Here is a 57,671-nt window from a genome sequence, read left to right as displayed (position 1 = left end):
TCTGGTATCCGATCCTCTACGGGCTGGTCCTCACCACGCGGCCGAAGAAGTCGGGCGCCAACTATGCGAGGATCTGGAACCGGCAGCGTGACGAGTCGCCGCTGCGCACCTACACCCGCGCTCAGAGCGAAAAGCTGACCGAGGCGCTGCACGACCTGCCCGGCGTCAGCGTCGACTGGGCAATGCGTTACGGCAATCCTTCGACCGAGAGCGTCGCCAAAGGGCTGGTCGCGCAGGGCTGCGACCGCATTCTGACTTTTCCGCTTTATCCGCAATATTCCGCGACCACGACCGCCACCGCCAACGACCAGTTGTTTCGCGCGCTGATGAAGATGCGCCGCGCCCCGGCGATCCGCAGCGTGCCGCCCTATTATGCCGAACCGGTCTATATCGAAGCGCTCGCCGCGTCGATTGAGCGCCATCTGGCGAGCCTCGATTTCGAGCCAGAAATGGTCATCGCCTCCTACCACGGCATTCCGAAACCCTATTCCGACAAGGGTGACCCCTATCAGGCCCATTGCCTTGAGACGACCCGGCTGCTGCGGGCAAAGCTCGGCTGGGATGCGAAGAAGCTGATCACCACGTTCCAGTCGCGCTTCGGCGCGCAGGAGTGGCTGCAGCCTTACACCGACAAGACGGTCGAGAAATTGCCCGGAGAAGGCGTGAGATCGATCGCCATCGTCAATCCGGGCTTTTCTGTCGACTGCATCGAGACGCTGGACGAGATCGGCAGGGAGGCGGCCGAGACCTTCCATCATGCCGGCGGCGAAAAGTTCGCGCATATTCCCTGCCTCAACGACAGTGCCGAGGGCATGGCGGTGATCGAGGCGATGGTGCGGCGCGAACTGTCGGGTTGGGTGTGAAGCCGATACAATCGAGCGCCGCTAACCGGCTTTCTATGCACCGGTTATCCACTATCACCTGATTGTAACGTTCCTGAAACACACTTAAGTGTTTGGTGAAGTCGCTTGCGTTGAAACATTTCCGTGGCGGCATCTGAGGGAGAGCCAAATGGATTTCAGTGGTTTCGATATCGCGCTTCTTGTTCTTGTCGCTCTTGTCGTGCTCGTGCTTTTCAAAGGCATCCGGACTATCCCGCAAGGCTACAATTACACCGTCGAACGCTTTGGCCGTTATACCAGGACATTGAGCCCCGGCCTCAACCTCATCGTGCCGTTCGTCGACCGCATCGGCTCCAAATTGAACATGATGGAGCAGGTGCTCGACGTCCCGACGCAGGAGATCATCACCCGCGACAACGCCACCGTCGCCGTCGACGGCGTCGCCTTCTACCAGGTGCTCAACGCGGCGCAGGCCGCCTACCAGGTCGCCGGGCTGGAGAACGCCATCCTCAACCTGACGATGACCAACATCCGTACCGTGATGGGCTCGATGGACCTCGACGAGCTGCTGTCGAACCGCGACGCCATCAACGAACGCCTTCTGCGCGTCGTCGACGAGGCGGCCCATCCCTGGGGCATCAAGATCACCCGCGTCGAGATCAAGGACATCAATCCACCGGCCAATCTCGTCGAATCGATGGGGCGCCAGATGATGGCCGAGCGCAACAAGCGCGCGCAGATCCTCGACGCCGAAGGCCTCAAGCAGTCACAGATCCTGGAAGCCGAGGGCCGCAAGGAAGCCGCCTTCCGCGACGCCGAGGCGCGTGAACGCTCGGCCGAGGCCGAGGCCCGCGCCACGCAGGTGGTGTCGGAAGCGATCGCCAAGGGCGACGTGCAGGCGCTCAACTACTTCGTTGCACTGAAATACACCGAAGCACTGACCAGGATAGGCTCCGCCACAAACAGCAAGGTCGTGCTGATGCCTATGGAAGCTTCATCATTGATCGGCACGCTCGGCGGCATCGGCGCGATCGCCAAGCAAGTCTTCGGCAGCGAGGGCACTGCCGGCACCACGCGGCAAGCTGCACGCCCGCCCGTGGTTCGTCCCAGCGAGACCTGAGGCCATGTTTGAACGCGTCATTTCCGAACTCGGCCCCTGGGTTTGGATGGTTCTCGGCTTCGTCCTCCTGGTGATGGAGGTCATCGCACCGGGCATATTCATGCTGTGGATCGGCATCGCTGCTCTGCTGATCGGCGTGGTGTCCCTGCTCATCTGGGACGCGGACTTCTGGACCTGGCAGATCCAGGTTCTCGCCTTCCTGGCGATGTCGCTGGTTTCAACCTATGTCGGCAAGAGACTGGTGGGTGGGCGCGATGATGGCACCGATCAGCCACTGCTCAACCGCCGCGGCGCACAGATGATCGGCAGGATGGCCACCCTGGACGAGCCGATCAGGGACGGCCGCGGCCGCATAAAGCTGGGCGACACGCTATGGCGCATCTCCGGCCCCGACCTGCCGGCCGGCACGCAGGTGCGCGTGACGGGCGCGGCCGACACCGATCTGGAACTGACGGTCGAGGCGGTCCTGGACTGATCCGACCATCTCGGCAGGCGACTTTTCAAACAGGCCTGATGTCTCTCAGTTTCGAAATTCGCTCAGGCGAGCTCAGGCTGCGCCGATGCGCAGCAGATCGTGCAGATGGACAAGTCCGACCGGCCGTCTGCCTTCGACAACCATCAGGCTGGAGATGGTCGAACTGTTGATCGTCTGCAGCGCGGTCGCCACCAGTGTATCCGATCCGGCCGTCTTCGGCTCCTTGGTCATGACCTGATCGACGCTCATCGCCAGAAGATTGCTGCCGATGTGGCGCCTGATGTCGCCGTCGGTGATGATGCCGATCAGCGCACCATCCGCATCGGTTATCGCCACGCAGCCAAACCCCTTGCGCGACAATTCGAGGATCGCTTCGTGCATTCCAGTGCCGGAAGGCACCAGCGGCAGCCTGTCGCCGACATGCATGATCTCGCGGATCTGCGTCAGATTGGCGCCAAGTTGCCCACCGGGATGGAAGGTGCGGAAATGATCCGGCGTGAAGCCGCGCGCTTCGAGCAGCGCGATGGCCAGTGCATCGCCGATCACCAGTTGCAGCAGCGTCGATGTCGTCGGCGCCAGGCCGTGCGGGCAGGCTTCCGGCGCACGCGGCAGCAAAAGCACCACATCGGCCGCCCGCGCCAGCGCCGATCGCTCTCCGGCGGTGACTGCGATCAGCGGAATCGAGAAGCGCCTGGAATAGGCGATGATGCCCTTGAGCTCGCGGCTCTCGCCCGACCACGAGATGGCGATGATGGCGTCGTCCCTGGCGATCATGCCGAGGTCGCCATGATTGGCTTCGGCAGAATGGACGAAGAAAGCCGGCGTGCCGGTCGAGGCGAGCGTCGCCGCGATCTTTGAGCCGATATGGCCGCTCTTGCCGACGCCGGTGACAATGACGCGGCCGGCGATCTGCGACACCATATCGACGGCGCGCGCGAACGGTTCGGTCAATCCGTTTTCGAGCGCGGCCGCCAGCGCCGCGACACCGGCCTGCTCGGTCGCTACCGTTCTAAGCGCCGAGGCGATCGAAGCTTGCCCATCGAGCCGCTTCTTGTCTGGGGATCCCGCATGCATGGCTGATGCGATTAGCGCTTTGCTGCGCGCCTGTCCAACGGAATTGCCATCCGGTAGCTATCCAGTGGGCTTTGATCGACCGCCGCTCAACCCTCCGTTAACCATCCCCGTTTACGGTTCGGTAAGTATGGCGCGCGTGCGCCGCGCAAGCAGTGGTAGCGATGTCCGGGGCCCCGCCTGAAAAGAAAAGAAGACGATACGGCAAGGCGGTCTGCGCCTTGCTGCTGGCGACCAGCGTCTTCGCCTTGCTGCGGCCTGCGCAGCCCTATGCCCAGGTAACCGAGCTGCGCGGCGAGATTTCGGAATCGGCGATTCTGGACGACCAGCAGCGCAAAACCAGGCAATTGAGCATCGCCCAGGATCAGACGGCGCAGGCCGGTGCAACCACCCAGAGCACTGCGCCGACGCCCACCTATCAGCCGGCCAGCCCGGGCGCCGTGCGGGACGACGACGCGGCACCCGCGACCGGCAGCATTTTTGATCCGCCGGAAGCAACCGACGATCCGTTTGCGGACGCCCCCGTTCCCGTCCCGCCGCGCCGGCCATCGAGCACAACCCAAGGCGCAGCCGATCAGGACGAAGCCGCCGAGACACAGGCCGCCACCGCGACGACGGCCCCGACGGATGACGAGGACACCGCCGAGACGGACCCAATCAATTCCCGTGCCGTGACCATCGATTCCGCCGACAGGCAGCAACTCGATCCGGGCGCCGAGCGCGCCGAAGCCATCGAAGGCCGGGACAGGAGGGCCGAGGACGACCCGTTCGCCGCCACCGGCATCAAACTCGGCTCCTTCGTGATCAGGCCGACGCTCGAGCAAGGCCTGACGGCGTCGTCGAATGCCGATTCAAGCACCGAAGGCAAACCGGCCCTGCTGTCCGAAACGGCGCTGCGCTTCAATGCCGTCTCCGACTGGCGGGAGAATTCGGCTGTCATCGACGGCTACGGCATCTTTCTCAAGACGATATCGGGCGACGAGGTTCAGGAGGCGCGGGGCCGTGTCGATGGCACGCTCAATGTCGACCTCGACAACGATCTGCGCGCTATCGCCAGGCTCGGTTACGAGGCGGCGCCGGAATCGGCTTCGTCGCCGGTCGTCATCGAAGGCACCGTCGAGCAGCCGGTGCGCCAGACCATTGACGGCAGCCTCGCGGTCGAGAAGGACGCCGGCAAGATGCGCTTCGCCCTGACCGGCGCGGTCGAACACGACATCTATGGCGACGCCAAGCTTTCGACTGGCGGAACGCTGTCGCAGAAAGACCGCGACTCGACGCTCTATAGCGCCATCTTGCGCACCGGCTATGAGATTTCTCCCGCCATCACCCCTTTCACCGAGGTCGAAATCGGCCGCCGGGTCTATGATTTGCGCGTCGACAGCAATGGTTTCGAGCGATCTTCGACGCGGCTCGGCGTTCGGGCCGGCGCCGAGCTCGACCTCGGCGAGAAGCTTGCCGGCGAATTCTCGGCCGGCTGGCTGCGGGAGGCGATCGACGACGACCGCCTGCCGGCTATTTCGGGCGCCACGGTGAACGCCGACCTCAGATGGTCACCGGAACGCGGCACCACGATCGGCCTCACCGGGGAGACGATCGTCGAGGGCACGACAACCGCCGACGAAAGCGGCGACATCCTTTACTCCGGCCTCCTGACGGGCGAGCGGGAAATCCGTGCCAACCTGATCGGGAACGCAGCTCTCGGCGTGGGCTGGCGCGACTACGTCGGGTCGGACGGCCATGATCTGATACTGAGCGCCGAGGCCGGACTGACATGGTGGCTGAACCGGTATGCCGGACTGACCACCCGCGCCAGAACTGAAAAACAGACCAGCAACATCGAGGGCCGCGACTACACCGCCCACAGCATCTTTGTCGGGGTGACGCTGCAGCCGTAAACCAAGCCGCGCACCCTCGGTTCAGGCCCGAGGGCATGCTTTTGCGCGCATGCATTAGCCCGGGGGTTAGAACGCCGCGCCCCGCTGCTCTGACGGTTTCATCTCGTCGAGAAGCTTGCTGATAACGCCCGCCATGCGCCCGTTCATGTCGCTGCGCCACAGCGCGAAGGCGACGTTGGCCTCGACAAAGCCTTCCGGCGATCCGCAATCGAAGGTGCGCCCTCGGTAGTGGCAGCCATAGAAGGGCTGCTGCTTCTCCAGCTTCAGCATCGCGTCGGTGAGTTGTATCTCGTTGCCGGCGCCCTTCTCCTGGCCTTCGAGTATCCCAAATATCTCCGGCTGCAGGATGTAGCGCCCGTTGATGTATAGGTTGGAGGGTGCCGTGCCGGTCTTCGGCTTCTCCACCATGCCGGTAATGCGGAAACCGTGATGCGTATCCTCGCCGCGGCCGACGATACCGTATTTATGGGCCTCGGCGGGGTCGCATTCCTGAACCGCGACGATGTTGTTGCCGGTCTCGGCATAAAGCTCGACCATCTCCTTCATGCAGCTTTTTTCGGACTGCATGATCATATCGGGCAAAAGCAGCGCGAAGGGCTCGTCGCCGACCAGCTCGCGGGCACACCAGACGGCATGGCCAAGGCCAAGCGGCACCTGCTGGCGGGTGAAGCTGGTCTGCCCTGGCGAAGGTTGCAGCCGCTGCAGCCGGGCGAGCTCGTCGTCCTTGCCGCGTTGGGCGAGCGTGTCATAGAGTTCGAACTGAACGTCGAAATGGTCCTCGATGACCGCCTTGTTGCGTCCGGTCACGAAGATGAAATGCTCGATGCCGGCTTCGCGCGCCTCGTCGACCACATACTGGATGACCGGCCTGTCGACGACGGTCAGCATTTCCTTGGGTATGGCCTTGGTGGCCGGGAGAAAACGCGTCCCGAGGCCAGCGACCGGGAAAACTGCCTTGCGAACTCTCTTCATGCTGTCAAATATCCGCTTCTAAGGTTGTTCGGCAATCCCGCTTCAAGACATTTTCGTGCCGGAATCTGGGATTATGGAACGGCTGGTCAGAAAAATCTGTAGTCCCTAAAGCACCAACCCGCCTTTTCGTTCCCAACGGCACCTATGGTAAACTAAATGCTAACCGGGTTCGGCGATGAATGATCTTCCTGTGATGAAGAAGGAGGAAAAGATGTCCGTTCGCGACGCCGCAAAGCGCTTCACCAGCATCGTTGCGGCCGCCAGTCTGTCGCTTGCCTTGCTGATGCCCACCGGATCGGCTTTTGCCGACGCCGGTTTCCGGCAATGGGTGGCGAGCTTCCGCGCCACCGCGGTGCGGAGCGGCGTTTCCGGCGCCGTTTACGACCGCGCATTCGAGGGCATCAGCGATGCCGACCCGGTCGTGCTGGAAAAAGCGCGTTATCAACCCGAATTCACCGCGCCCGCCTGGGACTATTTCGACAACCGCGTCCATGACCAGTCGGTCGCTGTTGGCAAGCAGATGGCCAGGAAGTGGAAGCCGTGGCTGGACAGGATCGAGGCAAGATACGGCGTCGACCGTCACATCCTGCTGGCGATCTGGTCGATGGAATCGAACTACGGCGAAATCCTCAAGCGCGACGATGTCATGCGCAATGTCGTGCGTTCGCTGGCCACGCTTGGCTACGCCGATTCGAGACGATCGAAATTCGCCCGCACACAGTTGATCGCGGCGCTGAAGATCCTGCAAAGGGGCGACATCGATAAAAGCCACCTCAGCGGCTCATGGGCCGGCGCCATGGGCCATACCCAGTTCATTCCCACCAGCTATCAGGCCTATGCGGTCGACATGGACGGCGACGGCAAGCGCGACATCTGGAATTCGATTCCCGATGCATTGGCAACGGCCGCCAATCTGCTCAGGAAGAACGGCTGGCAGGCCGGCAAGACCTGGGGCTATGAAGTCAGCCTTCCCGACGGAAAGAAGTTCCCGGCTGGATCGAAGTCGTTGTCGCAATGGCAAGCGCTGGGTGTCACGCGTGCCAACGGCAAGCCGTTCAAGAGTGCGGAGAAGGCCACGCTGAAGGTGCCAGGCGGCCGCGGCGGCCCGGCTTTCCTGATGGTCAAGAATTTTTCGGTCATCAAGCGCTACAACAATGCCGACAAATATGCGGTTGCCGTTGGCCTTCTTGCCGACGAAATCGCCGGTTATGGTGGGCTTGTGCAGGACTGGAAGCGGCCTTTCACGAAGCTCTCCTTCGAGGAGAGGCAGGAGCTTCAGCAACGGCTTTCCCAGTACGGCTACTATGACGGCAAGTTCGACGGCAAGATCGGCGAGGGATCGAAAGCCGCCATCATGGCCTTCCAGGCGAAGGCTGGCTTGACCCAGGACGGACATCCGAGCATGGAAGTGCTCAAATGGCTCAGGCAGAACTAGCCTCGCAGACCTGGAGCATCGGACCCAAACCGGTTTTGAGGAAATCCGATGCTCAACTTAAGGTAGAGCGGCGGCACGGTTGTATCAGAGTCCGGCGCTCTTTAGGGATGGAGACGGTAATTGGTTTCGGCTGCGCGTATCCGTGTGATCCTTCGTCGCGTGCCGATCCTGATTCTGGCTATTGCCGTCCTGGCCGTCGGCACTGCCGCCATCTTTCACACGCCGGCCGTGGCGCAGGAAGAACAAAGGCGTGGCTGGTCGCTGCGCGACCTGTTGTTTCTGCGCCGAAGCGAGCGGGTGGAACCGCCGCGACTGATTGAGCCGCGACGGATTCAGAGGATCGGGCCACGCAAGCCAAAAGTCAGAAAGTCGCGTGCCGCGCCGCGCCGGCCGGCTGAGCCGGCAGCCCCCATTGTCCAGAAGGCGCCGGATGCCCGCACCGTTCTGGTGGTCGGCGATTTCATGGCGACCGGCCTCGCCGAAGGTCTCGACACCGCCTTTGCCGAAAACAATAAGGTCAGGATCGTCGTTCGCAGCAATGGTTCGTCCGGTTTCGTGCGTGACGATTTCTACAACTGGCCCGAACAGATCAAGTCGCTGATCGAGACCGAAAAGCCCGCGGCCGTGATCGTCATGCTGGGTTCCAACGATCGGCAGCAGATGCGCGTGAACGGTGAACGCGAACAGCCACGGACCGAAGCGTGGACCAAGGAATACGAACGCCGTACCGAAGCGTTCGGCAAGGCCATTGCATCGGCCAAGGTGCCGTATCTGTGGGTCGGCATGCCGGCCTTCAAGGCGCCGAAGATGACCTCCGACATGCTGGCTTTCAACGACATCTACCGCTCGACGGCCGAAAGCCACGGCGGCGAATTCGTCGACATCTGGGACGGTTTCGTCGACGAGGAAGGCGCCTTTGTCACCAGCGGGCCTGATATCAACGGTCAGCCGGTGCGCCTGCGCACCGACGACGGCATCCGTGTGTCGAAAGCCGGCAAACGCAAGCTCGCCTTCTATGCCGAAAAACCCTTGCTGAAGATCCTTGGAATGACCTCGCCTCCGGGCACACTGGCAGCTTATGCGCCAGCCGGCGCTCCGGTCGGGGCGCCGACACCGACACCCATGCCCGTCGGTCGCACGGTGCCGATGCTGCTCAGCGATCCGGCACTCGACGGCGGTTCGGAACTTCTCGGCGCCGCAGCGCCGGCAAAGGCGGACGGGCCCGGCGAAAAACTCGTCGTCGGGGGCAAGGCATCAACTGCTTCGCCCGGCCGCGCCGACGATTTTTCTTGGCCGCCAAGGAAGCAGCCTGCAGCGGCGGCCGTGCCCGAAACGACCACGGCGATCACTCCGTAAGTAAACTGCTCCGGGCACCGGCCTACGCCGGCCGTAGCTTTAACTGCCACGACCGCTCACAAGTGCTTCGGCCGGCGAAGGCCAGAAGCGCAGAAAACGCCCTCAGATGGCCGCGGGAGTAGCGTTTCCAAACGGTCTCAGCGCGGCAGCACGCTCGATCCCATCAGCGCCTCGTCGATCGAACGCGCTGCCTGACGGCCCTCGCGGATCGCCCAGACGACCAGCGATTGACCGCGGCGCACATCGCCTGCCGCGTAGAGCTTTTCGACGCTGGTCTTGTAATCGCGATCATTGGCCTCGACGTTGTTCGAGCGGCGGCTGTCGATGGCGATCTTCATCTGGCCAGCCAGTTCCGACACCGGCCCGACGGCGGCCGGCCCGGCAAAGCCGATAGCGATGAAGGCGAGATCCGCGCGGATGACGAATTCCGTGCCGGCGATCGGCTTGCGCTTTTCATCGACCTCGCAGCATTTGACGCCGGTCAACGCGCCGTCCTCGCCGATGAATTCGAGCGTCGCCACCTGGAACTCGCGCTCGGCGCCTTCCGCCTGCGAGGACGAGGTGCGCATCTTCGTCGCCCAGTAGGGCCAGACCGAAAGCTTGTCCTCCTTTTCCGGCGGCTGCGGCCGGATGTCGAGCTGGGTGACACGAACGGCGCCCTGGCGGAAGGCGGTGCCGACGCAGTCGGACGCGGTGTCGCCGCCGCCGACGACGACGACATGCTGGCCGCCGGCGACGATCGGCGGCGACGGCCACGCCACCGACTGGATCGGCTCGCCGCCGATGCGCTTGTTCTGCTGCACCAGGTAAGGCATCGCGTCATGCACGCCATCGAGATCGTCGCCGGGAATGTTGGCCGGGCGCGGCGTTTCCGAACCGCCGCAATAGAGCACCGCATCATATTCGGCGAGCAGCTCCGCCACCGGCTTGTCGACGCCGACATTGATCCCGCAATGGAAGCTCACCCCCTCCCCTTGCATCTGCTCGATGCGCCGGTCGATGTAGTGCTTCTCGATCTTGAAGTCGGGGATGCCGTAGCGCATCAGCCCGCCCGGCCGGCTCTCGCGCTCATAGACGTGAACGTCGTGACCGGCGCGGCCAAGCTGCTGGGCGGCCGCCATGCCGGCCGGCCCCGAGCCAATGATTGCGACGCGCCTGCCGGTTTTCCTTTCCGGCGGATAGGGCCGGATATGACCGGTTTCATAGGCCTTGTCGGCGATTGCCTGCTCGATCGTCTTGATGGCGACCGGAATGTCCTCGAGGTTCAGCGTGCAGGCTTCCTCGCAAGGTGCCGGACAGATGCGGCCGGTGAATTCCGGGAAGTTATTGGTCGAATGCAGGTTGCGGATCGCATTGTCCCAGTCGCCATTGTAGACGAGGTCGTTCCAGTCCGGGATCTGGTTGTGGACCGGGCAGCCGGTCGGCCCGTGACAGTACGGAATGCCGCAATCCATGCAGCGCGCGGCCTGTTTCTCGACCTCCTTGTCCGACATCGGCAGCGTGAACTCGCGAAAATGCCGGATGCGGTCGGAAGCCGGCTGGTACTTGTGCACCTGCCGGTCGATCTCGAGAAACCCTGTTACCTTGCCCATAGTCCAGTCCCTGCTGTCCAGATGGCGCGCTCGACGACGCACCCGTTAACCTCATAAGGCAGCCATGGCAACCTTCAGTCCGAGGCTAGGATTGTTGATGAAGGCGTCGCCCGGGAAGCTTGGCTTCCCGGCAACTCCCAAAGCCTATTCCGCCGCAACGCCCATGCGCATGCGTTCCATTTCGATCAGCGCACGGCGGTATTCGACCGGCATGATCTTCCGGAATTTCGGCCGGAAAGTCGCCCAGTTGTCGAGGATCTCGCGGCCACGCACCGAACCCGTGTAATGGACGTGGTTCGAGATCAGCTGATAGAGCCGCTCCTCATCATGGCTGGTCATGTCGCCGGACACGTCGACGCGGCCTTTGTGGTCGAGATCGCCGCCATGATGGAGCAGTTTCTCCATCAGGTCGTCTTCTTCGGGAACGGGTTCCAGTTCGACCATCGCCATGTTGCAGCGCTCGGCGAAATCACCCACCTCGTCGAGCACATAGGCGACGCCGCCCGACATGCCGGCGGCGAAGTTGCGGCCGGTCTGCCCGATGACGACGACAATGCCGCCGGTCATGTACTCGCAGCCATGGTCGCCAACGCCTTCGACGACGGCGGCGACGCCCGAATTGCGAACCGCAAAACGCTCGCCGGCGACGCCGCAGAAATAGGCCTCGCCCTCGGTCGCGCCGTAGAGCACCGTGTTGCCGACGATGATCGACTCCGCGGCGACGATCTTCGTGTTCTCCGGCGGGCGGATGACGATGCGGCCGCCCGACAGGCCCTTGCCGACGTAGTCATTGGCCGCACCGACCAGCTCGAACGAAACCCCACGCGCCAGGAAGGCGCCGAAGGACTGGCCGGCGGTTCCGGTGAGTTTTACCGAGATCGTGTCCTCGCGCAGGCCCTTGTGCTTGAAGCGCTTTGCCACTTCGCCCGACAGCATGGCGCCGGTCGAACGGTCGACATTGCGGATCGGCAGCTCGATGCTGACCGGCTGCCTGGCGTCCAGCGCCGGCTTGGCCAACTCGATCAGCTTGCGGTCGAGCACGTCGTCGATCGGATGCTTCTGCCGCTCGGTCCAGTGCACCGCCTCATGCGGCGCATCCGGCTTGAAGAACATCTTGCTGAAATCGAGCCCGCGTGCCTTCCAGTGCTGGATCAGCCCCCGCTTTTCCAAGAGGTCGGTGTCGCCGATGATCTGGTCGAGGTGGGTGTAGCCCATCTCGGCGAGCAGCGCCCGCACCTCTTCCGCCACATAAAAGAAGAAGTTGATGACATGTTCCGGCGTGCCCTTGAAGCGCTTGCGCAACACCGGATCCTGCGTCGCGACACCGACCGGGCAGGTGTTGAGATGGCACTTGCGCATCATGATGCAGCCGGCCGCGATCAGCGGCGCGGTCGAGAAGCCGAATTCGTCGGCGCCAAGCAGCGCGCCGATGACAACGTCGCGGCCGGTGCGCAGGCCGCCATCGACCTGCAGCGCGACGCGCGACCTGAGGCCGTTGAGCACCAGCGTCTGGTGCGTCTCGGCAAGGCCCATTTCCCACGGGCTGCCGGCGTGCTTGAGCGAGGTCAGCGGCGATGCGCCGGTGCCGCCGTCATAGCCGGAAATGGTGATGTGATCGGCGCGCGCCTTGGCGACGCCGGCCGCAACGGTGCCGACACCGACTTCGGAGACCAGCTTGACTGAGACATCAGCCGCCGGGTTGACGTTCTTGAGGTCGTAGATCAGCTGCGCCAGATCCTCGATCGAGTAGATGTCGTGATGCGGCGGCGGCGAGATCAGGCCGACGCCGGGCGTCGAATGCCTGACCTTGGCAATGGTGGCATCGACCTTGTGACCGGGCAGCTGACCGCCCTCGCCGGGCTTCGCTCCTTGCGCCACCTTGATCTGCATCACATCGGAGTTCACCAGATACTCCGCCGTCACGCCGAAACGCCCGGAAGCGACCTGCTTGATCGCCGAACGCTCGGGGTTCTTGCCGCCGTCCGGCAGCGGCAGGTAACGGTCGGACTCTTCGCCGCCCTCGCCGGTGTTAGACTTGCCGCCGATCGCGTTCATGGCGCGCGCCAGCGTGGTGTGCGCTTCCCTGGAGATCGAGCCGAAGGACATCGCTCCGGTCGAGAACCGCTTGACGATATCGGCCGCCGACATGACCTCGTCGAGCGCGACCTTCTTGCGCCCGGTTTCTTCGGCCAGCCTGATCTTGAACAGGCCGCGAATGCTCTGCGCCCGCGCCGTCTCGCTGTCGATCTGAGCGGAATAGTCCTTGAACGTCTGCCACGATCCCTGGCGCACTGCGTGCTGCAGGGTGGCCACCGCATCGGGCGACCAGATATGCGCTTCGCCGCGCATGCGGAACATGTATTCGCCGCCGACCTCGAGGCTGTTGCGCAGCACCGGGTCGTTGCCGAAGCCGTCGGCGTGGCGGCTGACCGTTTCGGCTGCGATCTCTTCCAGCCCGACGCCTTCGATCAGCGTCGCGGTGCCGGTGAAATATTTTTGCACGAAATCGGTCTTCAGCCCGATGGCGTCGAAGATCTGCGCGCCGCAATAGGACTGGTAGGTCGAGATGCCCATCTTCGACATCACCTTGAGAATGCCCTTGCCGATCGACTTGATGTAGCGGGAGACGACCTCATTGGCGTCGACTTCGGCCGGCAGCTCGCCGCGCTTGTGCATGTCGAGCAGCGTGTCGAAGGCGAGATAGGGATTGATCGCCTCGGCGCCATAGCCCGCAAGGCAGCAGAAGTGATGCACCTCGCGCGGCTCGCCGGACTCGACCACCAACCCCACCGATGTGCGCAATCCCTTGCGGATCAGATGATGGTGGACCGCCGCCGTCGCCAGCAATGCCGGGATGGCGATACGGTCCGGTCCGAGCTGACGGTCCGACAGGATGATGATGTTGTAGCCGCCGGCGACCGCCGCCTCGGCGCGCTCGCACAGCCGGTCGATGGCGCCCTGCATGCCGGCCGCGCCTTCGTTCGAAGCATAGGTGATGTCGATCGTCTTGGTGTCGAAACGGTCCTCGGTATGACCGATGGAGCGGATCTTCTCAAGATCGCCATTGGTCAGGATCGGCTGGCGCACTTCGAGCCGCTTGCGACGCGAATTGCCGACGAGGTCGAAGATGTTAGGCCTCGGCCCGATGAAGGACACCAGGCTCATCACCAGTTCCTCGCGGATCGGGTCGATCGGCGGGTTGGTGACCTGGGCGAAGTTCTGCTTGAAATAGGTGTAGAGCAGCTTCGATCTGTCCGACATCGCCGAAATCGGCGTGTCGGTGCCCATCGAGCCGACCGCTTCCTGGCCGGTGGTCGCCATCGGCGACATCAACAGCTTGGTGTCTTCCTGGGTAAAGCCGAACGCCTGCTGGCGATCGAGGAGGCTGACGTCCCTGCGCAGCGCCCGCGGCTCGACCGGCTTCAGGTCTTCGAGGATGAGTTGGGTGTTGGCGAGCCAGCTCTTGTAGGGATGCCTGGTCGCGATCTCCGACTTGATCTCCTCGTCGGAAACGATGCGGCCCTTCTCCAGGTCGATCAGCAGCATGCGGCCGGGCTGCAGCCGCCACTTCTTGACGATCCTTTCCTCCGGCACCGGCAGCACGCCGGCTTCCGAGGCCATGATGACGCGATCGTCGTCGGTGACGATGTAACGCGCCGGGCGCAGCCCGTTGCGGTCGAGTGTGGCGCCGATCTGGCGGCCGTCGGTGAAGGCCACCGCCGCCGGCCCATCCCACGGCTCCATCAGGGCGGCGTGGTATTCGTAAAAGGCCTTGCGATCTTGATCCATCAGCTTGTTGCCGGCCCAGGCCTCGGGGATCAGCATCATCATCGCGTGGGCGAGCGAGTAGCCGCCCTGCGTCAGGAACTCGAGCGCATTGTCGAAACAGGCGGTGTCCGACTGCCCCTCATAGGAGATCGGCCACAGCTTGGAGATGTCGTTGCCGAACAGTTCGGAATCGACCGAGGCCTGCCGCGCCGCCATCCAGTTGACGTTGCCGCGCAGCGTGTTGATCTCGCCATTGTGGGCGACCATGCGATAGGGATGCGCCAGCTTCCACGACGGGAAGGTGTTGGTCGAGAAACGCTGGTGGACGAGGATCAGCGCCGTCTCGAAACGCGGATCGGTCAGATCCTTGTAATAGGCGCCGACCTGATAGGCCAGGAACATGCCCTTGTAGACGATGGTACGCGATGACATCGACACGACGTAAAAACCATTGTCGACGCCCTTGGTCTCTTCATGGATACGACCGGAAATGACCTTGCGCAGGATGTAGAGCCGCCGTTCGTAATCGTCGTCGCTCTCGATCTCGGCGCCACGACCCAGAAACACCTGCCGCTGGACCGGTTCGGAAGCAGCGATATCAGGCGCCTTCGACAGCGATGAATTGTCGACCGGCACGTCGCGAAAGCCGAGCAGCGGCTGGCCTTCGAGCTGCGCGACCTCGGCGATGATGCCTTCGATATGCGCCTGAAGCTCAGGATCGCGCGGCATGAACACATGGCCGACGGCGTAATGGCCGGGCTTGGGCAGTTCGACGCCCTGGCTGGCCATCTCCTCGCGGAAGAAGCGGTCGGGAAGCTGCACCAGCACGCCAGCGCCGTCGCCCATCAGCGGGTCGGCGCCGACGGCGCCGCGATGCGTCAGATTTTCGAGCACCGCCAGGCCGTCCGTGACGATCTGATGCGACTTCACGCCCTTCATGTTGACGATGAAGCCGACGCCGCAGGCATCGTGCTCGTTGCGCGGATCGTAAAGGCCGTGGGCGGCGAACCCGGTAGGGGTCCGCCCGATCTTGGTCAGGCCAGTGGCGATGGACGGATTTTTGACGGCTGGCGCTTTCGTCTGCGCGGCCGGGCCGTTCGTCGCAGATGGCGTCACTTCCGTCATCGTCCTGTCCTCCATGCCAGCCCTTGGGGCGCTGGTTTCCGTTGGGAAGCGCATGTGCTTCCCTCTCATCCTTGCGGCACGTCTTGCGAAATCCTTCCCGAACCAGGCGGCCTGGTTCGCATCCGGCAATCGTACAGGCCAGAGCCGGGCTGTCTACCTGTCGCTCGCGGCAACGGCCGGAGAGGCCCAATGATACGCCAATCCAGCCTGTTTTGTGCGACAAAATAAGACAGCACTACTGTCCTAAATTTTTATGACAGAAATTGCGGATGCGCACAAGACCGATTCACAACAATCTTGGGCTGTCCGCGACAGAAAATTACGCGCGGCGACGCCAAGACGCAACCTTCGACCGTATGTCCTGTTCTCCGCTCTCACTGGCTTTACCGCTTTTCCGCCGCTTGGCACTTGCGAGCGGCATGCGAAAGCGGCCAAGGTCGCCTCGATTTTCCCAGCACAGGCAAACGCATGAATTTCGCTTCCGACAATTGGGCAGGCGCCCATCCCAGCATCGCCGCGGGCCTGTCGGCCCATGCCGGCGGCTTTTCCACCGCCTATGGCGACGGCGCCCTCGACGAGGCCGCATACCAGCGCTTCAACGAAATCTTCGAGCGCGAGGTCGCGGTGTTTTTCGTGGCCACCGGCACCGCCGCCAATTCCCTGTCGCTGACCGCCTACAACAAATCGGGCGGCATTTCCTTCTGCCATCGAGAGTCGCATGTCATCGAGGATGAATGCGGCGCCCCGGAATACTTTACCGGCGGCTCACGGCTCCATGCCGTCGACGGTGCGCTGGGCAAGATCGATCCGAATAGGCTGGACAGGGCGGTGGGCCGGTTCGCGGCTGAAATCGTCCATTCCGGGCGCCCGATGGCGGTGTCGATCACCCAGTCGACCGAGGTCGGCACCATCTACACACTGAACGAAATTGCCAGGATTTCGGCGATCGCCAAGCATCACAAACTGCCGCTGCACATGGATGGCGCCCGCTTCGCCAATGCGCTGGTCGCGCTCGAGACAACACCGGCGCAGATGACCTGGAAGGGCGGCGTCGACATCCTCTCTTTCGGCGGCACCAAGAACGGCTGCTGGTGCGCCGAGGCTATCGTGCTGTTCGACCTCGACCGCGCCAGGGAACTGGCCTTCCTGCGCAAGCGCGCGGCGCAATTGTTCTCGAAATCGCGCTTCATCGCAGCGCAGTTCGAAGCCTATTTCAAGGACCACCTGTGGCTCGACACGGCCCGGCATGCCAACGCCATGGCAGCACGCCTCGCAGCACTGATCGAGGATTCCCCGTCGGCGCGTCTGGCCTGGCTGCCGCAAGCCAACGAAGTGTTCGCGGTGATGAAAAAGGCCAAGGCGGAACGGGTGCTTTTGGCCGGTGCCGCCTTCTATGACTGGCACAAGCCGCACGACTTTGATGGCCATATCGGCGAGGACGAAGCGCTCTATCGTTTCGTCACCAGCTTTGCGACCACGGCCGAAGAGGTCGACCGCTTTGGCGAGCTAATTGCTGGATAGCGGCACCTATCCATCAAAAGGGCGGCGCCAGGCGCCGCCCTCGCCTGTTAGGTCGTCTTTGTGACGCAGCTTACGCGGTGGTCTTGGCCTCGATCTGCTTGGCCTTCGCCGAAGACGCGGTGATCGCGATCTTCCGCGGCTTCAGTTCCTCGGGAATATTGCGCTTGAGGTCGACGAAGAGCAGGCCGTTCTTCAGCGAGGCGCCGACGACATCAACATGGTCGGCAAGCTGGAAGCGGCGCTCAAAGGCCCGGCTGGCGATACCGCGATAGAGCAGTTCGGAGCCTTCGCCATTGCCCTCCTTGCGCTCACCCTTGACAGTCAGAACGTTGCGGTGAGCCTCGATCGAGAGCTCATCGTCCGAGAAGCCGGCGACCGCCATCGAGATGCGATAGGAATCCTCACCGGTGCGCTCGATGTTGTAGGGCGGATAGGTCTGCGCACCTTCCGGCTGCGCAAGCGAATCGAGCATGGTGAACAGCCGGTCGAAACCGACGGTCGAACGATAAAGCGGGGAAAAATCAACGTGACGCATAGTGTGTTCTCCTGTTGAGCAACAAACGTATGACCGGTGCGAAACCCGTGATGGCGTTCCGGATGGGCCAGCGGCCCCGACATTGGCGGCCGCAAAAGACATTTGGGGAGCACGAGAAGGCATTTCAAGATTCTGCCGCCTCGATGAACGGCAGATGAACCGCGACTTCGGCGGACGTTCAGCTAAGTCGCGCTAGACTGCTTCCAGGATCAAGGAACAGGCGGCGGTTACGGCGTCGCGCGTCCTCTCGGACACGCAAAAGGAAGCTGTAACACTTTGATTGCGCATGATTCACGGCGAAATCGGCTGCGGTTTTCGCGGTTATGCGCGAGATGCCGCAACGGGGCCGACCGGGTGTAACGTCCCTTCCTCCCGGATCGACGGGGGCCGGAAGCATGCCGCAAGCTGCTTTCGGCCTCACTCGCCGGCTGGCTCGTTCAGCGTTTCCAACGCGTCCGGAATTCCTTTGCTTTTGCTGCCCTTTGCTTTTGCTGCATCGGGCGTCTATGCCTACCACAGCTTGCGCCATGCAGGCAGCGACACTTGAAACGCAGCGCCGAATGACGGACCTCCTCGACAAAATTCCCCTCTTCCGCGAAATTCCGGGCAATCCGCTGCCGGAAAATGCGGCCGGTGGTTTCTTCACCACGCGCGACGGCAAGAAGATCCGTTATGGCCTCTTTGCCGCCGTTGCCCGCCCGATGAAGGGTACCGTGGTCGTCTTGACCGGCCGCAACGAGTGCATCGAAAAATATTTCGAGACCATCCGCAACCTCGCCGACCGCGGCTTTGGCGTCGCCACCTTTGACTGGCGCGGCCAAGGCGGTTCCGACCGGCTGATCAGCGATCGCGAGCGCGGCTATGTCCGCAGTTTCTTCGACTACACCGGCGACCTGGAACAGTTCTTCGAGGAGATCGTGCTGCCCGACTGCCGGGGGCCGTATTACATATTGGCCCATTCGGCCGGGGCGGTGATCACGCTGCTTGCCGGGCCGTCGATGGTGAACCGCGTACGGCGCATGGTGCTGATCGCGCCCTTCCTGGCGGTGCCCGACCTGCCGGTCTCGACAACCACCGTTCGCCGCCTCTGCTCGCTGTTCTGTCTGCTGGGCCTTGGCAAGCTTTATGCCGCCTGGGGTCCGCGGCCCAGAAAAACCATACCCTTTGCCGTCAACAAGGTGACATCGGATCCCGAGCGGTATCGGCGCAACACGCTGCTCTACGAAACCTACCCGCAGCTGGCGCTCGGCGGCCCGACGATCCGCTGGCTGAAAGCGGCGGCGCAGGCCTCCGAGGTCATCAGCGATCCCGACTTCATGGCCAGGATCCGGGTTCCCTTGCTGGTGGTCGCCGCCGGCGCCGACCAGGTCGTCTCGACGAAAGCGGTGGAAACCTACACCAGACGTCTGCGTCTCGGTTCGCTGCTGGTGATCGATGGTGCGCGCCATGAAATATTGCAGGAGACCGACTTCTATCGCGAGCAGTTCTTTGCCGCCTTCGATGCCTTCATTCCGGGAAGCGACGACAACGCCTGATTGAGTGCCGCGCTCCCTCCGGACGCCAAAAGACCGCTCCAAATCATTGAAAATCCATGATTTGGCTTGAAAGAATGCCTTGGCTTGAAAAAATGTCTGCCAGGTCGATCGTCGGCCTACACTTGCCGGGCGAAATCCATGATCCAATTGGTCTCCCAGGTCTTGCCGCCATCCGGTGAAAAAGCCTGCTCCCAGCGCGCCGATTTTTCAGTAATCCGCGACCACAGGAAGCGAACCTGGATATCGCGTCCGTCGAAGACGTCTTCACATAGGAATGTGCCGACACCTGCTTCGAAGGCGCCGCGCATCGGAATATCGATGGTCGCCGGGCTGCGGCCGTCGATCCACCAGATCGACCATTGTCTCGTCGCCGGATCGAAGGTCCGCAGCGTGGCGGCGCGATAGGCGCCGCCGGGCAATTCAATCACATTGTCATCGACATTGCCGAGCCCGCCAAGGATCGGGCGCACCTCGCATGTCCCGCCAAACACGTCCCAGTTCGTGTCGCCTTGCAGGCGCTCCTGCAACCTTCGATGACTGACGTTCCAGCGTCCGAAGAAGAAATCGAAATCGGCCCGCCCATCTGATGGAGCATTTTCTGCCGGCGCATTTTCTGCTGGAGCATCTTCGGAACGGCTGGTTGTTGACTGCGTCGGCATGAGACTCCCTCCCGTGGCATTGTCTCCATAGCCGAGAGCTGCTGACACCCTGCCGTCAGGAGCATTGGGTTATCGTCGCCGTGGGCACCTCAGTGCGAATGGCCATCTGCCCAGCCGGTTCAGCCACGCAACGCCGCCATCGCGGCGGCATGAAGCTCCGGCGTTGCCGCAGCCAGGATGTCGCCGCCCCTTTCCGCCGGTCCGCCTTCGAAGGTGGTGACGACGCCGCCGGCCTTCTCGATGATCGGGATCAGCGCGACGATATCGTAGGGTTTCAAATCGGGGTCGGCGACGATGTCGACGCTTCCCGCCGCGACCATGGCGAAGGCATAGCAGTCGGTACCGTAGCGGGCGAGCTGGACCTGCCGCTCGAACAGGTCGTAGCGCAGGCGCGCATCTCCCTTGAACAGTGCTGGCGTGGTGGTGAACAGCGTCGCCTCGGCGAGGCTTGTCGTCTTGCGTGTGGTCAGCCTTCGCGGTCCGCCCGGGCCTTCATAATGGGCGCCGGACGCGTTGGCGTAGAAAAGCTCGCCGGTGAAGGGCTGCGACATCATGCCGGCAACGGCATCGCCGTCGACCGTCAGCCCGACCAAGGTTCCCCACACCGGCAGGCCGGAAATGAAGGCACGGGTGCCGTCGATCGGATCGATCACCCAGACATGCCTGCTGGACATGTTCTCGCTGCCATGCTCCTCGCCGAGGATGCCGTGATCGGGATATTCCGCTGAAATAAGCGCCCGGATGACCCGCTCGGCCTCGCGGTCGGCCTCGGTGACCGGGTCGAAGCTGCCTTGCTCCTTGTTGGCGACTGCGCCCTGGCTGCGGAAGCGCGGCAAGGTTTCGGCTGCGGCGGCATCCGCAATGCGCCGCATGAAATCGATGCTGATGTCCAACTGATTCTCCCGCGTAATGCATGTCGCGCAAAAGTGTGCAGCGGTTTTGCGATAACGACATGCATAAAACAACAACCTAAAGCGCGTCGTCCGGTCAAACGCGAGGCGCTTTAGCGTGCTGGAACCATCGTCTGCCTGTGGATTTCCGCCAAAACAAGGGCGTGCGGGATTTTGCGCATCGACGACTGTTGCTCGAATGCAACGCTGGCGCCCTCGAAACGCAGTTTCCACATCATAGTGAATTAAAAACGCCGCACGGCGGCTTGACATTTGTGCATCGCACAATAGATTTGTTCTCGGACAGGTTCTCCTGTCCATGCCCTCCTTGGGCGTTTCCTCCCTAGACTTCGACCGTGTCGTGCAAACGATGCGGTCTTTTTTTCGGCGCGGCACTCAGCCGATTGCGCGTCCCGACCCGCACCCCGATGCCGGCGCCAGATCTCGTTTCGTTTTTCGGCAATCATTCGGCGGCAAGCGGCAGGTCGATAAAATTGTGGTCGGGCATCGCCATCAGGTCGGCCGAGAATTGCGCCAGATCGTCGGCGAGCGCATCGAAGCCGGCGGATTTCTGGAACGTCCGCTCGTTCATGTAAAGCCCGCGATTGACCTCGATCTGCAGTGCATGGAGGTGGCGCACCGGGCGGCCATAGTGCTCGGTGATGAAGCCTCCGGCATAAGGCTTGTTATGGGCGACGGTATAGCCCATGCCGATCAGCAGGCCGATCGCCGTCTCGGTCAACGCTGCCGCGGCGGAGATGCCGAAACGGTCGCCGACGATGAAGTCGGGCCTGACACCGCTGTCGCCGACCCTGATGCTCGCCGGCATCGAGTGGCAATCGATCAGCACGGCAAAGCCGAACCGCGCATGGGTCCTGGTCAAAAGCCGTTTTAGCGTCTCGTGATAAGGCTTGTAGACAGCCTCGATGCGCCCGACGGCTTCCGCCAACGGCAAGCGGCCGGCATAGATTTCGAGCCCCTCTCCTACCAGCTTGGGCACGGTGCCAAGCCCGCCGGCGACGCGCGCCGAACGGATGTTGCAGAACGACGGCACCGGTTCGGCGAACATGCGCGGATCGAGTTCCCACGGCTCCCGGTTGACGTCGAGATAGGCGCGCGGGAAGTTTGCCGCCAGCATCGGCGCGCCGAGCGCAACAGCGCCACCGAACAATTCGTCGACATAGCAATCTTCGGAGCGGCGGATGGCGTTTCGGTCCAGCCTTGCCATGGCCAGGAACCGGTCCGGATAGTGACGGCCGCTATGCGGCGAGTTGAAGAGGAAGGGAACACGCTGTTCGGCGCCCGACCGGATTTCGAAGGGGGGAACGACCGAAAAATCCTCGGCTGCCGTTTTCAATTTGAACGAACCCGGAAACACCAATGCATCATGGTTGGAAAGGTGCCACCTCCCCGGCCGCATGTCCAGCGTTTCGGCGTCCGGAGCGCTTTGTTAAAGCCGGATCGGGCCTTTATCGTTCACTTGATGTTTACCCTCGCCTCCTCATATACAGGATGGTTAACGGGCTGCCCCACGGCAGTCTCGGGCGGGTGATTCGGACGGGATAAGATGGCACGCATTCTACTGGCGGAAGACGACGATGACATGCGCCGGTTCCTCGTCAAGGCGCTGGAGCGTGCCGGCTACCAGGTCAGCGATTTCGACAATGGCGCCAGCGCCTATGAGCGGCTGCGCGAAGAGCCGTTCTCGCTGCTCTTGACCGACATCGTGATGCCGGAGATGGACGGCATAGAACTCGCTAGACGCGCCACCGAGATCGATCCCGACCTCAAGGTCATGTTCATCACCGGCTTCGCGGCCGTTGCGCTCAATCCGGATTCCAAGGCGCCGAAAGACGCCAAGGTGCTGTCGAAGCCGTTCCATCTGCGCGACCTCGTCAACGAGGTCGAAAAGATGCTGCAGGCAGCCTGACACGCTTTCCGCCGCCGGCTTCCGGCGCGCCTTCGACGGCGTGGCAAGGCGAACCTTTTCTTTCCCTTTCCTGCTATTGACGCGCCGGAGCAAAAATGGTGTATGCGCGGCTTCGGATGGGCGTGTAGCTCAGCGGGAGAGCACTGCATTGACATTGCAGGGGTCACAGGTTCAATCCCTGTCACGCCCACCATCCGGTCCACTGGCTCCCCTTAAAATCAGGAACGCTGCACCTCCTGAAGGTCCTTTGAATTCGCTGCTGGTCACACGTGGTCACAGCAAACGGTCCATCATGGCTACAATCCGCAAACATCGGGACAGGACAAATATCAGGTTCGGGCTCGCAGAAGGGGTTTCCCGCCCGTATCCCGTTCATTCCATAAGTGCACGCGCGCGGTTGAACCGATCTCCCTGTGGAGGGTCATTTCTTCTTCGCCCGCAACCCAAGTGCCGTGAAGCCTTCCGCCACTTCCGGCTTGATGGTCCAGCGGTTGTCGGCTGAGAGATTGGCGAGGATGCCGCAGTAGAAGTTTGCGTCGCGGACTACCGCCGGCTCAGCAGGCCACAGACGCGTTTCCCGCTTCTTGCACATCTCTCCAAAGTGCATGTGCCAAGTCTGTCCACCCCATCCCAAGGCACTACTCAGGCCCGTAGACGTTTCGCCAGGATGGTCGAGCAGCACCTGGACGATGTTGCGCTCGTTTTCAGTCATGGACGAAAACGCTTCGACCACCCGCTTCGCGACCGGCAGGTTCGACACGCGATCGGAGAGCGCAGCCGCTTCTCTTGCCTCCTGAGCGTCCAGTTCCTCAATCACCCGACGAGCGTCTGCGCCCATATGCGCATCGTCGCGCTTCCTTTCCGCATTGCTCCGCGTTTCAGCGCGACGTTTGGCGTCCATGCCGTGGATCGATGCAATGATCTTGTCGAGGCTCATGCGGGCTCCAGTTCTAGGCGAACAAGTTCTGGGCGATGTTGTCCTGGTCACCCATCAACTTGCGCATGTCGAGCTTTGAGGTGTTGTAGAAGCTCTGCCCGGCCTTGCGCAGAAGAAAGGGCTCAGGGTTCATCCCTTGCGCGGTCTTTGCGGCATGTTCGGCCACCACGGCTTCCTTGGTCGGCTCCAGCACGCAGTCCAGACGCCGAAGAACGGTGAAGGGTAGAATGACCTTGCCGTAGTGGGCTTGCTTGTAGTCCCCCCTGAGCAGGTCCGCGACGGACCAGATGAACGACGAAAGCTGCTGCTGGTTCAAACCCGACATTCTCCCAAATCACCTGTGGCCGGAAACTAAAGACCAGAGGTCAACAAATGGCAACGATTGGGTAGTGCCTCAGTTTGAAATTTGACGCCTGGCCTGTCGCGATCCGACACATCTTCCTCTACGCTTCGCGGCAAGGGAGGATCGCCGTGTCGGTTCCGCAGAAAATCAACGACTTCATTACGCAGCATCGTCCGCAGCCGGTGTGCAACAAATGCATCGCGGTCGGCGTTGGCCTATCCAACGACACGGCGCACCCGGCGCAAGTGACCGGCGCTCTGGCGACCACCAACGACTTTGTCCGGAGTACGGCATCTGCTCGATTTGCAAGAACAGCAAGAAGGTGATTCGACGTGCCTAGAGGTCCCATGGCCAAAAGCGACCGCCGAGGTGATTCCGTGAAGGTGATACGCATCAGTACGGGCGAAGAAGCCGACGAATGCAGGACGACAGGACGAATGCCGTTGTGGGACGGTGTCCAACACGGGAGGCCTTGCTGGCATCAATCAGCGTCGACGATCAAGCCGCGCCGAGGCGGAGATCGCCCGTCTCGATATGCTGGAGAAACCAGGCATAGGTCTGCTCCAATCCGCTCTGAAGCGAGTACCGCGGGCGCCAGCCCGTGGCAAACAGGCGCGACACGTCCATCAGCTTGCGCGGCGTGCCGTCTGGCTTCGTCGCATCGAATGTGAGCACCGCCTCGGCGCCGACGACGGAGAGCATGGTGCGGGCCAGCTCGGCAATGGTGATGTCTTCGCCCGAGCCGACATTGACGTGGCTGTCGCCGGCATAGTTTTTCAGCAACCAGACCAGAGCGTCGGCGGCGTCGTCGACATGCAGGAACTCGCGCATCGGCGTGCCCGATCCCCAAACCTCCAGGGTTTTGTCGCCAGCGCGCTTGGCCTTGTGCGCCTTGCGCATCAGGGCTGGTACGACATGGCTGGTGGAGAGGTCGAAATTGTCGCCGGGGCCATAGAGGTTGGTCGGCATCGCCGAGATGTACTCGACACCGTATTGGCGCCGATAGGCCTGGCACAGTTTCAGCCCAGCGATCTTGGCGATCGCATACCATTCGTTGGTCGGTTCGAGCGGACCAGTCAGCAAGGCATCCTCGGAGATCGGCTGCGCCGCAAACTTCGGATAGATGCAGGATGAACCGAGAAACAACAATTTCTGCACTTCGTTGCGGAAGGCGCTCTCGATGACATTGGTCTGCATGATGAGATTGTCCTGCAGAAAATCGACCGGCAACCTGTTATTTGCCAGGATGCCGCCGACCTTGGCCGCCGCCATCACCACCGCATCCGGCCTGTGGTCTGCCATCCAGCGCCGCACGCCGGCCTGGTCCATCAGGTCGAGTTCATCGCGGGATGCGGTCAGGACCTCGCAGTCCTCGTCCGCCAGCCTGCGCAATATGGCCGAGCCGACCATGCCGCGATGCCCGGCCACGAAAACGCGCTTACCCCTTAGGTCGAAATCCATTGGCGTATCCCTATGCAGAACGGCCGCTATGACCATCTTGCGTCGGCGTGCCGGATGGTCCTGCGTCGGACGCATAGCGCATACAGATTTGCCCGGACAAGCCAAATCGGAGATTCGGGCGAGCTCTTCTTGTGCTATGGCGGTCAGACACCCGCCACCGCGCACAGGTTCTTCATTCTGGCGATGGCAAGCTCCGAGTCGGCCAACAATCCGGCCTGGTCGGCAAGGCGGAACACATCGGCATAGTGGCTAATGCCGCGCGCCGATTGCATGCCGCCGACCATCGAAAAATGGTCCTGGTGGCCGTTCAGCCACGCCATGAGGACGATACCGGCCTTGTAGTACTCGGTCGGCGCCTCGAAGATTTTCCGCGACAGCGATACCGTCGGCGCCATCAGCGCGTCATAGCCTGAACGGTCGCCAGCGGCCAGTTTCGCCAGCGCGGCATTGGCGACCGGCGCGATAGCGTCGAAAATCCCGAGCAGCGCGTGCGAATGTCTCTCGCCATCGCCGGCGATCAGCTCGGGATAGTTGAAATCGTCGCCGGTGAACATGACCACGCCTTCCGGCAGCCGGTTGCGCAGGGCAACTTCTTTGCCGGCATCGAGCAGCGATATCTTGATCCCCTCGACCTTGCCGGCGTGGCGTTCGATGATGGCGACGACCGTATCGAGCGCGGTGTCGAAATCATGGCTGCCCCAATAATTCTTAAGCGCCGGATCGAACATGTCGCCCAGCCAGTGCAGGATGACCTTGCCGGATGCCTGAGACAGGATCCGATCATAGACGCTGACATAGTCGTCGGGACCCTTGGCGACAGTCGCCAGCGCCCGGCTGGCCATCATGATCGCCTTGCCGCCCAGGCCTTCGATGAAGTCGAACTGCTCTTCATAGGCCGCGATGACATCGTCGAGCGTCCTGGCGGCGCCCGGCGCCAGATGGTCTGTTCCGGCACCTGAGGCGAGATCGGCGCCCTCGACGGTTCGCGCCTCGGCGATCGAGCGGCGGATCAATTCCCTGGCGTTTGTCCAGTCGAAGCCCATGCCGCGCTGCGCGGTATCCATCGCCTCGGCGATGCGGAAGCCGAGCCGCCACAGATGATGGCGGAACGCCATCGTGCGCTCCCAGTCGACCGCAGGATGAGACCACGGATCGGTCATCGCGAGGGGATCGGCAACGATATGGGCGGCGGCATAGGCGATGCGCGAAAACCGCGCGCCGATCACCGGCTGTGCCGGCTGGCCGACAAGGCGGTAGCGAGTGCTGCGACCGCCCTCCCCGGGCAAGGCAATGTCCATCGATCTCTCCCTTCGTCGCGCTATTAAATGGAACGTTCCAACAAATCAAGGGCCTTTGTGGATTCTCGATCTATACCCCAGAATGCTACATCGCAGCGAAGAAAGCCGTTTAAGAGCGGCATTTAAGCCGCCGATTGCCAAATTTTTCGAATTCTGGAAAAATCCTGATTGACTCAAATCCAGCTCAGAATTAGAACGTTCCAATAAATTCGGCCGGAAAGCACCGGAGGACGTATCTGAATGGCCAGCAGGCCCAAGGCGACGATACTCGACATTGCCCGAGAGGCGGGCGTGTCCAAGTCGACAGTGTCGCTCGTGCTGCAGGGCAGCGATCTGATCCGGCCTGAGACCGCGCTGAAGGTTCGCAAGGCGATCGAGGCTGTCGGCTATGTCTACAACCGCGGCGCCGCCAATCTGCGCAAGGCCCATTCCAACGTCATCGGCATGGTCATCAACGACCTTACCAACCCGTTCTTCGCCGAAATGGCGGTCGGCATGGAGCGTGTGTTCCAGTCGGCGGGCATCGTGCCGTTCATCGCCAACACGGCGGAAAACCCGGTGCGCCAGGAAGAGGTGCTGAAATCGCTGATGGAGCAAGGTGTCGCCGGGCTGATCGTGTCGCCGGCGCGCGGCACGACCCCTGGTGCTTTCCGTCGCATCGAGATGGCGGGCCTTCCGATCGTCTTCACCATGCGCCGCCTTCCTGAAAGCCGCATCCCGGTGATAGCGCCCGACAATCATCGCGGCGCCTGGCTCGCCACCGCCCATCTGATCGGCAAAGGGCATCGCCGGCTGGCGTTCTTCGGCGGCTCATCGGATCTGGTGGTCTATCACGAGCGGCTGGGCGGTTTTCGCGAGGCCTGCGAGGGGCTCGGCATCGCCAAGCGCGATACACTGGTCGTCGAAGGCGAAACCAGCCGCAAGGGCGGCATTGCCTGCCTGGAGACGGCCCTCGCCATGGCCGAGCCGCCGACCGCGGCGCTGTGTTTCAACGATGCGGTTGCCTTCGGCGTCATGCTGGCGCTGCGCAAGCGGGGTCTCGAGCCCGGCGCGGATTTCGCCGTTGTCGGCTTCGACGACGTGATCGAAGCCCAGCACTACATGCCAGCGCTGACCAGTGTCGCGGTGGATTCGGCAGGCCTCGGCGAGCGCGCCGCCCATGTCATGCTGAAGATGATCCAGTCGCGCACCACGCGCGCCGAGGATCATATCGGTGCCGTCAACCTCGTCGTCAGGGACAGTTGCGGTCCTGATCGCCGTGCCGGAATGGGAGACGCGGCATGACCGTCAGATGGGGACTGATCGGCGCAAGCACGATCGCCAGGCAATTCGTGATCAACGCCATTCGCGCGCAACCGAACAGCGAGATCGCGGCGGTGATGAGTTCCAGCCCGGAGCGCGCCGCTGCCTATGCCAAGGAGAACGGCATTGCGCTCGCCGTCTCGACGCTCGATGCGTTGCTCGGCTCCGGCATCGACGCCGTCTACATCTCGACCACCAACGAACTGCATCTCGAACAGGCACTAGCCGCCATCACCGCGGGAAAACATGTACTGTGCGAAAAGCCGCTGGCGCTGACCAGCGCCGATGCGCGGAAGATGGTCGCCGCCGCCAAGGCGGCCGGTCTCGTGCTCGGCACCAACCATCATCTGCGCAATGCCGGCTCGCACCGGGCGATGCGCGAAGCCATTGCCGACGGCCGCATCGGCAAGCCGATTGCCGCGCGCGTCTTCCACTCGGTCTATCTGCCTGAAAATCTGCAGGGCTGGCGCATCACCAGGCCGGAAGCCGGTGGCGGCTTGGTGCTCGATATCACCGTGCACGATGCCGACACGCTGCGCTTCGTGCTTGGCGACGATCCGCTCGAGGTTTCGGCGTTCACCCAGGCCGCAGGCATGGCCAGCGGCGGGCTGGAAGACGGCGCCATGTGCATCTGGCGCTTCAGATCGGGCATCATCGCCCAGTCGCATGAAGGCTTCACCATCAAATTCGCCGGCACCGGCTTCGAGGTGCATGGCAGCGAAGGCTCCCTGATCGCGAAAGATGTGATGACGCAGAAGCCGATCGGCTCTGTGCTGCTGCGCACGGCAAAGGGCGAGGAGGAATTGAGCTTCGACCGCGAAGATCTCTATGTCCGTTCCCTGCGCCAGTTCCACGCGGCGATCGGTGGCGAAGGCCAGCCGTCGGCCACCGGCGAGGACGGCGTGTGGTCGCTGACATCAGCCGAAGCCGCGTTGCAATCAGCCAGGTCCGGAAAATCGGTCGCGATCGATCCGAATCTCGGGGGCGCAGCGTGAGCAAACTCGTCTCCGCAGCGCAAGCCGCCAGCCTGATCGGCGACGGCATGGTCGTTTCGGTGTCGTCGTCGAGCGGCCTCGGCTGCCCGGATGCGGTGCTTGCCGCGATCGGCGAGCGCTTCGACGCGCAAGGCCATCCGAAGGACATCACAACGCTGCACCCGATCGCCGCCGGCGACATGTACGGCATCAGGGGTATCGACCATCTGGCCAAGCCCGGCCTGCTGAAGCGCACGCTGTGCGGCTCCTATCCGTCCGGCCCTTCATCCTCTGAACCGCCGCAGATCTGGAAGATGATCGGTGACAATTCGGTCGCCGCCTACAACGTGCCGTCAGGCATCCTGTTCGACATGCATCGCGAGGCCGCCGCCAAGCGCCCCGGCGTGCTGACCAAGGTCGGCCTCGACACCTTCGCCGACCCGCGTCATCAGGGCTGCGCCATGAATGCGGCAGCCAGCGAGCCGATCGTTTCGGTGCAGCAGTTCGACGGCGAGGAATGGCTCTATTTCCGCTCGATCGTGCCTGATGTCTCGATCATCCGCGCCACCACCGCCGACGAGCGCGGCAACCTCACCTATGAGCACGAGGGCGCCTATCTCGGCGGGCTGGAGCAGGCACTCGCCGCCCGCAACAATGGCGGCATCGTCATCGCGCAGGTCAAGCGCGTCGTCGAGAACGGCACGCTGAAGCCGCATGACGTGCGCGTGCCCGGTGTGCTGGTCGACCATATCGTGGCGGCGCCCGACCAGCTGCAGACGACGCTGACACCCTACGACCCGGCAATCTCCGGTGAGATCTTCCGGCCGCTGTCGACTTTCCGCAACGCCGAGATGAGCGTCCAGAAGGTCATCGCGCGGCGCGTCGCCATGGAGCTTGCCGACGGCATGGCCGTCAACATCGGTTTCGGCATCTCGGCCAACGTGCCGCGCATCCTTATCGAGGAGGGCCAGCACGGCAAGGTCACCTGGGTGATCGAACAGGGCGCGGTCGGCGGCGTGCCGCTGCTCGACTTCAAGTTCGGCTGCTCGTCGAACGCCGACGCGTTCATGCCTTCGCCACACCAGTTCATCTATTTCCAGGGCGGCGGTTTCGACGCGTCGCTGCTGTCCTTCCTGCAGATCGACCGCCATGGCTCGGTCAACGTGTCGAAGCTTTCGGCGCGGCCGCATGTCACCGCCGGCGCCGGCGGTTTTGTCGACATCACCGCGCGGGCGAAGAAGATCGTCTTTTCCGGTTTCTTCAATGCCGGCGCCAAACTGTCGCTGGCCGATGGCGGCATCCGTATCGACGGGGAAGGCAAGGTCAAGAAGGTGGTCGGCGAGGTCGAGCACATCTCCTTCTCGGGCAAGCGCGCTGTCGCGCAAGGACAGGACATCACCTATGTCACCGAGCGCTGCGTCATGAAGCTGACGCCGGATGGGCTGATGGTTATGGAGTTGGCACCGGGCATCGACCTAGAGCGCGACGTGCTGGCGCAGGCCGAGATCCCGCTCGCCGTCGCCAACGACCTGAAGGTCACGCCGGACGCGCTCTACCGTGACCGGCCGATCGGACTGTCGCTCAATGGCGGCGCCTCCCTTGGGGGCGCGCATGGCTGAGCGTCTCGTCAGCTTTGAAACAGACGGTGCCATCGGCATCGTCACGCTGCGCCGGCCGGAGAAATTCAACGCGCTCGACATCCCGATGCTGCGCGCGCTGGAAGCCGCGCTCGATACGGCGGAAGCTGCGGACAGCGTTCGTGTCGTGCTGCTGTGTGGCGAAGGCAAGGGCTTTTGCGCCGGCGGCGACGTCGAAGCCTGGTCGCAAATGAGCGCCGCCGATTTCCAGGTGCAATGGGTTCGCTACGGCCACCGCGTCTTCGATCGGCTGGCGCGGTTGCGGCAGCCGACGATCGCCGTTCTGTCCGGCCATGCACTGGGTGGCGGGCTGGAACTGGCGGTCGCCTGCGACTTCCGCGTCGCCGAGGCGCAGGTCAAATTGGGTTTTCCGGAAACCTCGATCGGCGTGGTGCCCGGCTGGTCCGGCACGCAGCGCGCGGTGCGCCGCTTCGGCGCCCAGACGGTGCGGCGCATGGCGCTTGGCGGAGAACTGTTCGTGGCTGCCGAAGCACTCGTTCTGGGCATCGTCGACCGGGTGGTCGAAACGGGCAACGCATTCACCGAGGCTAAGGCCTGGGCCGGCAAGATCGCCGAGCGCGGCCCGCTGGCAACCGAAGCCGCCAAGCTGATGATCGCGGTCGCCGAGGGCGAGGAAAGTGCTGCCGCGACAGAGGCGCTGGCCAGCGGCTTCATCGCGCTGACCGGAGACCTCAAGGTCGGTGTCGACGCTTTCAAGGCCAAGCGGAAACTAGCGTTTTCAAGATCCTAGAATGCAAGCGGAACCCAGAACTCACATGAACTTGCCCCTCACCATCGCCATGCCCGCCGAGGCATCCGCAGCACCGAAGACCTACCGGCTGCTGATCGACGGCAAGTTCGTCGATGCCCGCGACGGCCGCACGCTGGAGCGCAACAGCCCCGGCCACGGCTTTACCGTTTCGCGCTATGCGCAAGCCGGCGCGGCCGAAGTCGAGGCGGCGGTACAGGCCGCGCACAAGGCTTTCGAGATCGGCCCCTGGCCGCGTATGAAGGCCGGCGAGCGCGCCGCAATCCTGCTCAAGGCGGCAGACCTGATCGAGGCGCGGCTCGAGGAGATTGCCCGGCTCGACGCGTTGGAATCCGGCAAGCCGATCGCCCAGGCGCGCGGCGAGATCGGCGGTGCCGTCGACATCTGGCGCTATGCCGCGGCGCTTGCCCGCACGCTGCATGGCGAAACCTACGCCAACCTCGGCGATGCCATGCTGGGCGTCGTGCTGCGTGAACCGATCGGCGTCGTCTCGATCATCACGCCATGGAATTTTCCGTTCCTCATCGTCAGCCAGAAACTGCCGTTCGCGCTCGGCGCCGGCTGCACGGCGCTGGTCAAGCCGAGCGAGATGACCTCGGCCTCGACCTTCGTGCTCGGCGACATCCTGATGCAGGCCGGCTTGCCGGATGGCGTCGTCAACATCCTCGCCGGCCTGGGCGCCGATGTCGGCGCGCCGATGGTCGCCCACCCGCTGGTCGAGATGGTGTCGTTCACCGGCTCCACCCGGGTCGGCAAGATGACCATGGCGTCGGCTGCGAACGCGCTGAAGAAGGTCTCGATGGAACTCGGCGGCAAGAACGGCCAGATTGTCTTTCCAGACGCCGACCTCGAAGCCGCCGCAGACGCGGCGGTGTTCGGCGGCTTTTTCAACGCCGGCGAATGCTGCAACGCCGGCAGCCGGCTAATCGTCCACGAGGCGATCGCCGACGATTTCCTCGACGCGGTGAAGGCGCTCACCGCAAGGGTCATCGTCGGCGATCCGCTCGACGACAGCACCAAGGTCGGCGCGATGATCTCTTCCGAGCACCTTTCCAAGGTCGCCGGCTACGTGGCGGCGGCGGCAAACGACGGCAGCAGCGTCTATAGCGGCGGCAAGCAGATCGCCTCCAATGCCGGTCAGTATCTCGACCCGACTATCCTTCGCGGCGTCACCGAAGACATGGCCATTGCACGTGAAGAAGTGTTCGGCCCGGTGCTCTCGGTGCTGACGTTTGAATCGATTGAAGAGGCGTTGCGCATCGCCAACAACACGCCCTATGGTTTATCGGCGGGCGTGTGGAGCGCCAGCATCGACACCTGCATGTCGGTGGCGCGGAATGTGCGTTCGGGAACCGTTTGGGTGAACACGTTCATGGAAGGTTATCCCGAGCTGCCTTTCGGAGGCTACAAGCAGTCCGGTCTCGGACGCGAACTCGGCAAGCGCGCCGTCGAGGACTATACCGAGGAAAAGACGATCCAGTTTCATCGCGGCCAGCGCACCGGATGGTGGGTCGGCTGAGTTGGGAAGAACCCGGCGGACATCAGCCGGTCGTGTAGCTGCAACAAGGGAGGAAGTACATGTTGCGCAAATTGCTTATCGGAACGGCTCTCGGCTCGGGTCTTGCGTTCGCGGCCCATGCCCAGGACGTCAAGGAAGTCGAGATGCTGCATTGGTGGACGTCTGGCGGCGAGGCGGCTGCCTTGAACGTGCTCAAGGAGGATCTGGCCAAGCAGGGCTTTGCCTGGAAGGACGTGCCGGTGGCCGGCGGCGGCGGCGACGCCGCCATGACCGCGCTGAAGGCGATGGTCGCGGCGGGCAACTACCCGACCGCCTCGCAGATGCTCGGCTATACCGTGCTCGATTACGCCGCAGCCGGCGTGATGGGCGACCTGACCGAGGCGGCGGTTAGGGAAGGCTGGGACAAATCCGTTCCGGCCGCCCTGCAGAAATTCTCGGTCTATGACGGCAAGTGGGTCGCGGCTCCGGTCAACGTCCACTCCGTCAACTGGCTGTGGATCAACAAGGCGGTGATGGACAAGATCGGCGGCACCGAGCCCAAGACCTTCGACGAATTCATCGCGCTGCTCGACAAGGCCAAGGCTGCGGGCGTCATCCCGCTCGCGCTTGGCGGCCAGAACTGGCAGGAAGCCACCATGTTCGATTCGGTCGTGCTGTCGACCGGCGGACCTGAGTTCTACAAAAAGGCCTTCAACGACCTCGACGAAGAGCAGCTGAAATCCGACACGATGAAGAAGTCGTTCGACAACCTCGCCAAGCTCGTCACCTATGTCGACCCGAACTTCTCCGGCCGCGACTGGAATCTCGCCACCGCCATGGTCATCAAGGGCGATGCGCTGGTGCAGGTGATGGGCGACTGGGCCAAGGGCGAATTCAACGCCGCCAAGAAGACCCCGGGCACCGACTTCCTGTGCTATCGCTTCCCGGGCACCGACGGCAGCGTGGTCTACAACTCCGACATGTTCGGCATGTTCGACGTTCCGGAGGACCGAAAGGCCGCGCAGGTCGCCTTGGCCACCGCAACTTTGTCGAAGAGCTTCCAGTCGGCCTTCAACGTCGTCAAGGGCTCCGTCCCGGCCCGCACCGACGTGCCCGACACCGACTTCGACGCTTGCGGCAAGAAGGGCATGGCCGACCTGAAGGCCGCCAACGAAGGCGGCACGCTGTTCGGTTCGCTGGCGCAAGGCTATGGCGCGCCGCCGGCCGTCGCCAATGCCTACAAGGACGTCGTCTCGAAATTCGTCCACGGCCAGATCAAGACCTCGGACGAGGCCGTGACCCAATTGGTCAACGCAATCGAAGACGCCAAATAAGAACCGGCATGAAAGGACCTTCCCCGCTCCGGTGGGGAAGGTTCCACCAAGCCAGGATGGTCGGCTTCTGGTCGGAATGGCGCCGGCGATCAACCAACACGCCCCGTCTCGACGGGGCTATCCTTCCCCGCCTGGCGGTGAAGGGACCCGCGAGGGAGGAGCCCATGACAACGGTCGCGACCCAGATCAAGCTGACGCCGGAGCATAATGCGCGCCCGGGCGCGTCGGTGCGTTCGCGCCTGCAGGACGCGCTGCCGAAGATCGTGCTGGCGCCAAGCTTTGCGATCACCATCGTCTTCGTCTACGGCTTCATCTTGTGGACGGTCTATCTGTCCTTCACCAACTCCAAGACCTTCCCGTCCTATGCGCTGACTGGGCCGCGTGCCTATCAGAGGCTATGGCGCTGGACTTTCGAAAGCGACCCGCCGTCGAGCTGGTATACGTCGATCACCAATATGGGCATTTTCGGCTTTCTCTACATCTTCATCTGCCTGGCGCTCGGCCTTTTCCTGGCCATCCTGCTCGACCAGAAGATCCGTGGCGAAGGCATGTTGCGGCCGATCTATCTCTACCCGATGGCGCTGTCCTTCATCGTCACCGGCGTCGCCTGGAAATGGTTCCTCGATCCCGGCCTCGGCCTGGAGCAAACGCTGCATCAATGGGGCTGGACGAGCTTCCATTTCGACTGGATCAAGAACAAGGATTTCGTCATCTACACCGTGGTGATCGCCGGCGTCTGGCAGGCCTCGGGTTTCATCATGGCGATGTTCCTGGCCGGCCTGCGCGGCATCGACGGCGAGATCATGAAGGCGGCGCAGATCGACGGCGCCACCACGGTCCAGCTCTATCGCCGGATCGTCATCCCGCTGCTGCGGCCGGTCTTCCTCTCGGCCTTCATCGTGCTCGCTCACCTCGCCATCAAGTCCTACGATCTGGTCGTAGCACTGACCAGCGGCGGGCCGGGCGGCTCGGCCTGGCTGCCGTCGAACTTCATGTATGAGTACACTTTCAAGCGCAACGAAATGGCCGTCGGCTCGGCCAGCGCCGTGATCATGCTGATGACCATCACCGCGATCATCGTGCCCTATCTCTATTCCGAGCTCAGGGAGCGGCCGCGATGAGCGTCATTGCCACGCCCACTCGCCAGAGCACTGGCGGCATCAGCGCCAGGACCGTCAACCGCATCGTCATCTACGGCCTGCTGGCGCTGTTCGCGCTGTTCTACCTGATGCCGCTGTTCGTCATGCTGGTGACCTCGTTCAAGACCATGGACGAGATCCAGAACGGCAACATGCTGGCGCTGCCGCAGGCGCCGACCTTCGAGCCGTGGCTGAAGGCGTGGGGCGAGACCTGCGTCGGCCTGACCTGCGCCGGCATCAAGGGCTATTTCTGGAATTCCATCAAGATGGTGGTTCCGGCGGTGCTGATCTCGACGCTGCTCGGCGCGCTCAACGGCTATGTCCTGACCAAATGGCGCTTCCGCGGCCACACGCTGGTTTTCGGGCTGATGCTGTTTGCCTGCTTCATCCCTTTCCAGTCGGTGCTGTTGCCGATGGCGACGATCCTCGGCAGCCTCGGCCGCTTCGGCGTGACGCTGCGAAACGCAACGGGATTTTCATTCGGCTTGGGCAATCCGACGGTCAATCTGGTCTTTGTCCACGTCGTCTACGGGCTCGGCTTCACCACTTTGTTCTTCCGCAATTATTACGAGGCGTTCCCGACCGAACTGGTCAAGGCGGCACAGGTCGACGGAGCCAGCTTCTTCCAGATTTTCCGGCGCATCATGCTGCCGAATTCGATGCCGATCTTCGTCGTCACCGTCATCTACCAGTTCACCAACATCTGGAACGATTTCCTGTTCGCCTCGGCCTATGCGGGCACCGGCGACGCGATGCCGATGACCGTGGCGCTGAACAACGTCGTCAACACCTCGACCGGTGTCGTCGAATACAACGTCAACATGGCGGCGGCGATGATCGCCGCACTGCCGACCCTTCTCGTCTATGTGGTCGCTGGCCGCTATTTCGTGCGCGGCCTGATGGCCGGCGCCGTCAAAGGATAATCGAATGGCTTTTCTCGAAATTGATGGGCTGAGGAAGCGGTTCGGATCGGTCGAGATCCTGAAGGGCATCGACGTTGATCTCGAAAAGGGCGGCTTCCTCGTGCTGGTCGGCCCGTCCGGCTGCGGCAAGTCGACCTTGCTCAACACCATCGCCGGCCTGGAAACTATCACCGAAGGCGAAATCCGTGTCGACGGACGCACGATCAACGATCTCCACCCCTCGAAGCGCGACATCGCCATGGTGTTCCAGAGCTATGCGCTCTATCCGAACATGACCGTCGCGGGAAACATTGCCTTCGGCATGGAGATGCGCGGCGTGCCGGCCCACGAGCGCCAGAAGGCGATCGACAAGGTGGCGAAGGTGCTGCAGATCGGCCACCTCCTGCAGCGCAAGCCGAGCCAGCTTTCCGGCGGCCAGCGTCAGCGCGTCGCCATGGGCCGGGCGCTGGTGCGCGACCCCAAGCTGTTTCTCTTCGACGAGCCGCTCTCCAATCTCGACGCCAAGCTGCGCGTCGACATGCGCATCGAGATCAAGCGGCTGCACGCAACCACCGGCACCACGATCGTCTACGTCACTCACGACCAGATCGAAGCGATGACGCTGGCCACCAAGATCGCGGTGATGCGCGACGGCGAGGTGCAGCAATTCGGCACGCCTGCCGAAATCTACAACAACCCGACCAATCTGTTCGTCGCCGACTTCATGGGCTCGCCGGCGATGAACCTGATCCCGGCGACGATCGGCGGCAATGGCAATGCGCTTTCCGTGGTGCTGCAGCGCGAGGCGCGCGAGCCGATCTCGCTGCCGCTGGCCGATGCGCCGACTGGTCTGTCGGCATTCCACGATAAGCCGATCATTTTTGGCGTCCGTCCCGAGGCCCTGACCGATCCTGAAGGAGCCGAACGCAACGCATCGAACATCGCCACCGCCGACTGTCACATCGAGGTTGTGGAACCGGCCGGCTCCGACACCTTCGCCGTCACCAATCTCGGCGGCAAGGCGGTGGTGGCGCGTCTGCGCGCCGACGCCAACATCCAGCCGGGCACGGTCACGCCGCTCGCCTTCAACCTGACCAAGGCGGTGTTCTTCGATCCGGCGACCGAGAACCGCATCCTCTGACAGCCATGACAAACCCAGACATCGTCATTATCGGCTCCGGCATCGGCGGCGCCACGATCGCTTCCGGCCTTGCCGGCAGTGGCGCCTCGATCCTGATGCTGGAGCGCGGCGAACCGCTGCCGGCGACGCCGCACACGCGCGACACGCGCGCCATCTTCGTCGACGGCCACTACCGGCCGAAGGAGATGTGGCGCGAGGCCGGGGGTGCTGCGTTCAATCCCGGCAATTATTACTATGTCGGCGGCAATTCGAAATTCTATGGCGCGGTGCTGATCCGCTACCGCAGGGAAGACTTTTCCGTCATGGAACACTATGGCGGCGTCTCGCCGGCATGGCCGTTCTCCTATGAGGAATTCGAGCCCTGGTATTCCAGGGCCGAGCAGCTTTTTCGCGTGCGCGGCGCACTCGGCGAAGACCCGACCGAACCGTTCCACTCGATCCCCTACCCCTTCAGGCCGGTGCCGGACGAGCCGCCGATCGCCCGCGCCCGCGCCGAACTCATGGGCCTCGGCCTGCATCCTGCATCGCTGCCGCTCGGCGTCGACATCGATGCCTGGCTAAAGGACGGCAAGACAGGCTGGGACGCGTTTCCCAACACCGGGACCGGCAAGGTCGACGCCCAATCGGGGCCGCTGACAGCGGCACTTGCCGACCGGAACATCAGGCTCGAGACCGGTGCTCATGTCGAATACCTCGAAGCCTCACCGGATGCCACGACGATCGCAGCCGTTCACTATCGCCAGGACGGCATACTGAAGAAAGTGACGCCGAAACTGGTCATCCTCTCGGCCGGAGCGGTCAATTCCGCCGCCATCCTGCTGCGTTCGCCGTCCCCGAACGGAAACGGCCTTGCCAACCGCTCCGACCAGGTCGGCCGCAACTTCATGAACCACAATTCGAGCGCCATGCTGGCGATCGATCCGCGCCGCAGGAACACCTCCGTCTACCAGAAGACGCTGATGCTCAACGACTACTATCTATCCGACGGCAAGGGCGGCAAGCCGCTCGGCAACGTCCAGCTCCTCGGCAAGATCGACAGTCATATCCTGAGGGCCAACGTCAAGCTTGCACCCAAATTCGCGCTGGACTTCATGGCCGGCCACGCCGTCGACTGGTACCTGATGTGCGAGGACCTGCCAGACCCCGAAAGCCGCATCATGGTCGACGGCAAGGACATCGTCATGCAGTGGCGGCGCTCCAACATGCAGTCGCTCGACGGGCTGACCAAGGTGATGCGCGAGAACTTCCGCGCCTGCGGCTATCCGATCGTCCTGTCGCGGCCTTTCGACAAGCGCACGCCGTCGCACCAGTGCGGCACGGTCAAGATGGGCGACGATCCGGCAACCTCGCCGCTCGACCCGTTCTGCCGCTCGTTCGACCACAAGAACCTGTTTGTCGTCGACGCTGGCTTCCTGCCGAACTCGGCCGCGGTCAATCCGGCGCTGTCGATCGCCGCACAAGCGCTGCGCGTCGCCGACCACATCCGCAAGAGCGAGCTTGTCCTATGATCGGTCTGCGCCGCCCCTCATCCGCCTACCGGCACCTTCTCCCCGTGAACGGGGAGAAGCCCGCTGGCCGCAACCTCGGCGCCTTTTTTGCAACGCTGGCGATTGGCGAAGCAGGCGATGAAGGCGTCCTTCTCCCCGTCACTATACGGGGAGAAGTGCCCGGCAGGGCGATTAGGGGCGGCGCTGACGTCCAAAGGAACATCTTCACATGAGCCGTCCGGCAGCCCTCATCACCGGCGGCGCGCGCGGCATCGGCCTTGCCTGCGCCGAGGCGCTGGCCGATGCCGGCTTCGATATCCTTGTCGTGGACCTTGCCGAAAAAGCCGGCGACGGGGTTGCCGCTGACATCACCGTCCGCGGCGTGAAATTCGCCTACCATTGCGGCGACATTGCCGACCTCGACGACCATGCCGCATTGGTCGATGCCACGACAAGCGCCTTCGGCCGCATCGACTGCCTGGTCAACAATGCCGGCATCGGCGCCGTGGTACGCGGCGACCTGCTGGAATTGAAACCGGACAATTTCGACCGGATCGTCGCCATCAATCTGCGCGGCACCGTCTTCCTCAGCCAGGCCGTTGCCAGGGCAATGCTTGCAGCGCCGGGTGATCACCCAAAAACGATCATCACCATCACCTCGGTCAGCGCCGAAATGGCCTCGCCGGAACGTGCCGACTATTGCATCTCCAAGGCCGGACTTTCGATGTGGGTGAAAACCCTGGCGCTTCGCCTCGCCGCCGACAACATTGGCGTGTTCGAGGTGCGGCCGGGCATCATCCACACCGACATGACCGCAGGGGTAACCGCCAAATACGATGCGCTGATCGACGGCGGCCTGGTGCCGGCAAAGCGCTGGGGCGAAGCCGCCGATGTCGCGGCCGCCGTAGTGGCACTCGCCGGCGGCAAGCTCGGTTTTTCGACCGGCTCGATCATCAATGTCGACGGTGCGCTGTCGGTGCCGAGGCTGTGAACAGGTGACGCCATGACCGACTACATCATCGTCGGCGCCGGCCCGGCCGGCTGCGTGCTGGCCAACCGGCTGAGCGAAGAGCCATCGAATTCAGTGCTGCTGCTCGAGGCCGGCGGCAAGGACTGGCACCCGCTGATCCACATGCCGGCCGGCTTCGCCAAGATGACCAAGGGCATCGCCGCCTGGGGCTGGTCGACCGTGCCGCAAAAGCACATGAAGGACCGCGTCTTCCGGTACACACAGGCCAAGGTGATCGGCGGCGGCTCCTCCATCAACGCCCAGATATACACACGCGGCAACGCCCGCGATTACGACGCCTGGGAGAAGGAAGAGGCCCTTGCCGGCTGGGGCTATCGCGACGTGCTGCCCTATTTCAAGCGGGCCGAGAACAACCAGCGCTACGCCAACGATTTTCACGGCGACCAGGGTCCGCTCGGCGTCTCGAACCCGATTGCGCCGCTGCCGATCTGCGAGGCCTATTTCCGCGCCGGGCAGGAGATGGGCATTCCCTTCAATCCGGACTTCAACGGGGTAGCCCAGGAAGGCGTCGGCTATTACCAATTGACGCAGAAGGACGCGAGACGCTCCTCCGCCTCGGTCGCCTATCTCAGGCCGATCCGCGCGCGAAAAAACCTGACCGTCAGGACTGATGTGCTGGTGACGCGCATCGTCATCGACAAGGGCCGCGCCGTCGGTGTCGAGATCGTCGACAGGCCGGGCGGCGAGAAGAAAATCCTGCGCGCCGAGCGCGAAGTCATCGTCTCGTCCGGCGCCATCGGCTCGCCGAAGCTGCTGATGCAGTCGGGCATCGGCCCGGCCGACCATCTGAAGTCGGTCGGCGTGACGCCGGTACACGATCTGCCCGGCGTCGGTTCCAACCTGCAGGATCATCTCGACCTGTTCGTCATTGCCGAATGCACCGGCGACCACACCTACGACAACTACGCCAAGCTGCACCGGACGGTGTGGGCCGGCCTGCAGTACCTGCTGTTGAAAAAAGGCCCGGTTGCCTCCAGCCTGTTCGAGACCGGCGGCTTCTGGTACGTCGACCCGACCGCCGCCTCGCCCGACATCCAGCTCCATCTCGGCCTCGGCTCCGGCATCGAGGCCGGTGTCGAAAAACTGAAAAATCCGGGCGTGACGCTGAACTCGGCCTTCCTGCGCCCGCGTTCGCGCGGCACGGTGCGGCTGAACAGCGCCGACCCGGCCGACCGCCCGCTGATCGATCCGAATTACTGGTCCGACCCCTACGATCGCGACATGTCGATCAAGGGGCTCAGGCTGGCGCGCGAGATCATGCGGCAGAAAGCGCTGGCCCCCTACGTGCTGCGCGAGGTGCTGCCGGGACCGGCACTCACCAGCGACGACGAGCTGTTCGACTATGCCTGCCGCAGTTCCAAGACCGACCACCACCCTGTCGGCACCTGCCGCATGGGTCATGATGCGATGAGCGTGGTGACGCCCGATCTCAGGCTGCGTGGTATCGAGGGCTTGCGCGTCTGCGACGCTTCGGTGATGCCGCGCATCCCCTCTTCCAACACCAATGCGCCAACCATCATGGTCGGCGAAAAGGGCGCCGATCTGATCCTTGGCCGCGTCCCGCTGCCGCCGGCCGTGTTTTCCACCAACCAAGCGGCATGAGATTCCAAGAATGATCAGGCACTGTGTTTTCGCTCGATTCCGCAATGACGTCACCGACGCCGAGCGCGCGGCAATCCATGCCGACCTTGAGGCGCTGCGGCGGGTGATCGACGGTATGGGCAAGGTCGAATTCAGCGCCAACACCAGCCCGGAGCCGTTCGCGCGCGGCTTCACGCACGGATTCACCATCGACTTCCGCGATGCCGCCGCACGCGACGCCTATCTGGTGCATGAGGCTCACAGCCGAGCCGGCGCTCGGCTGGTCGCGGCGCTTGAAGGCGGAGCCGACGGGCTGATGGTGTTCGACCTCGAGATAGGCGCTTAATGCATGTCGCGCAAAAGTGTGCAGCGGTTTTGCGTTAGCGACATGCATAAAACAACAATCTAAAGCGCGTCGCGTGAGGTCGGTCGAACGCGACGCGCTTTAGCCTATCCAAGCCTCAGCGCGACGACGCCGGCAACAATGCTGAGCACGGCGGCACCCCGCCAGGCGGTCATCTTCTCGCCGAGCGCAAACACCGAGATCATCATGGCGAACAGGATCGAGGTTTCGCGCAGCGCCGCAACCGAGGCGATCGGCGCCTTCGTCATCGCCCACATCACGATCCAGTAGGCGGCACCACTGAGCACGCCGGTATACACGCCCGCCTTCCAGTCGCGCGCCAGGACCGGCAGCGCCTTTGGTCCGCGGAAGATCAGGCACAGCACCAGCGCCCACAGCGCATCGCAGACGAACAGCCATGCGGCATAGCTCGACGCCGTCGCTGCCAGCCGCGCGCCGCTGCCGTCGGACAGCGTATAGCCAGCGATGAAAATCGAGGTGCCCAGCGCAAAGCCGACGGCGCGCAGGTTCAGCCTTTCCAGATGCGCGCCGCCGCGAAACGACAAAACCAGCGTCCCGGCCGACAAGAGAACAATGCCGAGAATGGCGAGCGGCGCCGGAACTTCAGCGACGACCACAATGCCGCCAAGTGCAGCCAGCAGCGGTGCCGTGCCGCGCGCCAGCGGATAGGTCTGGGCGAAATCGCCGGCCTTGTAGGCGCCTATCAGGAACGTCCTGTAACCCATGTGGAAGATCACCGAGGCGATGATGTACGGCCACACTTCCGCTTTCGGCACCTCGACAAATGGCAGCGCCAGAAGCGCCACGGCGCCCATGCCGAGCGTCATCAGCGTGATCGACAGGAAGCGGTCGAGATGGACCTTGACCAGCGCGTTCCAGATCGCGTGCATGGCGGCGGCAGCAAGCACCGCGAAGAAGACGGACAAGGTCATCGGCGGCTCATGCGCCTTCGGCCCCCGTCGCGAACGGCGTTTCCAGGTCGATGTCGACCCGCAGCGGAAAATGGTCGGAGGCGATTTCGCCGATATCGGCACTGGCCGAGCGCACCCGTCCCGCCAACATGCCACCGACGAAGCAGTGGTCGAGCCGTCGCTTTGCCAGCCTGCCGTCGATGGTTTTCACATGGGTGTGGAAATCCGCCGTTGGTTCGCCGCCGACGGCGGCGGCATCGACAAAACCGTTGAGATAGGCAGCACCGCGATGGTACGGCGTGCTGCAGACGATGCGCCGGTACTCGGCGCTGCCCGGCTCCATGTTGAAATCGCCCATCCAGATCGCCGCCAGCGGGTTTTCCGGCTCCGGCTCGCCATTGCTCCAGTTGCGCACGGGCTCATCGTCGGCGCCGCTCCACGGGCCGCCGTCGGACGGCGCGCGGCGATGCTCGGCGAGCAGATAGTCGATCTGCTCCAGCCGCTCTTCGGCGGCGATATGCGCCAGATGCAGCGACAGCACCCGCACCGGACCGGCAGGGGTGTGGATCATGCATTCGAGCGCTGCGTTGCGGGTGTTGAGCGGACGCACGGTGCGGCGCAGTGGCAGCGTGTGCAGGCGCGACCAGACGATCGGCAGCCTGGACAGGAGCATGGTGCCGAATTGCCGCCGACGGTTGACGATGCGGCCGTCACGCCGTTCGCTGGCGTCCATGTCGAAGGCCGGCCCATAAACCCAATAATGTTCGGGCAGCAGTCGCGAAAGAAGTTCCGGCTGGTCGTCCTCGTTGCTGCGCAGCCAGTGCCGTTCCACCTCTTGCAAGGCGATGATGTCGGCGCCGGCGACGATCTTGGCGCAGCGCGAGAGATCGTAGCGACCGTCGCCGCCGAACCCGTACTGGATGTTGTAGCTGACCAGCTTCATTACTTATCCGGCTCAATTCCCTGAAAGCAGTAGCCGTTGGGCTGATCGGCTGCAATGTGCAGCCGGATGCAGAGCGCTTGGGCCAGATAGCGCAGCTAGGTCGTCAACGGCTGGAAACGTCCCGGCGGAGAGGCGGCCAGTTCCGACCAGTCGATTTCCTCCTCCAGGCGATGATATGCTTCGTCGCCGATCGTTCCGTCGATGCGCAATTGCTCCAGCGCGTCACGCTGGCTCTTGATAGCATAGAGGCGCAACCTGTCGTACTCGGTCGTAGCCCGGGCGTCCTCCGGGTTTTCAGCGATCGTGCGCTGCGCGGCAAATTGCTCGCGGACCACGGCCGCGGCATTCGATGTCTTGCCGCTCAACACGTCCAGCGCGGCCTGCATGATGGCGACGCGCGCCTGGGCGACTTCGCGGTCGACAATTTCGTCCGGATCGAGACGAAGCAGGCGCAGCAGCGGCTTCAGGCTGATGCCTTGCAGCACCAGGGTGCCGAGGACGACCGAGAAAGCGGCGAGCACGATTGGGTCGCGGCCGGGAAAGTCAGCTGGCAAGGCAAATGCTGCTGCAAGCGTGACCAACCCGCGCATGCCGCACCAGCCGATCAGCACGCCGCCGCGAAATGACGGCGCCTCGGCCTGCCGTTCCGCGTCACCGAAGCTGGCGAGCCACCTCATGATCGCGCCGCATCCCAGCACCCAGACGAGACGCGAGACGACGACGACAGCCAGCACGGCTGCGGCGAAGACGAACGCTTCGACCTGCCCCTGCTCGGCAAGTCGGCCGACGATCGACCGTGCCTGAAGTCCCATCAGGACGAAGGCCAGCACGTTGAGCACGAACACCGCCGTCTCCCAGACCGAGTAGGAGCTGACGCGATTTCTGGCCGGCATGCGGCGCGGCGCGGTGCGCGCGATGGTCATGGCATAGACGACGATCGTTATGATGGCGGAGAGCCCGATCCTGTCGGCCAGGATCCAGACGCCGAACGTCCCGGCAAATTGCACCACCGTGCCGCTTGCCGGATCTCTGATGCGGCTGAGGGTGACGAGAGACAATCGGCCGAGCACGTAACCAGCGGCAAGGCTGCCGACCGTCGACAGCAAGATCATCGGAACCGCGCTGCTCAGCAGGATGGAGCCGGCGGCTGCGGAAACCGCCATGCGGTAGATCAGCAGTGCCGTGGCGTCGTTGAGCAGGCTTTCGCCTTGCAGGATCGCGGTGACGCGGTGCGGCACCTTGAACTGTCCAAGCACGGCCGACGCCGCCACGGCATCGGGCGGCGCCACGATCGCGCCCAGCGCAATGGCCGCAGCGATCGGCAGGCCTGCCATCGTCCATCCAACGAGCGCCACGGCAGCGGTGGTGAAAACGACGGCGCCAAGCGCCAGCAAGAAAAGCGGCAGCCTGTAGCGATTGAGATCGCGCAGCGACGTGTCGTAGGCCGCGTCAAGAAGCACCGGCGCGATGAACAAGGCAAGCGCCAGTTCGGGATCGATCTCGATGGTCGGCGCAAACGGCAGGAAGGCGATGCCTGCGCCTGCCAACGCTAGCAACGAAGGATAAGGAACCTGGAGACGCCGCGACAACGCCGTCAGGGCGACAGCGATCAGCAGGAGAACAAGGGTCAGCTCGAAAAGCGCCATGCCTCATCGTAGCGGCGAAGCCGGGCGATTGGCAGGCAAAAAAACGGCGACGGCTTTGGCTGGTGAATGGTGAATGGTGAATGGTGAATGGTGAATGGTGAATGGTGAATGGTGAATGGTGAATGGTGAATGGTGAATGGTCGCTTGCAGAGAAATCTCGGCGCGTAAAGCGCCTTCTTGCTATTCACTATTCACTACTCACCATTCACTCTTCCCCTAGTGCAACACCAGCATGTCGCCCGACGAGAACGAAATCTCGGCCTTCTCGCCGACAGCGGGCGGCGGCGCGGCCGGGCTGTTGAACGTGTCGAGCGACACCGTGCTGCCGCCGATGCCGACGCGAACCCGGATGACCGAGCCGAGGAAGTGCACTTCGGTGATCTCGCCCGAAAGACTGGAGTCGCGGCCGGGATGGCGACCGAGCGAAATCGCCTCGGGCCGCAGCGCCAACGACAGCGTGTCGCCGGACTTGGAGCCGTTCAGCTTTCCCTGCAGCGAGACCTCTTGCGAATTGACGCGCACCTTGCCCGAGGCTGCATCGGTGACGGTGCCTTCGAGCACGTTCAGCGTGCCGACGAAATTGGCGACGAACTTGGTTGCCGGTCGGTTGTAGATCTCGAACGGCGTGCCGACCTGCTCGGCCTTGCCGCCATACATGACGGCGATGCGGTCGGAGATCGACAGCGCCTCTTCCTGGTCGTGGGTGACGAAGATGGTGGTGATGCCGAGCCTCTTCTGGATCGAGCGGATTTCCTCGCGCAGCGACACGCGCACCTTGGCGTCGAGCGCCGATAACGGCTCGTCGAGCAGCAGGAGCTTCGGCTTCGGCGCAATCGCCCGCGCCAGCGCGATGCGCTGCTGCTGGCCGCCGGAGAGCTGATAGGGATAGCGGTCGCCCATCTGCGGCAGCTTGATGAGGTCGAGCATCTCGGCAACGCGCCTGTCGGCATCGGTCTTAGGCATGCCCGCGACCTTCAGCCCGAAGCCGATGTTTTGCGCCACCGTCAGGTTGGGAAACAGCGCATAGGCCTGGAACACCATACCGACATTGCGCTGGTTGGGCTTGAGCCGGGTGATGTCCTTGCCGGCGACGACGATCTTGCCGGCGCTCGGCTCCTCGAAGCCGGCGACCATACGCAGCACCGTCGTCTTGCCGCAGCCCGATGGCCCGAGGAAGGAGACGAATTCGCCCGGCTCGACGTCGAGGTTGAAATCCTGGACCACGGTGGTGAGGCCGAAGGATTTTCGCACATGCTGGATGGAGAGGAACGGCTCGGCCATGGCTTTTTTTCTTTCGGTCAGTACTTTTCGGTCAGTTTGGCCGGTTCGCCGATCGCGGCGCAAAACGCGACAGGATCTGGATCAGCGACATGCACGCCCAGGTAATGGCGAAGGCGATGATGGCAAGTGCCGCCGGCTCATAGGCGCGATTGGCGCCGATGTTCTGCAGGTAGGGACCGAAGGCCGGCCGATTGAGCAGGCTGGCCATGGTGAATTCGCCGAGGACGATAGCGAAGGTAAGGAAGGCGCCCGACAATACCGCGATCAGCACATTGGGCAGAATGACACGGGCGATGATCGTGCCCCAGCCGGCGCCGAGGATCTGCGCCGCTTCCGTCAGCGTGCGCACGTCGATAGTGCGAAGCCCGGTGTCGACGGCGCGGTACATATAGGGCAGCGCCAGCGTCGCATAGCCGATGACCAGCAAGGCGTTGGTGCCCGTGTCGCTCGCCAGGAACGGCAGCGGCGAGTTCGATCCGTACATTCTGATGTAGCCGAAGACGATGACGATGGCCGGGATGACCAGCGGCAGCAGAGTGATGAACTCGACGACCGGTCTCAGTTGCGGCAGCCGTAGCCGGATCCAGTAGGCGGTGGGCACAACAATGAGCACGCCGAGGATGATGGTGAAGATGGCGGCAAGCACCGAATAGCCGAAGGTCGCCTGGAAGCGGGGATCGCCAAGCACGACCTCGTAGGCATCGAAGGAATAGACCCCGCGCCGCATGCGCATCGAGAATTCCACGGTCGCGATCAGCGGAATGAAGAAATAGGCCGCACCCAGCGCGAAGACGACCCAGGCCCAGAAACGTCCGCTCTTCATTTGAGCCACCTTTCGCTGCGCGTCCGGAACCAGATGTAGAAGACGTTGGCGAGGCCGGTGATGACGATCATGCCGAAGGCAATGGCATAGCCGAGATGCGGGTTGTGCAGCACGTCGCCGCGGATCTGTGCGTAAAGCACGATGGGAATGATGTTGAGCGACGAGCCGGTCAGCGCATAGGCGGTGGCGATAGCGCCGAAGGCGTTGGCAAACAGCAGGATGACGGTGCCGAGAAAACTCGGCCATATCACTGGGATGACGACCATGCGCCAGTATTGCGCCGTGGTGGCGCCAAGCGTCGCGGCCGCCTCGCCCCATTCCTTCTTCAGTCCGTCGATCGCCGGCGTGATGATGACCACCATCAGCGGGATCTGGAAATAGACATAGGTCAGCGTCAGGCCCCAGAACGACAGGATGTTGAAGCCGTGGGCGTAAATGTTGAGGCCGAACACGGTGTTCAGGATCACCGTCGCGAGGCCGAGCCGGCCGAGCGTAGCGAGGAACGCAAAGGCTAGCGGCACGCCGGCGAAATTCGAAGCCACGCCGGAAAAGGTCAGCGTCGCCGAACGTATCCAGTTCGGCAGGCCGCCGCGCACGATGGCAATGGCAATGGCCAGACCGGCAAATGCCCCGATGAGCGACGAAGCGAGGCTGATCTTGATCGAGATCCAGTAGGCGGCAACGATAGTGGGCAGCCTGCAGTTTCCGTCGACCCAGGAGATCCAGGAATCATATTGGCACTGTATGTAGTTCGACAGATTGGGTGGGTCGAAGATACCGACAATGTTGTCGAACGTGAACGTGCCGGCAGCGTTCTGGAAGGCGCCAAGCACCAGATAGAGTGTGGGCAGGACCAGGAACATGATGGCGAAGATGAAGAACGGCGCCACGCCCAGCCATTGCGTCGGCAGCCGAAACGCGCGCGCCTCGCTGGGCGGCGCCGTCTTCCCGGCAATCGCGTGATCGGAAAGCGAGAGATCGGTCATGCGCCGGCTACCGTCTTATCGCATCGGCCCGAAAATCGAACTCGATTTTCGGAAAGCACGATGCGGAAATTTGAGTTCTAGAGCGTACTTTGTGCGTCCGACGCACGTCGCTCTAGCGGGAATACCGGGCGGCGGTGAAGCCGCCCGGCGGTTTTCAGCCTTACTGAACGTTGGCGCCGACGACGGCGTCCCAGTTCTTGGTGATGACTTCCTTGGCCTTGCCCTGCTCATCGAGCGACGGGAACACCGCGGCCTCATAGGATGCGGCCGGCGGCAGCTTGGCCATCACGTCCTCCGGGATTTTGCCGGTCTTGGCGAGATCGTTGAAGCGGATCGGGTGGCAATAGCCCTTCAGCCAGCCGATCTGGCCTTCGTCGGAATAGAGATATTCCAGCCAGAGCTTGGCAGCGTTCGGATGCGGTGCGTAGGCGCTGATCGCCTGCACGTAGACGCCGGCGACGACACCGGTCTTCGGCACGACGACGTCGACCGGCGGATTGCCTTTCAGCGTGTCGCGGCCAGCAAGCGCGTTGTAGTCCCAGTTGATCAGGATCGGTGTCTGACCCTGTGCAAGCGTCGCCGGCTTGCCGATGACCGGCACGAAATTGCCGGCGGCATTGAGCTTCTTGAAGAACTCGAGGCCGGCAGTACCTGCGGCTTCACCGGCCGCGGCGCCGCTTGAAAGACCAGCGGCGTAGACCGCCTGGATTGCCTGGTTCGAGGCGCGTGGATCACCGGCGAGCGCGACGGCGTTGGCGTATTCCGGCTTAAGAAGATCGGCCCAATCAGTCGGCACTTCCTTGACCAGATCCTTGTTCACCATCATCGCCAGCACGCCGTAATAGTCGCCGGTCCAGTAGCCTTCGGGATCCTTGGCGCTGTCGGGGATCGTGTCCCAGGTCGACACCTTGTAGGGTTGGATCAGGCCGTCGGCCTTGGCGGTCGGGCCGAAGGACAGGCCGACGTCGATGACGTCGGGCGCCTGCGGGCCCTTATTGTCCTTGTTGGCCTTGATCGCCTCGATCTCGTCGCCGGAGCCGGCATCGGGGTTGAGCTCGTTGACGGTGATTTCCGGATATTTCGCCTTGAAGCCGGCGATCACCGCGCCATAGCCGCACCAGTCATGCGGCAGCGCGATGGTGGTGAGTTGGCCTTCCGCCTTGGCGGCGGCGACCAGTTCATCCATGGACTGCGCCGACGAGATGGCAGAGGTCGCCATCAGGGCGACGGCCGTAAGGGAAAGTACTTTTCCCGTGAATTTGAACATGTGTTCTCTCCGTTGAACTGACGCCGTTGGACGCCTGCGATGCGGTATCGTTTTCGTGTGACAGCCCGATGAATGGTTTGTGAAAGCGATGCCCTGCAGTGCGAAAAAGTAAACTCTTTTTAACCGGCTGTAGCAATCGCCTCGCGACTATTTTTCCGGCTAACGAGTTTCCGTCTTACCTTTCATCTTTCCCCCTTTCTTTGCCCTCAATTTCCCGGATCAGTTTCCGGCGCGAATACTGTGTCAGGCGGTGCCGGCAATGGAATTTTCGAGCAGCGTCAGCGCCGCCTTCCTGGTCAGCTTGACAGGGTTGCCCTCGGCGGTCGGATCGACCACTGCCATATCGGCGATCAGGCCCTTGCGCTTCTTGTCCATGTCGAGCCCCTTGATCAGGCCTGGGAGCGCGTGCGGCACCTTCAATTCCTTGCGCAGCTTGGTGACAGCCTTGGCGAAACCGTCGAAGCCGCCCTTGATGCCGCAATAAGCCGCGAGCCGGGCGATGCGCACCTCGATGGCGTCGCGGTTGAAGGCCAGCACATAAGGCATGAACACGGCGTTGGTCATGCCGTGATGGGTGTCGTAGAGCGCGCCGACCGGATGCGACAGCGAGTGGATGGCGCCCAGCCCTTTCTGGAAGGCGGCAGCGCCCATCGCGGCCGCGCTCATCATGTGGGCGCGGGCGACCAGATCCTTGCCGTTGGCGAAGGCTTTCGGCAGGTTTTCGAAGACGAGCCGCACGCCTTCGACGGCGATGCCGTCGGCCATCGGATGATAGCCCGGCGCGCAATAGGCTTCGAGGCAATGGGCGAGCGCATCCATGCCGGTGCCGGCGGTGATGAAGCCGGGCATGCCGACCGACAGTTCCGGATCGGCGATGACGATGGCCGGCAAAAGTTTCGGATGGAAGATCACCTTCTTGGTGTGGGTCGCTTCATTGGTGATGACGCCGGCGCGGCCGACCTCCGAGCCGGTGCCGGCCGTGGTCGGCACGGCGATGATCGGTGCGATCGCGTCGGAGTTGGCGCGCGTCCACCAGTCGCCGATATCCTCGAAATCCCAGACCGGCCGCGTCTGGCCGGCCTGAAAAGCGATCAGCTTGCCGAGGTCGAGCGCCGAGCCGCCGCCAAAGGCGATGACGCCGTCATGCTTGCCCTTCTTGAACACGGCAATGCCGGCGGTCAGGTTGGAGTCCACCGGATTCGGCTTGACCTCGGAAAACACGCCATAGGGTACCTTGGCATCGTCGAGGATCTTCAACGTCGTAGCGACGACCGGAAGTTTGGCCAGCCCCGGATCGGTGACGAAGAGCGGCCGCTTGATGCCGGTGGCTTCAAGCACATCAGGCAATTCCTTGATGCGCCCCGCGCCGAAGCGCACGGTTGTCGGATAGTTCCATTTGGAAATCAATTTTGTCATTTCTGTCTTTCAAAAAAATCAGATGGCTTCACGCAGATGATATGACTTCGGCCTCGTCAGATTGTCGTAGCCGATGGCCGACAGCGCCGCGCCCTTGCCGGTGTCCTTGACGCCGGTCCAGACCAGCGCCGGATCGAGATAGTCGCAGCGGTTCATGAACACGGTGCCGGTCTCGACGCGATCACCGATCGCCGTCGCATGCTCGGTGTCGCGCGTCCAGATCGAGGCCGTCAGCCCGTAGGGGCTGTCGTTCATCAGCGCGATCGCCTCTTCGTCGTTGCGCACCTTCATGATGCCGACGATCGGCCCAAAGCTCTCCTCACGCATGACGCTCATCTGGTGATCGACTTCGGTCAGCACTTCCGGCGCCAGATAGGGCGAGCCTTGCTCGTCGTTGGCCACCCTCATGTTGATATGCGCCCTGGCACCCTTGCGCAGCGCCTCGGCCTTCTGCTCGCGGATCAGGTCGGCAAAGCGCGCCTGTGCCATCGGCCCCATTGTCGTCGCCTGGTCGAGCGGGTTGCCGACGACGTAGTTCCTGGTTTCGGCGATGAAGCCTTCGACGAATTCGTCATAGACCTTCTCGTGGACATAGACGCGCTCGATGCCGCAGCAGCACTGGCCGGAATTGTAGAGGGCGCCGTCGACCAGGTTGGCGACGGCATGGTCGATCTTGGCGTCGGCCAGGACATAGGCCGGATCCTTGCCGCCGAGCTCGAGGCCGAGCGTCATGAAGGTGCCTGCCGCGGCCTTCTCGATGGCGCGGCCGCCGGCGACCGAGCCGGTGAAATTGACATGGTCGATCTTGCCCGAGCCGAGCAGTTTTTCGGTCTGCGCATGGTTCATGACGAGGTTCTGGAACAGACCCTTGGGCAGGCCTGCTTTGTCGAACGCCTGTTGAAAGCGTTCGCCGACCAGCAGCGTCTGCGCCGCATGCTTGAGGATGACGGCGCTGCCGGCCATCAGCGCCGGCACGATCGTGTTGACGGCGGTGAGATAGGGGTAGTTCCACGGCGCGATCACCATGACCACGCCGAGCGGCACCTTCTTCACATAGCGGCGAAATCCGTCCTTCGGATTGGAGGCCATCACCGGCTTGAGTGCCGCTTCGGCGATCTCGACCATATAGCTGGTGCGTTCCCTGACGCCGCCGAACTCGCCGCCATAGCGCACCGGGCGGCCCATCTGCCAGGCGATCTCCGGCACGATCTCGTCGGTCATGGCGACCAGCGCTTCCAGCATGGCGAGCATGTACTTGCCGCGCTCGACGATCGGCGTCTCAGCCCATTTCTCCTGCGCCGCCTTGGCCCGCTCGACCGCCGCATTGATCGCCTGGTCCGTGGCGATGGGCCGCTCGGCATAGATCGAACCATCGACGGGAGATTTTATCTTGACCGTTTCGGTCATTCCTTGGGTCCTCGCAATTTATGACAATCTCGGTTTTGAGCCGCCCGCCCGTCCGGCAGCAAAGCTGAACGGCGACGCTGGCGTAGTTTAGTACCGCTCAAACCCCCTGTGCAGTTCCCAATCGGTAATGCGGCGGTCGTATTCGAACTGCTCCCAGTGCGCCGTATGGACATAATGCTCGAGCACGCCTTCGCCGAGTGCCTGCTTCAGCATCTCCGATTTTGCCAGCGTCTCGGTGGCGTCACGCAGGGTCTTCGGAATTTCCGGCAGCTGCGAGGCTTGATAGGCATCGCCGACGAAGGGTTTTTGCAGTTCAAGCTTTTCGTCGATGCCGGCAAGGCCGGCCGCGATCAGCGCGGCGAAGGCGAGATAGGGGTTGAGATCGGCGCCGCCGATGCGGCATTCCATGCGGATGCCCTTGGTGCCCTCGCCGCACAGGCGGAAACCGGCGGTGCGGTTGTCCTCGCTCCACATGATCTTGGTCGGCGCGAAGGTGCCGGCCTGGAAGCGCTTGTAGGAGTTGACGTAGGGCGCCAGGAACCAGGTGAATTCCCTGGCATATTTGAGCTGGCCCGCCGCCCATTGCTGGCCGAGCGTCGACAGTGTCCATTCGGCCTTTCTGTCGTAAAAAAGCGGCGTCTCGCCGTCGGCGCTCCACAGCGAATTGTGGATATGGCTCGAATTGCCGGCCAGCCCGTAATTGTACTTGGCCATGAACGAAATCGCTTTGCCTTCGGACTCAGCGATTTCCCTGGCGCCGTTCTTCAGGATGACGTGGCGGTCGGCCATCTCGAGCGCCTCAGCATAGCGGACATTGATTTCTTCCTGGCCCGGACCCCACTCGCCCTTGGAGTTCTCAATCGGAATGCCGGCTGCCTGCATCTCGTTGCGCAGCCGGCGCATGACGCCTTCTTCCTTGGTGGTGATGCCGATCTGGTAGTCGCCGATATAGGGCGAGGCTGTGTCGAGGCCCTGCCAGTGCTTCTTGCGGGCGGAATCGTAGGTTTCGCTGAACAGATAGAATTCGAGCTCGGAGGCGAAATAGCCGAGATAGCCGCGTTCGCTCAGCCGCTTGACCTGCTTCTTCAGGATGGCGCGCGGCGAATGCGGCAGGTCGTCATGGGTGTGGTGGTCGAGCACGTCGCAGATCACCAGCGCCGTCTTTTCCAGCCATGGAATGCGCCGCAGCGTCGACAGGTCGGGCTTCATGACGAAGTCGCCGTAACCCTTCGACCAGCTCGCCGCCTTGTAGCCGGGCACCGGTTCCATATCGATGTCGGCGGCCAGGAGATAGTTGCAGCCATGCGTCTCGTCATGCGCGGAATCGACGAAATACTGCGCCAGGAACCGCTTTCCCGTCAGCCGCCCCTGCATGTCGACAATGCACGCCAGCACCGTATCGACCTCACCGCTGGAGACCGCCTTTTTCAACTGATCGAACGAGAAATTTCCGGCCATTCTTGCAAGCTCCGCCGCCTTTGTGGCGCTTCGAGAGTTCAACTCTGGACCCGGCCGCAGGAAGCGGCCGGGTGTTTCTTGAGGTCCGAGGCAGGTTAGGCTTTCTGCGCGTGCTCCAGCGCGAACTCTTCTTCCGGCGACAGGATCAGCTTGTGACGGCCGACCAGCCCGAAATAGACGATCGCGATGGCGAACCACAGCGCCACCCAGACCACGCCCTTGGTGAAGTTCGGGTCCTGAATCTGGTAGAGCAGGGTGACCACGCCGATGATGATCGTCAGCACGGCGCCCGGGACGCCGAGCGGGCTGCGATAGGGACGTTCCATGTTCGGCTGGTTCTGGCGCAGCAGGATGAAGGACACCGCCTGCAGGATGTAGGAGAACATCGCGCCGAACACCGCCATGTTCAGCAACACCGAGCCGATGAGCGAACCGGCCGTAGCGCCGCCCAGCGCGAACCACATGATCAGCATGATGCCGAAGCCGACGATGGCGCCCGCAAACATCGCCACATACGGCGTCTTGTACGATTTGTGGGTGACCGACAGCGCCGACGGGAAATAGCCGGCGCGGCTCAGCGAATAGACCTGGCGGCCCATGGCGAAGATGATGGTGTGGAAGCTTGCGATCAATCCAATCAGCGCGATGACGCCAAGCAGCACTGCGCCCGAGTCGCCATAAATCGCCCGGAACCCGTCAAGCAGAGGCTCGCCGGAAGTCGCGAGCTTGAACGAACCAACGCCGACGACCGACGGGTTGAGCAGCACGATCATGAAGGCCGAGACCATCAGCGTCAGCATGCCGGCGATAATACCGCGCGGCATGTCGCGCTTGGGATCGACCGATTCTTCCGCCGCCAGCGGAAGCTGCTCGATCGCCAGGAACAGCCAAACCGCAAAAGGCAACGTTGCCAGCACGCCCGAGAAACCGAACGGGAACATCGAGCCATTGCCTTCGGGAAGCTCCATCGCCGCTCCGTCCGGACCGACGCCGATGTTCAACGCCCAGCGCGAAAAGTCCATGCTCGGGATAGCGCTGATCCAGAAGACAATCAGCACGGCCAGCGACAGCAGCGTGACGATCAGCGTGACGCGGAAGGACAGCGCGACGCCGAAAATATTCAACGCCAGGAACAGCCCATAGGTCACCAGCCACCAGAGCGGCGGCCAGACGCTGGAGTCGGGAAAGGCGACCGACCAGATGCCTCCCATATAGGAGCCGATGAAGAAGGCGATGACGGCGGGCGTCACCACATACTCGACGTTTTCGCAAAGCCCGGTGATGAAGCCGCCCCACGGCCCCATCGCCGTCCGGGCGAAGGAGTAGGCAGCGCCGGTGTGCGGCAAAGCCGGGCTCATCTCGGCGATCGAGAAGACGAGGCCGACATACATGATGGCGATGATGATGCCGGCCACCAGCATGCCGCCCCAGCCGCCTGTCCCGAATCCGAAATTCCAGCCCGAAAAATGCCCGGATATGACGGCGCCGACGCCGAGCGCCCATAGATGCCAGACATTGGCGTGACGCACCAGTTGCCGGTCCTCGAAATAAGATTTGTCGCGCTTCGCGTATGCGACGCTGCCAACTTGCTTCGTATTACCGCCTGCCATTTGAAAGTCCCCTTCTTCTTGTCAGTTGACCGGTTCCACCGGATGGCCGAGCCCGCGCCGGCCAGATCCCTGGGATCCGGATGACGGCTCGAGATCGGAAAAAATCCCCGTGAGCAGATCCGCCCATTTTCGCTGCCCGGCTTCGTCGGATATTTCGTCATTGCGGATTTCGATCATCGCGCAGGGTAGGTCCCGCGGGCGCGCGTGCCGTTCCAGCGTGAAATAGACACGGTCGGCCGGCGAATAGGGTTGGTTGATGCCGACTGTGACGCCGGCGAGCCGCTGCAGCGCGGCGACGAGCGGCGCTGCCAGCCGACGATCCTCGTCATGGATGACGCCAATGTGCCAGGGCCGGCTCTTGCCGTTGTAGACCGGGTTGAAGGAATGGATTGAAACCAGCCGCGTCTCGAGCCCGCGCGCCAGCCTTGTATCGATGATGTCAGCGACCGCATCGTGAAAAGGTTGCCAGGACAGGGCGATGCGCGCGGCGCGCTGCTTTTGCGACAGGCCGGCATTGCCCGGAATGGTTGTGGTCTCGCTGACCGGCGGCACCAGATCGGGTGCGTCGAGCGGGCGGTTGCAGTCGATGACAAGCCGCGAAATGCGGGTCTCGACCAGCGTCGCGTCAAGCGCCGCGGCCATGCGGCGGGCCACCGGCAGCGCGCCGGGATCCCAGGCGATGTGGCGGGAAAGCTCTTCGGCAGCAAGGCCGAGCGTTCCGAATTCCGGCGGCAGGAAATTGGAGGCGTGGTCGCAGGTCAGCACGAAAGGGCTCGATCCGCCGGGGTTCGTCACCCCTACGGTTTCAGGCGATGCAAGGCTGGCGGGCCGTGCTGTCTCCATTATCCTGTCGTCCCCGGGGAGCGCTGTATCGTATGTTACGTATTTTGCCTCATTGCGTCCCTGTGGATGATTTCATACAGTTTGTCCGGCTTTGTCAAACGCGATTTCGGGTCAAATGCGATTTCGGCAAAACGGCCGGGCATGGGGAAAAGATGATTTCGAGCATTGCCGAACTGATCTCGGACCGCATCGGCACGATGCCGGCGGGCGAGCGCCGCGCAGCGCAGACGCTGATCGCCAGCTATCCGCTGATCGGCCTGAAGACGGTCGCCGAATTCTCAGCTGCCGCTGGCGTCTCCTCGCCGACGATCCTGCGTTTCGTCGCCCGCCTCGGCTTCCAGAACTACCCGGAATTCCAGTCGGCGCTGCAGGACGAACTGGCGGCGCAACTGCAGTCGCCGGCGTCGCGCACGCTCAACCCGCCATCGCCGAACGGCGGCGCGGTGTCGCCGATGCTGGAGGCGACGCTCGACAACATGCGCGAAACGTTCAGGCACCTGTCCGACAAACAGCTTGCCGACATCGTCGCAAAGCTTGCCGACCGACGCGGCAAAACCTTCCTGATCGGCGGCCGCTTCACCGATCCGCTGGCGCGCTACATGGCCGCCCACCTCGCCATCATCCAGCCCAACGTCTTTCACCTCGCCGGACAGGAAAGCGTCTGGCGCGATCGGCTGATCGACATGGGCAAGCGCGACGTGCTGGTGATCTTCGACATCAGGCGCTACCAGGACAGCCTGGTCCGCTTCGCCGAGACGGCACACCAGCGCGGCGTGCAGATCGTGCTGTTCACCGACCAGTGGCTGTCGCCAATCGCCCGCTTTGCCCGCCATGTCATCGCCGGGCGCACCGCCGTGCCCTCGGCCTGGGATTCTTCGGCGGCCCTTTTCGTCGTGGCCGAAACGCTGATCGGCGCCGTCACCCGGCAGCTCGAGGCCGACGGCGCCAAACGCATCCGCGAGTTGGAAAGCCTGCGGTAGGGAATAGGGACGCGGCCTGAACTCGACCGCATGATCACTTCCATGCCGGAGAAGGCGGCCAGCAGGCTGCAAACGCAAAACGGCCCGCGTGATGCGGGCCGTTTTTTATTTGGTTGCGGGGACAGGATTTGAACCTGTGACCTTCAGGTTATGAGCCTGACGAGCTACCGGGCTGCTCCACC

General features: G+C 63.0%; 48 protein-coding genes and 1 tRNA gene (1 of these 49 running past the window's edge). 25 read left to right on the top strand and 24 right to left on the bottom strand.

What is annotated here, in order from left to right; translation table 11 throughout:
* The 3 genes from hemH to AC0L2K_RS13635 form a co-directional block, all read left to right on the top strand.
* Window positions 1–863, top strand: the 3' portion of a protein-coding gene (hemH, locus tag AC0L2K_RS13645; protein WP_473531572.1) for a ferrochelatase. Its footprint begins 202 nt before the window's first position; 863 of the gene's 1,065 nt are visible here — the last part of the coding sequence; the start codon falls outside the window, past its left edge; it ends in the stop codon at window positions 861–863.
* Window positions 864–1,011: 148 nt separating this feature from the next.
* Window positions 1,012–1,962, top strand: a complete 951-nt coding sequence (locus AC0L2K_RS13640) for an SPFH domain-containing protein (protein ID WP_473531571.1) — start codon at window positions 1,012–1,014, stop codon at window positions 1,960–1,962.
* 4 nt (window positions 1,963–1,966) lie between these two features.
* On the top strand, window positions 1,967–2,437 hold the full coding sequence (locus AC0L2K_RS13635; protein ID WP_287064658.1) for an NfeD family protein: 471 nt from the start codon (window positions 1,967–1,969) through the stop codon (window positions 2,435–2,437).
* Between the two features lie 72 nt (window positions 2,438–2,509).
* On the opposite strand, the gene AC0L2K_RS13630 is transcribed toward AC0L2K_RS13635, so the two are convergent.
* A complete protein-coding gene (locus AC0L2K_RS13630) occupies window positions 2,510–3,511 on the bottom strand; it encodes a KpsF/GutQ family sugar-phosphate isomerase (protein ID WP_287064659.1) in 1,002 nt (333 codons plus the stop codon).
* Window positions 3,512–3,672: 161 nt separating this feature from the next.
* Here AC0L2K_RS13630 and AC0L2K_RS13625 point away from each other — a divergent pair, with 161 nt between their 5' ends.
* The gene (locus AC0L2K_RS13625) at window positions 3,673–5,403 is read left to right on the top strand and encodes an outer membrane beta-barrel protein (RefSeq protein WP_287246093.1); all 1,731 of its coding nucleotides are present in this window, start codon (window positions 3,673–3,675) and stop codon (window positions 5,401–5,403) included.
* Between the two features lie 66 nt (window positions 5,404–5,469).
* Here AC0L2K_RS13625 and galU read toward each other — a convergent pair whose 3' ends face one another.
* Window positions 5,470–6,375 (bottom strand): UTP--glucose-1-phosphate uridylyltransferase GalU, encoded by a 906-nt coding sequence (gene galU, locus AC0L2K_RS13620; protein WP_023798070.1) that lies wholly within the window; start codon window positions 6,373–6,375, stop codon window positions 5,470–5,472.
* Between the two features lie 211 nt (window positions 6,376–6,586).
* Between galU and AC0L2K_RS13615 the strand changes: the two genes are divergently transcribed.
* Window positions 6,587–7,810 (top strand): lytic murein transglycosylase, encoded by a 1,224-nt coding sequence (locus tag AC0L2K_RS13615; RefSeq protein ID WP_287064662.1) that lies wholly within the window; start codon window positions 6,587–6,589, stop codon window positions 7,808–7,810.
* A gap of 120 nt (window positions 7,811–7,930) precedes the next feature.
* The gene (locus AC0L2K_RS13610; RefSeq protein WP_473531570.1) at window positions 7,931–9,166 is read left to right on the top strand and encodes an SGNH/GDSL hydrolase family protein; all 1,236 of its coding nucleotides are present in this window, start codon (window positions 7,931–7,933) and stop codon (window positions 9,164–9,166) included.
* A 137-nt stretch (window positions 9,167–9,303) separates the two neighbouring features.
* Here the strand turns inward: AC0L2K_RS13610 and AC0L2K_RS13605 are convergent, their stop codons facing one another.
* Window positions 9,304–10,758, bottom strand: coding sequence for a glutamate synthase subunit beta (locus AC0L2K_RS13605; RefSeq protein WP_023798073.1), 1,455 nt, complete (start codon window positions 10,756–10,758; stop codon window positions 9,304–9,306).
* A 144-nt stretch (window positions 10,759–10,902) separates the two neighbouring features.
* On the bottom strand, window positions 10,903–15,651 hold the full coding sequence (gltB, locus tag AC0L2K_RS13600; RefSeq protein WP_473531569.1) for a glutamate synthase large subunit: 4,749 nt from the start codon (window positions 15,649–15,651) through the stop codon (window positions 10,903–10,905).
* A 468-nt stretch (window positions 15,652–16,119) separates the two neighbouring features.
* Between gltB and AC0L2K_RS13595 the strand changes: the two genes are divergently transcribed.
* The gene (locus AC0L2K_RS13595; protein WP_473531568.1) at window positions 16,120–17,172 is read left to right on the top strand and encodes a threonine aldolase family protein; all 1,053 of its coding nucleotides are present in this window, start codon (window positions 16,120–16,122) and stop codon (window positions 17,170–17,172) included.
* A 70-nt stretch (window positions 17,173–17,242) separates the two neighbouring features.
* Here the strand turns inward: AC0L2K_RS13595 and AC0L2K_RS13590 are convergent, their stop codons facing one another.
* Window positions 17,243–17,707: an Hsp20 family protein gene (locus AC0L2K_RS13590; protein ID WP_023798077.1), complete on the bottom strand. Its 465-nt coding sequence runs from the start codon at window positions 17,705–17,707 to the stop codon at window positions 17,243–17,245.
* 560 nt (window positions 17,708–18,267) lie between these two features.
* On the opposite strand from AC0L2K_RS13590, the gene AC0L2K_RS13585 reads away from it, so the two are divergent.
* Window positions 18,268–19,242 carry an alpha/beta fold hydrolase gene (locus AC0L2K_RS13585; protein ID WP_287241917.1) on the top strand — a complete coding sequence of 325 codons (975 nt, stop codon included), beginning with the start codon at window positions 18,268–18,270 and terminating at the stop codon, window positions 19,240–19,242.
* 116 nt (window positions 19,243–19,358) lie between these two features.
* Here the strand turns inward: AC0L2K_RS13585 and AC0L2K_RS13580 are convergent, their stop codons facing one another.
* From AC0L2K_RS13580 to AC0L2K_RS13570, 3 genes are all read right to left on the bottom strand, one after another.
* Window positions 19,359–19,901 (bottom strand): DUF1579 family protein, encoded by a 543-nt coding sequence (locus AC0L2K_RS13580; protein ID WP_473531567.1) that lies wholly within the window; start codon window positions 19,899–19,901, stop codon window positions 19,359–19,361.
* Window positions 19,902–20,020: 119 nt separating this feature from the next.
* Complete coding sequence (hisN, locus tag AC0L2K_RS13575) at window positions 20,021–20,794, bottom strand: histidinol-phosphatase (protein ID WP_128247064.1); 774 nt, start codon at window positions 20,792–20,794, stop codon at window positions 20,021–20,023.
* Between the two features lie 460 nt (window positions 20,795–21,254).
* The gene (locus tag AC0L2K_RS13570) at window positions 21,255–22,211 is read right to left on the bottom strand and encodes an N-formylglutamate amidohydrolase (protein ID WP_287227850.1); all 957 of its coding nucleotides are present in this window, start codon (window positions 22,209–22,211) and stop codon (window positions 21,255–21,257) included.
* A 147-nt stretch (window positions 22,212–22,358) separates the two neighbouring features.
* Here AC0L2K_RS13570 and cpdR point away from each other — a divergent pair, with 147 nt between their 5' ends.
* The gene (gene cpdR / locus AC0L2K_RS13565) at window positions 22,359–22,721 is read left to right on the top strand and encodes a cell cycle two-component system response regulator CpdR (RefSeq protein ID WP_006199474.1); all 363 of its coding nucleotides are present in this window, start codon (window positions 22,359–22,361) and stop codon (window positions 22,719–22,721) included.
* 118 nt (window positions 22,722–22,839) lie between these two features.
* Window positions 22,840–22,914 (top strand) — tRNA-Val (locus AC0L2K_RS13560).
* Between the two features lie 228 nt (window positions 22,915–23,142).
* Here AC0L2K_RS13560 and AC0L2K_RS13555 read toward each other — a convergent pair.
* From AC0L2K_RS13555 to AC0L2K_RS13540, 4 genes are all read right to left on the bottom strand, one after another.
* Window positions 23,143–23,658: a hypothetical protein gene (locus tag AC0L2K_RS13555; protein ID WP_473531566.1), complete on the bottom strand. Its 516-nt coding sequence runs from the start codon at window positions 23,656–23,658 to the stop codon at window positions 23,143–23,145.
* Between the two features lie 13 nt (window positions 23,659–23,671).
* Window positions 23,672–23,983, bottom strand: a complete 312-nt coding sequence (locus AC0L2K_RS13550; RefSeq protein ID WP_473531565.1) for a type I restriction-modification system subunit M N-terminal domain-containing protein — start codon at window positions 23,981–23,983, stop codon at window positions 23,672–23,674.
* 516 nt (window positions 23,984–24,499) lie between these two features.
* A complete protein-coding gene (fcl, locus tag AC0L2K_RS13545; RefSeq protein WP_473531564.1) occupies window positions 24,500–25,462 on the bottom strand; it encodes a GDP-L-fucose synthase in 963 nt (320 codons plus the stop codon).
* A 143-nt stretch (window positions 25,463–25,605) separates the two neighbouring features.
* Window positions 25,606–26,760, bottom strand: coding sequence for a dihydrodipicolinate synthase family protein (locus AC0L2K_RS13540; RefSeq protein WP_473531563.1), 1,155 nt, complete (start codon window positions 26,758–26,760; stop codon window positions 25,606–25,608).
* Between AC0L2K_RS13540 and AC0L2K_RS13535 the strand changes: the two genes are divergently transcribed.
* From AC0L2K_RS13535 to AC0L2K_RS13470, 14 genes are all read left to right on the top strand, one after another.
* Window positions 26,753–26,932, top strand: coding sequence for a hypothetical protein (locus tag AC0L2K_RS13535; RefSeq protein ID WP_473531562.1), 180 nt, complete (start codon window positions 26,753–26,755; stop codon window positions 26,930–26,932). The genes AC0L2K_RS13540 and AC0L2K_RS13535 overlap by 8 nt on opposite strands.
* A 68-nt stretch (window positions 26,933–27,000) precedes the next feature.
* Window positions 27,001–28,044, top strand: a complete 1,044-nt coding sequence (locus AC0L2K_RS13530; RefSeq protein WP_473531561.1) for a LacI family DNA-binding transcriptional regulator — start codon at window positions 27,001–27,003, stop codon at window positions 28,042–28,044.
* Window positions 28,041–29,057: a Gfo/Idh/MocA family protein gene (locus AC0L2K_RS13525; protein WP_473531560.1), complete on the top strand. Its 1,017-nt coding sequence runs from the start codon at window positions 28,041–28,043 to the stop codon at window positions 29,055–29,057. The genes AC0L2K_RS13530 and AC0L2K_RS13525 overlap by 4 nt, the downstream gene beginning before the upstream one ends.
* Window positions 29,054–30,655 carry an acyl CoA:acetate/3-ketoacid CoA transferase gene (locus AC0L2K_RS13520; protein ID WP_473531559.1) on the top strand — a complete coding sequence of 534 codons (1,602 nt, stop codon included), beginning with the start codon at window positions 29,054–29,056 and terminating at the stop codon, window positions 30,653–30,655. The genes AC0L2K_RS13525 and AC0L2K_RS13520 overlap by 4 nt, the downstream gene beginning before the upstream one ends.
* Entirely contained in the window at window positions 30,648–31,424 is a 777-nt protein-coding gene (locus AC0L2K_RS13515; RefSeq protein ID WP_473531558.1) for an enoyl-CoA hydratase/isomerase family protein, read from the top strand. Before AC0L2K_RS13520 ends, AC0L2K_RS13515 begins: the two co-directional genes overlap by 8 nt.
* A gap of 25 nt (window positions 31,425–31,449) precedes the next feature.
* Window positions 31,450–32,961 carry an aldehyde dehydrogenase family protein gene (locus tag AC0L2K_RS13510; RefSeq protein WP_473531557.1) on the top strand — a complete coding sequence of 504 codons (1,512 nt, stop codon included), beginning with the start codon at window positions 31,450–31,452 and terminating at the stop codon, window positions 32,959–32,961.
* A gap of 59 nt (window positions 32,962–33,020) precedes the next feature.
* Window positions 33,021–34,274, top strand: a complete 1,254-nt coding sequence (locus tag AC0L2K_RS13505; protein WP_473531556.1) for an ABC transporter substrate-binding protein — start codon at window positions 33,021–33,023, stop codon at window positions 34,272–34,274.
* Between the two features lie 164 nt (window positions 34,275–34,438).
* Window positions 34,439–35,395, top strand: a complete 957-nt coding sequence (locus tag AC0L2K_RS13500) for a carbohydrate ABC transporter permease (RefSeq protein WP_091600425.1) — start codon at window positions 34,439–34,441, stop codon at window positions 35,393–35,395.
* Window positions 35,392–36,336: a carbohydrate ABC transporter permease gene (locus AC0L2K_RS13495; protein ID WP_091600410.1), complete on the top strand. Its 945-nt coding sequence runs from the start codon at window positions 35,392–35,394 to the stop codon at window positions 36,334–36,336. The genes AC0L2K_RS13500 and AC0L2K_RS13495 overlap by 4 nt, the downstream gene beginning before the upstream one ends.
* Before the next feature lie 4 nt (window positions 36,337–36,340).
* Window positions 36,341–37,456, top strand: coding sequence for an ABC transporter ATP-binding protein (locus AC0L2K_RS13490; RefSeq protein ID WP_128173791.1), 1,116 nt, complete (start codon window positions 36,341–36,343; stop codon window positions 37,454–37,456).
* Between the two features lie 5 nt (window positions 37,457–37,461).
* Entirely contained in the window at window positions 37,462–38,964 is a 1,503-nt protein-coding gene (locus AC0L2K_RS13485) for a GMC oxidoreductase (protein WP_473531555.1), read from the top strand.
* Between the two features lie 208 nt (window positions 38,965–39,172).
* Window positions 39,173–39,934 carry a 3-ketoacyl-ACP reductase gene (locus AC0L2K_RS13480; protein ID WP_473531554.1) on the top strand — a complete coding sequence of 254 codons (762 nt, stop codon included), beginning with the start codon at window positions 39,173–39,175 and terminating at the stop codon, window positions 39,932–39,934.
* Between the two features lie 12 nt (window positions 39,935–39,946).
* A complete protein-coding gene (locus AC0L2K_RS13475; protein WP_473531553.1) occupies window positions 39,947–41,575 on the top strand; it encodes a GMC family oxidoreductase in 1,629 nt (542 codons plus the stop codon).
* A 10-nt stretch (window positions 41,576–41,585) separates the two neighbouring features.
* Window positions 41,586–41,900 carry a Dabb family protein gene (locus AC0L2K_RS13470; RefSeq protein WP_287233423.1) on the top strand — a complete coding sequence of 105 codons (315 nt, stop codon included), beginning with the start codon at window positions 41,586–41,588 and terminating at the stop codon, window positions 41,898–41,900.
* Window positions 41,901–42,004: 104 nt separating this feature from the next.
* Here the strand turns inward: AC0L2K_RS13470 and AC0L2K_RS13465 are convergent, their stop codons facing one another.
* The 12 genes from AC0L2K_RS13465 to AC0L2K_RS13410 all read right to left on the bottom strand — a co-directional run bounded on the left by AC0L2K_RS13465 (window position 42,005) and on the right by AC0L2K_RS13410 (window position 56,509).
* Window positions 42,005–42,850: an EamA family transporter gene (locus AC0L2K_RS13465; protein ID WP_128169819.1), complete on the bottom strand. Its 846-nt coding sequence runs from the start codon at window positions 42,848–42,850 to the stop codon at window positions 42,005–42,007.
* Between the two features lie 7 nt (window positions 42,851–42,857).
* Window positions 42,858–43,772 (bottom strand): endonuclease/exonuclease/phosphatase family protein, encoded by a 915-nt coding sequence (locus AC0L2K_RS13460; RefSeq protein WP_473531552.1) that lies wholly within the window; start codon window positions 43,770–43,772, stop codon window positions 42,858–42,860.
* Between the two features lie 95 nt (window positions 43,773–43,867).
* Entirely contained in the window at window positions 43,868–45,418 is a 1,551-nt protein-coding gene (locus AC0L2K_RS13455; protein WP_473531551.1) for a cation:proton antiporter, read from the bottom strand.
* Window positions 45,419–45,634: 216 nt separating this feature from the next.
* On the bottom strand, window positions 45,635–46,699 hold the full coding sequence (locus AC0L2K_RS13450; RefSeq protein WP_287223712.1) for an ABC transporter ATP-binding protein: 1,065 nt from the start codon (window positions 46,697–46,699) through the stop codon (window positions 45,635–45,637).
* Between the two features lie 31 nt (window positions 46,700–46,730).
* Entirely contained in the window at window positions 46,731–47,522 is a 792-nt protein-coding gene (locus AC0L2K_RS13445; protein ID WP_027153283.1) for an ABC transporter permease, read from the bottom strand.
* Entirely contained in the window at window positions 47,519–48,508 is a 990-nt protein-coding gene (locus AC0L2K_RS13440) for an ABC transporter permease (protein ID WP_473531550.1), read from the bottom strand. The genes AC0L2K_RS13445 and AC0L2K_RS13440 overlap by 4 nt, the downstream gene beginning before the upstream one ends.
* A gap of 160 nt (window positions 48,509–48,668) precedes the next feature.
* Window positions 48,669–49,775 (bottom strand): ABC transporter substrate-binding protein, encoded by a 1,107-nt coding sequence (locus tag AC0L2K_RS13435; RefSeq protein WP_473531549.1) that lies wholly within the window; start codon window positions 49,773–49,775, stop codon window positions 48,669–48,671.
* Window positions 49,776–50,018: 243 nt separating this feature from the next.
* On the bottom strand, window positions 50,019–51,191 hold the full coding sequence (locus AC0L2K_RS13430; protein WP_473531548.1) for an iron-containing alcohol dehydrogenase: 1,173 nt from the start codon (window positions 51,189–51,191) through the stop codon (window positions 50,019–50,021).
* Window positions 51,192–51,209: 18 nt separating this feature from the next.
* Window positions 51,210–52,598: an aldehyde dehydrogenase family protein gene (locus AC0L2K_RS13425; RefSeq protein WP_473531547.1), complete on the bottom strand. Its 1,389-nt coding sequence runs from the start codon at window positions 52,596–52,598 to the stop codon at window positions 51,210–51,212.
* 87 nt (window positions 52,599–52,685) lie between these two features.
* Window positions 52,686–54,056, bottom strand: a complete 1,371-nt coding sequence (locus AC0L2K_RS13420) for a glutamine synthetase family protein (protein ID WP_473531546.1) — start codon at window positions 54,054–54,056, stop codon at window positions 52,686–52,688.
* A 95-nt stretch (window positions 54,057–54,151) separates the two neighbouring features.
* A complete protein-coding gene (locus AC0L2K_RS13415; protein ID WP_031254545.1) occupies window positions 54,152–55,666 on the bottom strand; it encodes an amino acid permease in 1,515 nt (504 codons plus the stop codon).
* Window positions 55,667–55,687: 21 nt separating this feature from the next.
* The gene (locus tag AC0L2K_RS13410) at window positions 55,688–56,509 is read right to left on the bottom strand and encodes an N-formylglutamate amidohydrolase (protein ID WP_128169828.1); all 822 of its coding nucleotides are present in this window, start codon (window positions 56,507–56,509) and stop codon (window positions 55,688–55,690) included.
* 152 nt (window positions 56,510–56,661) lie between these two features.
* Between AC0L2K_RS13410 and AC0L2K_RS13405 the strand changes: the two genes are divergently transcribed.
* Window positions 56,662–57,489, top strand: coding sequence for a MurR/RpiR family transcriptional regulator (locus AC0L2K_RS13405; RefSeq protein WP_023798113.1), 828 nt, complete (start codon window positions 56,662–56,664; stop codon window positions 57,487–57,489).
* The last annotated feature ends 182 nt before the right edge of the window (window positions 57,490–57,671 follow it).

It is taken from the genome of Mesorhizobium sp. WSM4817 (genome assembly GCF_055811135.1).
Note: the sequence above shows the minus strand (reverse complement) of the source record. Positions and strands in the feature narration are given on the sequence as shown.

What these genes read in the sequence shown, in the direction of transcription:
- AC0L2K_RS13640 (WP_473531571.1), top strand. Translation starts at nt 1,012, where the DNA reads ATGGATTTCAGTGGTTTCGATATCGCGCTTCTTGTTCTTGTCGCTCTT.
- AC0L2K_RS13635 (WP_287064658.1), top strand. Translation starts at nt 1,967, where the DNA reads ATGTTTGAACGCGTCATTTCCGAACTCGGCCCCTGGGTTTGGATGGTT.
- AC0L2K_RS13630 (WP_287064659.1), bottom strand. Translation starts at nt 3,511, where the DNA reads ATGCATGCGGGATCCCCAGACAAGAAGCGGCTCGATGGGCAAGCTTCG.
- AC0L2K_RS13625 (WP_287246093.1), top strand. Translation starts at nt 3,673, where the DNA reads ATGTCCGGGGCCCCGCCTGAAAAGAAAAGAAGACGATACGGCAAGGCG.
- galU (WP_023798070.1), bottom strand. Translation starts at nt 6,375, where the DNA reads ATGAAGAGAGTTCGCAAGGCAGTTTTCCCGGTCGCTGGCCTCGGGACG.
- AC0L2K_RS13615 (WP_287064662.1), top strand. Translation starts at nt 6,587, where the DNA reads ATGTCCGTTCGCGACGCCGCAAAGCGCTTCACCAGCATCGTTGCGGCC.
- AC0L2K_RS13605 (WP_023798073.1), bottom strand. Translation starts at nt 10,758, where the DNA reads ATGGGCAAGGTAACAGGGTTTCTCGAGATCGACCGGCAGGTGCACAAG.
- gltB (WP_473531569.1), bottom strand. Translation starts at nt 15,651, where the DNA reads ATGACGGAAGTGACGCCATCTGCGACGAACGGCCCGGCCGCGCAGACG.
- AC0L2K_RS13595 (WP_473531568.1), top strand. Translation starts at nt 16,120, where the DNA reads ATGAATTTCGCTTCCGACAATTGGGCAGGCGCCCATCCCAGCATCGCC.
- AC0L2K_RS13590 (WP_023798077.1), bottom strand. Translation starts at nt 17,707, where the DNA reads ATGCGTCACGTTGATTTTTCCCCGCTTTATCGTTCGACCGTCGGTTTC.
- AC0L2K_RS13585 (WP_287241917.1), top strand. Translation starts at nt 18,268, where the DNA reads ATGACGGACCTCCTCGACAAAATTCCCCTCTTCCGCGAAATTCCGGGC.
- AC0L2K_RS13580 (WP_473531567.1), bottom strand. Translation starts at nt 19,901, where the DNA reads ATGCCGACGCAGTCAACAACCAGCCGTTCCGAAGATGCTCCAGCAGAA.
- AC0L2K_RS13570 (WP_287227850.1), bottom strand. Translation starts at nt 22,211, where the DNA reads ATGCGGCCGGGGAGGTGGCACCTTTCCAACCATGATGCATTGGTGTTT.
- cpdR (WP_006199474.1), top strand. Translation starts at nt 22,359, where the DNA reads ATGGCACGCATTCTACTGGCGGAAGACGACGATGACATGCGCCGGTTC.
- AC0L2K_RS13555 (WP_473531566.1), bottom strand. Translation starts at nt 23,658, where the DNA reads ATGAGCCTCGACAAGATCATTGCATCGATCCACGGCATGGACGCCAAA.
- AC0L2K_RS13550 (WP_473531565.1), bottom strand. Translation starts at nt 23,983, where the DNA reads ATGTCGGGTTTGAACCAGCAGCAGCTTTCGTCGTTCATCTGGTCCGTC.
- fcl (WP_473531564.1), bottom strand. Translation starts at nt 25,462, where the DNA reads ATGGATTTCGACCTAAGGGGTAAGCGCGTTTTCGTGGCCGGGCATCGC.
- AC0L2K_RS13535 (WP_473531562.1), top strand. Translation starts at nt 26,753, where the DNA reads ATGTCCATCGATCTCTCCCTTCGTCGCGCTATTAAATGGAACGTTCCA.
- AC0L2K_RS13540 (WP_473531563.1), bottom strand. Translation starts at nt 26,760, where the DNA reads ATGGACATTGCCTTGCCCGGGGAGGGCGGTCGCAGCACTCGCTACCGC.
- AC0L2K_RS13530 (WP_473531561.1), top strand. Translation starts at nt 27,001, where the DNA reads ATGGCCAGCAGGCCCAAGGCGACGATACTCGACATTGCCCGAGAGGCG.
- AC0L2K_RS13525 (WP_473531560.1), top strand. Translation starts at nt 28,041, where the DNA reads ATGACCGTCAGATGGGGACTGATCGGCGCAAGCACGATCGCCAGGCAA.
- AC0L2K_RS13515 (WP_473531558.1), top strand. Translation starts at nt 30,648, where the DNA reads ATGGCTGAGCGTCTCGTCAGCTTTGAAACAGACGGTGCCATCGGCATC.
- AC0L2K_RS13510 (WP_473531557.1), top strand. Translation starts at nt 31,450, where the DNA reads ATGAACTTGCCCCTCACCATCGCCATGCCCGCCGAGGCATCCGCAGCA.
- AC0L2K_RS13505 (WP_473531556.1), top strand. Translation starts at nt 33,021, where the DNA reads ATGTTGCGCAAATTGCTTATCGGAACGGCTCTCGGCTCGGGTCTTGCG.
- AC0L2K_RS13500 (WP_091600425.1), top strand. Translation starts at nt 34,439, where the DNA reads ATGACAACGGTCGCGACCCAGATCAAGCTGACGCCGGAGCATAATGCG.
- AC0L2K_RS13495 (WP_091600410.1), top strand. Translation starts at nt 35,392, where the DNA reads ATGAGCGTCATTGCCACGCCCACTCGCCAGAGCACTGGCGGCATCAGC.
- AC0L2K_RS13490 (WP_128173791.1), top strand. Translation starts at nt 36,341, where the DNA reads ATGGCTTTTCTCGAAATTGATGGGCTGAGGAAGCGGTTCGGATCGGTC.
- AC0L2K_RS13485 (WP_473531555.1), top strand. Translation starts at nt 37,462, where the DNA reads ATGACAAACCCAGACATCGTCATTATCGGCTCCGGCATCGGCGGCGCC.
- AC0L2K_RS13480 (WP_473531554.1), top strand. Translation starts at nt 39,173, where the DNA reads ATGAGCCGTCCGGCAGCCCTCATCACCGGCGGCGCGCGCGGCATCGGC.
- AC0L2K_RS13475 (WP_473531553.1), top strand. Translation starts at nt 39,947, where the DNA reads ATGACCGACTACATCATCGTCGGCGCCGGCCCGGCCGGCTGCGTGCTG.
- AC0L2K_RS13470 (WP_287233423.1), top strand. Translation starts at nt 41,586, where the DNA reads ATGATCAGGCACTGTGTTTTCGCTCGATTCCGCAATGACGTCACCGAC.
- AC0L2K_RS13465 (WP_128169819.1), bottom strand. Translation starts at nt 42,850, where the DNA reads ATGACCTTGTCCGTCTTCTTCGCGGTGCTTGCTGCCGCCGCCATGCAC.
- AC0L2K_RS13460 (WP_473531552.1), bottom strand. Translation starts at nt 43,772, where the DNA reads ATGAAGCTGGTCAGCTACAACATCCAGTACGGGTTCGGCGGCGACGGT.
- AC0L2K_RS13455 (WP_473531551.1), bottom strand. Translation starts at nt 45,418, where the DNA reads ATGGCGCTTTTCGAGCTGACCCTTGTTCTCCTGCTGATCGCTGTCGCC.
- AC0L2K_RS13450 (WP_287223712.1), bottom strand. Translation starts at nt 46,699, where the DNA reads ATGGCCGAGCCGTTCCTCTCCATCCAGCATGTGCGAAAATCCTTCGGC.
- AC0L2K_RS13445 (WP_027153283.1), bottom strand. Translation starts at nt 47,522, where the DNA reads ATGAAGAGCGGACGTTTCTGGGCCTGGGTCGTCTTCGCGCTGGGTGCG.
- AC0L2K_RS13440 (WP_473531550.1), bottom strand. Translation starts at nt 48,508, where the DNA reads ATGACCGATCTCTCGCTTTCCGATCACGCGATTGCCGGGAAGACGGCG.
- AC0L2K_RS13435 (WP_473531549.1), bottom strand. Translation starts at nt 49,775, where the DNA reads ATGTTCAAATTCACGGGAAAAGTACTTTCCCTTACGGCCGTCGCCCTG.
- AC0L2K_RS13430 (WP_473531548.1), bottom strand. Translation starts at nt 51,191, where the DNA reads ATGACAAAATTGATTTCCAAATGGAACTATCCGACAACCGTGCGCTTC.
- AC0L2K_RS13425 (WP_473531547.1), bottom strand. Translation starts at nt 52,598, where the DNA reads ATGACCGAAACGGTCAAGATAAAATCTCCCGTCGATGGTTCGATCTAT.
- AC0L2K_RS13420 (WP_473531546.1), bottom strand. Translation starts at nt 54,056, where the DNA reads ATGGCCGGAAATTTCTCGTTCGATCAGTTGAAAAAGGCGGTCTCCAGC.
- AC0L2K_RS13415 (WP_031254545.1), bottom strand. Translation starts at nt 55,666, where the DNA reads ATGGCAGGCGGTAATACGAAGCAAGTTGGCAGCGTCGCATACGCGAAG.
- AC0L2K_RS13410 (WP_128169828.1), bottom strand. Translation starts at nt 56,509, where the DNA reads ATGGAGACAGCACGGCCCGCCAGCCTTGCATCGCCTGAAACCGTAGGG.
- AC0L2K_RS13405 (WP_023798113.1), top strand. Translation starts at nt 56,662, where the DNA reads ATGATTTCGAGCATTGCCGAACTGATCTCGGACCGCATCGGCACGATG.